Origin of the sequence: Vibrio sp. SNU_ST1, from assembly GCF_030563405.1 — a bacterium.
Lineage (GTDB): Bacteria > Pseudomonadota > Gammaproteobacteria > Enterobacterales > Vibrionaceae > Vibrio.
The window spans coordinates 1,614,802-1,672,472 of sequence record NZ_CP130748.1 but is presented as its reverse complement, the minus strand read 5'-3'; the positions used below and the strand labels follow the sequence as shown (position 1 = coordinate 1,672,472).

At 42.7% G+C, this 57,671-nt stretch carries 49 protein-coding genes and 3 pseudogenes (2 of these 52 only partly in view); 19 read left to right on the top strand and 33 right to left on the bottom strand.

Annotated elements, in window-relative coordinates; genetic code table 11:
* Positions 1-961, top strand: a protein-coding gene (locus tag Q5H80_RS07190; protein WP_304563913.1) for an IS3 family transposase whose coding sequence is annotated in 2 segments (ribosomal slippage) — positions 1-66 and positions 66-961 — 1,182 coding nt in all; it begins 220 nt to the left of the window's first position. Because the reading frame shifts where the segments join, the coding sequence is not laid out codon by codon here.
* Positions 962-1,214: 253 nt separating this feature from the next.
* Here the strand turns inward: Q5H80_RS07190 and Q5H80_RS07185 are convergent.
* Positions 1,215-2,242: pseudogene (locus Q5H80_RS07185) on the bottom strand (IS110 family transposase).
* A gap of 146 nt (positions 2,243-2,388) precedes the next feature.
* Between Q5H80_RS07185 and Q5H80_RS07180 the strand changes: the two are divergent.
* The gene (locus Q5H80_RS07180) at positions 2,389-2,973 is read left to right on the top strand and encodes a hypothetical protein (protein WP_304563912.1); all 585 of its coding nucleotides are present in this window, start codon (positions 2,389-2,391) and stop codon (positions 2,971-2,973) included.
* A gap of 63 nt (positions 2,974-3,036) precedes the next feature.
* Here the strand turns inward: Q5H80_RS07180 and Q5H80_RS07175 are convergent.
* Positions 3,037-3,991, bottom strand: a pseudogene (locus Q5H80_RS07175) (IS110 family transposase).
* 503 nt (positions 3,992-4,494) lie between these two features.
* Positions 4,495-4,716, bottom strand: a pseudogene (locus Q5H80_RS07170) (IS110 family transposase); the annotation flags it as partial.
* A 69-nt stretch (positions 4,717-4,785) separates the two neighbouring features.
* Here Q5H80_RS07170 and Q5H80_RS07165 point away from each other — a divergent pair.
* The 9 genes from Q5H80_RS07165 (at position 4,786) to Q5H80_RS07125 (ending at position 10,616) form a co-directional block, all read left to right on the top strand.
* Positions 4,786-5,595: a class I SAM-dependent methyltransferase gene (locus tag Q5H80_RS07165; RefSeq protein ID WP_304563911.1), complete on the top strand. Its 810-nt coding sequence runs from the start codon at positions 4,786-4,788 to the stop codon at positions 5,593-5,595.
* A 103-nt stretch (positions 5,596-5,698) separates the two neighbouring features.
* Entirely contained in the window at positions 5,699-6,034 is a 336-nt protein-coding gene (locus tag Q5H80_RS07160) for a hypothetical protein (protein ID WP_304563910.1), read from the top strand.
* Positions 6,035-6,184: 150 nt separating this feature from the next.
* Positions 6,185-6,694, top strand: coding sequence for a DUF2867 domain-containing protein (locus Q5H80_RS07155; RefSeq protein WP_304563909.1), 510 nt, complete (start codon positions 6,185-6,187; stop codon positions 6,692-6,694).
* Between the two features lie 228 nt (positions 6,695-6,922).
* On the top strand, positions 6,923-7,471 hold the full coding sequence (locus Q5H80_RS07150) for a GNAT family N-acetyltransferase (RefSeq protein WP_304563907.1): 549 nt from the start codon (positions 6,923-6,925) through the stop codon (positions 7,469-7,471).
* 183 nt (positions 7,472-7,654) lie between these two features.
* Positions 7,655-8,107, top strand: coding sequence for a hypothetical protein (locus tag Q5H80_RS07145; RefSeq protein WP_304563905.1), 453 nt, complete (start codon positions 7,655-7,657; stop codon positions 8,105-8,107).
* A gap of 103 nt (positions 8,108-8,210) precedes the next feature.
* The gene (locus Q5H80_RS07140; protein WP_304563903.1) at positions 8,211-8,615 is read left to right on the top strand and encodes a DUF1801 domain-containing protein; all 405 of its coding nucleotides are present in this window, start codon (positions 8,211-8,213) and stop codon (positions 8,613-8,615) included.
* A gap of 206 nt (positions 8,616-8,821) precedes the next feature.
* Entirely contained in the window at positions 8,822-9,103 is a 282-nt protein-coding gene (locus Q5H80_RS07135) for a hypothetical protein (RefSeq protein ID WP_304563901.1), read from the top strand.
* Between the two features lie 64 nt (positions 9,104-9,167).
* On the top strand, positions 9,168-9,617 hold the full coding sequence (locus Q5H80_RS07130; RefSeq protein WP_304563899.1) for a DUF3291 domain-containing protein: 450 nt from the start codon (positions 9,168-9,170) through the stop codon (positions 9,615-9,617).
* 474 nt (positions 9,618-10,091) lie between these two features.
* The gene (locus Q5H80_RS07125; protein WP_304563898.1) at positions 10,092-10,616 is read left to right on the top strand and encodes an OsmC family protein; all 525 of its coding nucleotides are present in this window, start codon (positions 10,092-10,094) and stop codon (positions 10,614-10,616) included.
* 88 nt (positions 10,617-10,704) lie between these two features.
* Here Q5H80_RS07125 and Q5H80_RS07120 read toward each other — a convergent pair whose 3' ends face one another.
* From Q5H80_RS07120 to Q5H80_RS07100, 5 genes are all read right to left on the bottom strand, one after another.
* Positions 10,705-11,223 (bottom strand): hypothetical protein, encoded by a 519-nt coding sequence (locus Q5H80_RS07120; protein ID WP_369809717.1) that lies wholly within the window; start codon positions 11,221-11,223, stop codon positions 10,705-10,707.
* A 394-nt stretch (positions 11,224-11,617) separates the two neighbouring features.
* On the bottom strand, positions 11,618-13,111 hold the full coding sequence (locus Q5H80_RS07115) for an efflux transporter outer membrane subunit (RefSeq protein WP_304563894.1): 1,494 nt from the start codon (positions 13,109-13,111) through the stop codon (positions 11,618-11,620).
* 2 nt (positions 13,112-13,113) lie between these two features.
* Positions 13,114-16,233 (bottom strand): efflux RND transporter permease subunit, encoded by a 3,120-nt coding sequence (locus Q5H80_RS07110; protein ID WP_304569391.1) that lies wholly within the window; start codon positions 16,231-16,233, stop codon positions 13,114-13,116.
* A gap of 10 nt (positions 16,234-16,243) precedes the next feature.
* Entirely contained in the window at positions 16,244-17,413 is a 1,170-nt protein-coding gene (locus tag Q5H80_RS07105; RefSeq protein ID WP_304563893.1) for an efflux RND transporter periplasmic adaptor subunit, read from the bottom strand.
* A gap of 99 nt (positions 17,414-17,512) precedes the next feature.
* Positions 17,513-18,391: a LysR family transcriptional regulator gene (locus Q5H80_RS07100; RefSeq protein WP_304563892.1), complete on the bottom strand. Its 879-nt coding sequence runs from the start codon at positions 18,389-18,391 to the stop codon at positions 17,513-17,515.
* A 233-nt stretch (positions 18,392-18,624) separates the two neighbouring features.
* On the opposite strand from Q5H80_RS07100, the gene Q5H80_RS07095 reads away from it, so the two are divergent.
* Positions 18,625-20,307: a methyl-accepting chemotaxis protein gene (locus tag Q5H80_RS07095; RefSeq protein ID WP_304563891.1), complete on the top strand. Its 1,683-nt coding sequence runs from the start codon at positions 18,625-18,627 to the stop codon at positions 20,305-20,307.
* A gap of 138 nt (positions 20,308-20,445) precedes the next feature.
* Here Q5H80_RS07095 and Q5H80_RS07090 read toward each other — a convergent pair whose 3' ends face one another.
* The 19 genes from Q5H80_RS07090 to Q5H80_RS07000 form a co-directional block, all read right to left on the bottom strand.
* Entirely contained in the window at positions 20,446-21,105 is a 660-nt protein-coding gene (locus Q5H80_RS07090; protein WP_304563890.1) for a sugar transferase, read from the bottom strand.
* 9 nt (positions 21,106-21,114) lie between these two features.
* Positions 21,115-22,302 carry a glycosyltransferase family 2 protein gene (locus Q5H80_RS07085; RefSeq protein ID WP_304563889.1) on the bottom strand — a complete coding sequence of 396 codons (1,188 nt, stop codon included), beginning with the start codon at positions 22,300-22,302 and terminating at the stop codon, positions 21,115-21,117.
* Entirely contained in the window at positions 22,299-23,399 is a 1,101-nt protein-coding gene (locus Q5H80_RS07080) for a glycosyltransferase (protein ID WP_304563888.1), read from the bottom strand. The genes Q5H80_RS07085 and Q5H80_RS07080 overlap by 4 nt, the downstream gene beginning before the upstream one ends.
* Before the next feature lie 330 nt (positions 23,400-23,729).
* Positions 23,730-25,154 (bottom strand): Wzz/FepE/Etk N-terminal domain-containing protein, encoded by a 1,425-nt coding sequence (locus Q5H80_RS07075; protein ID WP_304563887.1) that lies wholly within the window; start codon positions 25,152-25,154, stop codon positions 23,730-23,732.
* Positions 25,151-26,287: a glycosyltransferase gene (locus tag Q5H80_RS07070; protein ID WP_304563886.1), complete on the bottom strand. Its 1,137-nt coding sequence runs from the start codon at positions 26,285-26,287 to the stop codon at positions 25,151-25,153. The genes Q5H80_RS07075 and Q5H80_RS07070 overlap by 4 nt, the downstream gene beginning before the upstream one ends.
* The gene (locus Q5H80_RS07065; RefSeq protein WP_304563885.1) at positions 26,280-27,065 is read right to left on the bottom strand and encodes a DapH/DapD/GlmU-related protein; all 786 of its coding nucleotides are present in this window, start codon (positions 27,063-27,065) and stop codon (positions 26,280-26,282) included. The genes Q5H80_RS07070 and Q5H80_RS07065 overlap by 8 nt, the downstream gene beginning before the upstream one ends.
* A gap of 92 nt (positions 27,066-27,157) precedes the next feature.
* Positions 27,158-28,534 carry an O-antigen ligase gene (locus Q5H80_RS07060; protein ID WP_304563884.1) on the bottom strand — a complete coding sequence of 459 codons (1,377 nt, stop codon included), beginning with the start codon at positions 28,532-28,534 and terminating at the stop codon, positions 27,158-27,160.
* Between the two features lie 251 nt (positions 28,535-28,785).
* Complete coding sequence (locus Q5H80_RS07055; RefSeq protein ID WP_304563883.1) at positions 28,786-29,892, bottom strand: glycosyltransferase family 4 protein; 1,107 nt, start codon at positions 29,890-29,892, stop codon at positions 28,786-28,788.
* Positions 29,873-31,423 (bottom strand): sigma-54 dependent transcriptional regulator, encoded by a 1,551-nt coding sequence (locus Q5H80_RS07050; protein WP_304563882.1) that lies wholly within the window; start codon positions 31,421-31,423, stop codon positions 29,873-29,875. Before Q5H80_RS07050 ends, Q5H80_RS07055 begins: the two co-directional genes overlap by 20 nt.
* 189 nt (positions 31,424-31,612) lie before the next feature.
* Entirely contained in the window at positions 31,613-32,017 is a 405-nt protein-coding gene (locus Q5H80_RS07045; RefSeq protein ID WP_304563881.1) for an Hpt domain-containing protein, read from the bottom strand.
* Between the two features lie 348 nt (positions 32,018-32,365).
* Positions 32,366-33,598, bottom strand: a complete 1,233-nt coding sequence (locus Q5H80_RS07040; RefSeq protein WP_304563880.1) for a glycine betaine/L-proline ABC transporter ATP-binding protein — start codon at positions 33,596-33,598, stop codon at positions 32,366-32,368.
* Complete coding sequence (locus Q5H80_RS07035; protein ID WP_304563878.1) at positions 33,591-34,490, bottom strand: proline/glycine betaine ABC transporter permease; 900 nt, start codon at positions 34,488-34,490, stop codon at positions 33,591-33,593. Before Q5H80_RS07035 ends, Q5H80_RS07040 begins: the two co-directional genes overlap by 8 nt.
* 144 nt (positions 34,491-34,634) lie before the next feature.
* A complete protein-coding gene (locus Q5H80_RS07030) occupies positions 34,635-35,627 on the bottom strand; it encodes an ABC transporter substrate-binding protein (protein ID WP_304563877.1) in 993 nt (330 codons plus the stop codon).
* Between the two features lie 489 nt (positions 35,628-36,116).
* The gene (locus tag Q5H80_RS07025) at positions 36,117-38,489 is read right to left on the bottom strand and encodes a response regulator (RefSeq protein WP_304563876.1); all 2,373 of its coding nucleotides are present in this window, start codon (positions 38,487-38,489) and stop codon (positions 36,117-36,119) included.
* A gap of 42 nt (positions 38,490-38,531) precedes the next feature.
* Positions 38,532-39,359 (bottom strand): phosphate/phosphite/phosphonate ABC transporter substrate-binding protein, encoded by an 828-nt coding sequence (locus Q5H80_RS07020; RefSeq protein WP_304563875.1) that lies wholly within the window; start codon positions 39,357-39,359, stop codon positions 38,532-38,534.
* Positions 39,360-39,405: 46 nt separating this feature from the next.
* Positions 39,406-40,095, bottom strand: coding sequence for a chromosome partitioning protein ParA (locus Q5H80_RS07015; protein WP_304563874.1), 690 nt, complete (start codon positions 40,093-40,095; stop codon positions 39,406-39,408).
* A complete protein-coding gene (locus Q5H80_RS07010; protein WP_304563873.1) occupies positions 40,095-42,194 on the bottom strand; it encodes an SLBB domain-containing protein in 2,100 nt (699 codons plus the stop codon). The genes Q5H80_RS07015 and Q5H80_RS07010 overlap by 1 nt, the downstream gene beginning before the upstream one ends.
* Positions 42,191-43,027 carry an OmpA family protein gene (locus tag Q5H80_RS07005; RefSeq protein WP_304563872.1) on the bottom strand — a complete coding sequence of 279 codons (837 nt, stop codon included), beginning with the start codon at positions 43,025-43,027 and terminating at the stop codon, positions 42,191-42,193. The genes Q5H80_RS07010 and Q5H80_RS07005 overlap by 4 nt, the downstream gene beginning before the upstream one ends.
* A 64-nt stretch (positions 43,028-43,091) precedes the next feature.
* Complete coding sequence (locus tag Q5H80_RS07000; protein WP_304563871.1) at positions 43,092-43,421, bottom strand: STAS domain-containing protein; 330 nt, start codon at positions 43,419-43,421, stop codon at positions 43,092-43,094.
* A 310-nt stretch (positions 43,422-43,731) separates the two neighbouring features.
* Between Q5H80_RS07000 and Q5H80_RS06995 the strand changes: the two genes are divergently transcribed.
* Entirely contained in the window at positions 43,732-44,574 is an 843-nt protein-coding gene (locus Q5H80_RS06995) for a DNA ligase (protein WP_304569390.1), read from the top strand.
* A 169-nt stretch (positions 44,575-44,743) separates the two neighbouring features.
* On the opposite strand, the gene Q5H80_RS06990 is transcribed toward Q5H80_RS06995, so the two are convergent.
* On the bottom strand, positions 44,744-46,114 hold the full coding sequence (locus Q5H80_RS06990) for an MATE family efflux transporter (RefSeq protein WP_304563869.1): 1,371 nt from the start codon (positions 46,112-46,114) through the stop codon (positions 44,744-44,746).
* A gap of 428 nt (positions 46,115-46,542) precedes the next feature.
* Here Q5H80_RS06990 and Q5H80_RS06985 point away from each other — a divergent pair, with 428 nt between their 5' ends.
* Entirely contained in the window at positions 46,543-47,154 is a 612-nt protein-coding gene (locus tag Q5H80_RS06985) for a riboflavin synthase subunit alpha (RefSeq protein ID WP_304563868.1), read from the top strand.
* Between the two features lie 167 nt (positions 47,155-47,321).
* On the opposite strand, the gene Q5H80_RS06980 is transcribed toward Q5H80_RS06985, so the two are convergent.
* Positions 47,322-47,525 carry a CPXCG motif-containing cysteine-rich protein gene (locus Q5H80_RS06980; protein ID WP_012603956.1) on the bottom strand — a complete coding sequence of 68 codons (204 nt, stop codon included), beginning with the start codon at positions 47,523-47,525 and terminating at the stop codon, positions 47,322-47,324.
* A 116-nt stretch (positions 47,526-47,641) separates the two neighbouring features.
* Positions 47,642-48,508: a fructosamine kinase family protein gene (locus Q5H80_RS06975; RefSeq protein ID WP_304563866.1), complete on the bottom strand. Its 867-nt coding sequence runs from the start codon at positions 48,506-48,508 to the stop codon at positions 47,642-47,644.
* Positions 48,509-48,962: 454 nt separating this feature from the next.
* Between Q5H80_RS06975 and Q5H80_RS06970 the strand changes: the two genes are divergently transcribed.
* A complete protein-coding gene (locus Q5H80_RS06970) occupies positions 48,963-49,307 on the top strand; it encodes a DUF3802 family protein (protein WP_009846752.1) in 345 nt (114 codons plus the stop codon).
* Between the two features lie 91 nt (positions 49,308-49,398).
* On the opposite strand, the gene Q5H80_RS06965 is transcribed toward Q5H80_RS06970, so the two are convergent.
* Complete coding sequence (locus Q5H80_RS06965; RefSeq protein ID WP_304563865.1) at positions 49,399-49,884, bottom strand: C40 family peptidase; 486 nt, start codon at positions 49,882-49,884, stop codon at positions 49,399-49,401.
* A gap of 104 nt (positions 49,885-49,988) precedes the next feature.
* Here Q5H80_RS06965 and Q5H80_RS06960 point away from each other — a divergent pair, with 104 nt between their 5' ends.
* The gene (locus tag Q5H80_RS06960) at positions 49,989-52,034 is read left to right on the top strand and encodes a methyl-accepting chemotaxis protein (protein WP_304563864.1); all 2,046 of its coding nucleotides are present in this window, start codon (positions 49,989-49,991) and stop codon (positions 52,032-52,034) included.
* Between the two features lie 203 nt (positions 52,035-52,237).
* Here the strand turns inward: Q5H80_RS06960 and Q5H80_RS06955 are convergent, their stop codons facing one another.
* Positions 52,238-53,041 (bottom strand): sterol desaturase family protein, encoded by an 804-nt coding sequence (locus Q5H80_RS06955; RefSeq protein WP_304563863.1) that lies wholly within the window; start codon positions 53,039-53,041, stop codon positions 52,238-52,240.
* A gap of 68 nt (positions 53,042-53,109) precedes the next feature.
* Between Q5H80_RS06955 and Q5H80_RS06950 the strand changes: the two genes are divergently transcribed.
* Both Q5H80_RS06950 and nagK read left to right on the top strand, forming a co-directional pair.
* On the top strand, positions 53,110-53,856 hold the full coding sequence (locus Q5H80_RS06950; RefSeq protein WP_304563862.1) for a tRNA-uridine aminocarboxypropyltransferase: 747 nt from the start codon (positions 53,110-53,112) through the stop codon (positions 53,854-53,856).
* Between the two features lie 163 nt (positions 53,857-54,019).
* On the top strand, positions 54,020-54,928 hold the full coding sequence (gene nagK, locus Q5H80_RS06945; RefSeq protein WP_135385034.1) for an N-acetylglucosamine kinase: 909 nt from the start codon (positions 54,020-54,022) through the stop codon (positions 54,926-54,928).
* 173 nt (positions 54,929-55,101) lie between these two features.
* Here the strand turns inward: nagK and Q5H80_RS06940 are convergent, their stop codons facing one another.
* Positions 55,102-55,368: a DUF2960 family protein gene (locus Q5H80_RS06940; RefSeq protein WP_004733780.1), complete on the bottom strand. Its 267-nt coding sequence runs from the start codon at positions 55,366-55,368 to the stop codon at positions 55,102-55,104.
* A 171-nt stretch (positions 55,369-55,539) separates the two neighbouring features.
* Here Q5H80_RS06940 and Q5H80_RS06935 point away from each other — a divergent pair, with 171 nt between their 5' ends.
* Positions 55,540-57,671: the 5' portion of a GGDEF domain-containing protein gene (locus tag Q5H80_RS06935; RefSeq protein WP_304569355.1), read on the top strand. It continues 19 nt past the right edge of the window; only the first 2,132 of its 2,151 coding nucleotides appear in the window; it begins with the start codon at positions 55,540-55,542; its stop codon lies off the right edge, out of view.

Below are 57,671 nucleotides of genomic sequence, written 5' to 3'. Positions count from 1 at the left end.
CTGAGTTGAGTCGAATTGCAGAGCTTGAACGTCAGAATGAGCAACTTAAGCTCGAGAATGATTTGCTAAAAAAGTGGCAACGATTCGTTGCCCAAGAAAATCGACAAAATTCCGATTCATAGCCCATTACAAAACACGTTATTCCATAGTATTGATGTGCCGTTTTCTATCTGTTTCTAAGTCGGGTTACTACGCATGGCTTAGCAGAGAGCCAAGTCGCTATGCTCAAGAAGAGCAGGCTTTGAAAAAGCGAATAATTAAAGTGTTTTCTCAGAGTCGAGAGACCTACGGCAGCCCAAGGGTTCATGCAGAGCTTAGGCGTCAAGGAGTTTTGGTTAGCCGCAAGCGTGTGGCTCGGATCATGAGAGAGCAAGGCCTACGAGCGCGAAGTTATCGGATTTACCTAAAGATGGCCAAGCTACATCGGTTTTATCAATCGATTAAGAATATTAAAAAAGACACACCAAAACCAACGGCAGTTAATCAACAATGGTCTGGAGATCTAACGTATATAAAGCAAGGTAAACGTTGGATGTATCTAGCGGTCGTTATCGATCTTTACTCGCGTAAAATCGTGGGTTGGTCGCTTGGTAGTAAGAAGAGTACACAGCTAACGATGAGTTCGTTGAGAATGGCCATTAGAAATCGAAAGCCACAAGAGCGATTATTATTTCATACCGACAGAGGCTCTGAATATCGAGCTCATGAAGTTCAAGCTTTATTATCAAAAAATGGAATTGTCCCAAACATGAATCGTCCAGGTCATTGTACTGATAATGCGGAAGTGGAATCGTTCTTTCATACGCTCAAAGGCGACATAATTAGGAAAAATAGTTTTAAAAGTGAGAAGCAGCTTAGAGATAAACTTGCCGGTTATATCCAGCATTTTTATAACCGTTATAGACTGCACTCAAGTCTTGGATATCGAACCCCGCATGAATATGAAGTAGCGACGGGTTAAAGAGAGTAGGGTGTCCATTTTATCGGGTGAAGATCACTCCCTCTTTTGTCAACAATAGCTCCCGCTGACAACAGTGGATCGGACAGCAGCTCTACATTCGGTGTTTAATCGGAATCGTTCCGTCACCTTGATGATATTGGCTTGATGCCAGCCTCATTCGTTAAACAGTATTATTACTTCCCAATTAAACAGGTTTAGGCATCTCGGTCTGGTCATATTGTCATCATTTGCTATTGCTTTGACTCGGTGAGTGTTAACCGTTTACATAGTTAATCTTGTACTCTTTTCCTGTTGTTAATATGCCCATATTATACGAGCATTTTTTGCTGCTAGGGCGACAGCTGCTCGTTTATAACCTCGTCGTTCAACGAGTTGATTTAACCAAATACTGTTGCGATCGGTTTTCTCTTTACATCGTGCAATAACGGCTCTTGCGCCATGAATAAGTAGAGTGCGAATGTGTTTTTCGCCTCTTTTGCTGATGCGACCAAGATGAACATGACCACCTGTTGAGTATTGTCTTGGAACCAACCCTATCCAAGCGGAAAATTGGCGGCTAGATCCAAATTGTTTGGCGTCATTGACGGTCGCGACAATGGCACTTGCACTGTGTTCACCGACACCTGGAATATCCATGAGGGCTTTGACTGAAGCCATCTCACGAACTAAAGCAGAGACTCTGCGATCATAGTGCAATACTTCTAGGTTAAGGTTTTGAATCTTGTTCGATAGATCTTGAAGTAGCTCTCGAGCGAGTATAGGCAAACCATTTTCTGCATCTTCAAGGACGCTACCAATGGTGTTTTGAGCCGAGTAGCGACCCTGAGGCATCACAATGCCAAATTCGGAAAGCAAACCTCTGAGTTGGTTAATGGTCGCAGTTCTTGTTTTAATTAGCCCTTGTCGAATACGATGCAGGCAAAGCACAGCTTGTTGCTCTTCACTTTTGATAGAGACAAATCGCGTTTTGGGTCTAGATACCGCTTCACAGATAGCCTCCGCGTCATTGGCATCGTTCTTCTCATTTTGTCGATATGGAATAACGAATTTGGACGCCATAATTTTCGGGTTATGGCCGAGCTTCAGTAGCTCTCTCGCCCAGTGGTGGGCACCAGAGCACGCCTCCATACCGATGAGGCAGGGCGGTAACTTAGCGAATGTGTCTAAGAGTTTGTTTCTTTTGACAGTTTTGCGTAGGACGCACTTGCCATATGCATCAACGCCGTGAATACTGAACACATTCTTGGCGAGGTCAACGCCAATAGTTTGAATGGTGAACATAGTAACCTCCAGTTCTTCAGCGTGTACTTAGTAAGTATGGCACGCAGAGTGTCAGGTAGAGGGAGTCCATATCATTCGTTAGCATTTTAGGAGGAAGTATTCAGTTTATATCATTTATAGCCCCATTGGTCTTTGTATCGGTTCTCGTGTTTAAGGCAAGATTTTCGGTATATCACAATACTCTCGACAATGGTGCTTTCACTTATGTTTCAGCTTTCCTAGCCGTTACTTTAACTGCATTTTTATATATCTATAAAATGAAAAGAGATAAACGTGCCGAAAACATAATTGTGGAACATAGAAAATATGGAAAACCCCAAGTCAGCAACTTGTTTATGACCATTTGGGTCATTCCACTTTTTATCTTTATAAGAATCGGTATGTCAATTTCTAATGAAAATTATCTGAGTGACGAAGTAGTAAAAATCAATTACACGGTTACTTGTAAAGGTGAGCGCTCAGTTAAAGGTGGAACAATAAAATACCTATGTTTAAACGACGGCGAAAGAGATCTTACATATGATTTACACACCAGAGGATCTCATTATTTTTCAGTAGGAGAAGAAATTTTTGCCACAGCACGAAGAGGTTATTGGGGGTATTTAGTTATTCAAGAGCTTTATAAAAAGAAAGCCAGGAAGCCTAAGAAAACTCAGAAAGAATTAGATATACAAACAGCCATTTGTGAAGGGCTGTCTTCATTAGAATGTACCTTGTACTTTTCGCCCTAGAAGAAAGGAGTTAAATTATAGTTTTGGATATCAAATGCTAACAAACGACTATGGCGTCAATAACTAATTTTTGGCGTTGTTTTCATCCCACATGGTGCCATCTCGCAGCATGGAATTTAAGATCACTACCATCTTTCTGACGCATGCAATGATCGCGACTTTCTTAGGCTTACCTGCGGCCAATAGCCGTTGGTAAGTTGCCTTGAAAACGGGATTACATTGCATGGCAGACATCATTGCCATATAGAGAACAGTACGAACCTTGGTTCTACCACCTTGAGTAATGCGCCTGCCTTTGTAGCGGCCGCTTTCCCGTGTGATTGGAGCGACACCAATTAAAGACGCGGCTTGCTTGTTTGAGATGTAGCCAAGCTCAGGAACGTTACTAATGATGGAAGCTGCGGCGATATTTCCTATGCCTGGAACACTTTGAAGTATTGTGTTCTTACTTTGGTATTCTGGGCAACTATTGATTAACGTAATTATTTTTTGTTCAATTTTTGTGATCTGATTCTTTAGTGCAGTTAGTATTGGTTTTATCGACGAATGGAGTTCTTTAGGCAAAACCTGGATACGATTTTTCTCCATAGTCTGTATGGACATTATTCGATTAATGAGTAACTAAGTCACTCATTAATCGAATGTTTTCTGCTTTTAGCTCAGTCGATTTTGGTTTTATTGTGGCAGCAAATAGAGCGATGAGATGTGCATCAAGCCTGTCATTTTTGGCTCTCCGACCTATGGCACCAGCGAACCGTTTTATGTGTATTGCATTTGCGATTGTAAAAGGTAGATTTGCATCAGAACATGCAAGAATAAATGGTAATTCAAGTCTACCTGTTGCTTCAACTACAACACGCTTTGGGGAGTGTGCGTGTATAGCTTTAATCGCACTTTCTATTCCTTTCTCATTATTTTCTACAGTGAAGTAGATATCGAGTGGGTAAATGTGAATATCTAATTGCTTTTTACCAATATCGACACCGACATTGATTTCTTCTTTTACTTTAGTTTGCATAATAAGCGAGCTCTTTATTGCGTAATACGGGTTCGTAACCCTGTCGACTATTCGAGATTAATGCTTGGGGTTCTAAATGACACTCATGTTTGTTATCGGTCTCTCGTTGGAGGAGCCATAAGGATGTCGAGTTATCAAATAGAAGGCTTAAGTTGCAGCTTAAGCTTGGATCCCACTTTACCCAATTTTGAGTCGTTATTATCCATACAAATAAGGATTAAGGTGTTACGTAGCCAACACTAAATCCCAAGTGTTGAACAAGCCTGAAGCCACTTTATTAAGTAAATTATACGATTGTATTTGAAAGGCACATCGCTTTGAGGTTTTTCTCAAGGCGAGTGAGGCCAAGACAAGGTTACGATAGCAATTTTATCAACCAGTTAGCCATTTTTCGTTTCTTTCTTCGTCACATCTCTTCTGTTTTCGCTAATGCCATTATCCTTATTATCAATGCCTTTCGGCTACATGGGGCAGCTCACTCCACAACACGCAAAGCCAGCATCCATTGTTCGTGCGTCGTAACCGAGTTTCTTTGGTGTTCTTGCACAATAATGTGCTCCACCACACACTTCAGCGCCTATACGCACGAGTGGCATATTTGCTATTGTAGCCATTAGTTTAGAGCTAGTTACTGACTTCTGAAGTATAACTTTACCATCTGGGTCTACGGCATGAAGACTAAAGGGGTTTTTAGTTAGGGCGATACTTTTAAGTATCGTTCTAATAACAAATTTAAGTCGACTGTGTAGTGCTAGCGTTGCAGCTACTTAATTGGGTGAAAGGGGATGTGACCAATGGAAGAATTGATAGCCCAATATACGGGTGCAAACGAAGATGAAAGGCTAACTCGGCAATATATTGCTCAGTTAGAGTTTGATACTACGATACATAAACTCACACCTTATTTATTTAAAGGGAAATCAGTATGTGAGCTAGGAGCAGCAACGGGGCGCTATTCCTTACATTTTGCGAAATTAGGTTGTGATGTTACAGCAGTAGAACTTGCGCCTGACCAAGTGAAGATTTTAAATACTAAAGCAAAATCTGAAGGTATTGAGTTGAAAGTGTTTGAGGGTAATGCTTGTGATGTGTCATTTATCGAAAGTAGTTCTCAAGACGTTTGTGTAATTCTTGGGCCTTTGTACCACCTAAAAACTCTGCATGAAAGAGAGCTTGCGGTTAATGAAACACTAAGGGTTTTAAAGCCAAATGGTATACTAGCCATAGCCTATATTTCACGTTTCTTTGTCGCTGGTATGTTTGCCCAACAATTTCCAGAGCTAGTCACTCCGGAGGTACTTTTAGAGTTAAATAAACATGGCACGGTATCAAACGCTAAAGCCGATAGTTTTTTCAAGGTCGGGTATTTCGCAACGCCTAGTGAAATTGAAAATCTTGTAAACAAAAATGGGTTTAATGTAATTGGACACGCAGCAACAGATGGATTTGGACGTTACATATCTAACGGTGTTAATAACTTTACGCCATCCCAATATCAGACATGGTTAGATTATCATTTGGCAAATTGCGACGAAGCAAGCCTTTTGGGATCAAGTAATCATGGTTTAGTGATCGCTAGAAAAGCCAGTTCACAAAGCAGTTAAGTCGGATTCATAAACGTGTGCCGATTCCATTTCGCTTCATTATGGCACACGTTCACTCACCGTTTATTGGGACGTTAGCTGTTCTATTGGTATCAGAGGGAATATGTTTAAATTCGTAAGGTTGATAGTGCTATCAAATTTATTAGCACTGCTAATTGTGGTTACTTTCGAGTATTTCACAGGCTATTTGAAACTAGCATTTTCTAGTGATTATGCGTTCTATTCAATGCTAATTCTTCTTGCTCTTGGTTCACTTTTGTCTTTTTCCGGTCATAAGGTCGGATATAGTGACCCTGGTAACATGGCTGGCGTTTCTGCTAGTTCGTTAATTGAAAACGAGTCTGCTAAATCAATCATTGTGACAAAATTAGAGAGTACGTCTGTTGGGCACAGCTTATTGATCGCTAGTTTGTTCCCACTACTTTATTGCCTGCTATAGTAGCCATCACCTAATAGATTGTTTAACTGGATTCCAAAACGCTCGGCACTTTTGTAATGGTCGGCTTTTGTGGGTAAGGTTTTTTTTGTAGAGGGAGGTGGCAGGTTTGTTAGCCACTTAGTAAAGCGTATGCCTTTTGAAGGAGAGTTTATGTCTATACCCAAGAAATCAATATTGAGCGAGTATTCCAAAAATTCATATTTCTGTGATAGCTTTTCAAAAAAAATAAAATACAACAACCAAACTGCTATTGAAGTATTTCTTGAAATAGCAGCTCAAACACCGACTTGGATTGCATTTCTGATGTCTACGAGAAACTGGGTTGTATCGAAACTCGGTTTGAAAAATTTGGGTGGTCTACAAGATGTATCCCGAGACAAATTAGGTTCAGAATATGTGGTAGGCGAACGAGTCGGTATTTTTACGCTGGTCAGTTCAACTGAGAATGAAGTTGTATTAGAAGACTGTGATAAACACCTTGATGTCCGAGTTTCTTTTCTTGTTGAGCCTGAAGGAGAAACCGCAATCGTTCACGCAAATACCGTGGTTCATGTAAACAATTTGTTTGGTAAGATCTATATGTTCTTCGTTACGCCATTTCATAAAATAATAGTACCAAGTGCCCTGAAAGGGTTAGAACAGGCATACAATAAGGATTAAGGTGTAGAGCTTATACGCTGCTCTATCCTTTCGGTACCGCGATTTGAGCAAAAGATTTAGGTGTATCCAAACTTATGAAAATAATGTCACCTTCATTCATGTACGGCTCCCATTGAGTCGCCTGACACACAAATTATTCTATGGTGTTGAGCTAACCCACGATATTGAGTGCCAGCATTTTTCGTAGCGGGCATTAGGCCTATACTTCAGGATGAAAAGGAACTTTCGATGTTTAAAATTGAGACAAATCGGCTGATTATTAGGGATATGAATCCTAGCGATGAAAATGCTTTCGTGGCGATGTCTCAAGACGCTAAATATCAGCGTTTCTATGATGAAAGTGACTGTGACCCTGTTAAATATAAAGAGTTAACCAACTTGTTTATAGCTCAGGCGTCTGAAGAACCAAGGAAATCATATCAACTCGCTGTTGAATACAAGAGCACTGGCCAGTTCATTGGCACTGTTTGTTTGCGTCTGGAAGACAATCAGCAAGCTTCAATGGGGTGTGCGTTTTCAAGATCATACCAAGGTCATCAGTTAAGCAATGAAGCGGCTCTCGCTTTGGCTGATTTTGGTTTTTCAACATTGGGTGTACACCGCATTTATGCGGAGACAATCAGTAAGAATTTACCTGCCATTAAGCTCTGTAAGTCTTTAGGCATGCGCCAAGAAGCGCACTTTAGAGAGCATCGTTTTTTCAAAGGGCGGTGGTGGGATACCGTAGTTCTGGCTGTCCTGCGATCCGAATGGGTCAAGGCATTGCCAAGTGACTAATGTAGATTCGATGTGCTTTATAACAAGGCTTAGATCCGGAACAAGGTTATTCTGGTTTGATACTTTGGTTAGGTCGTATCGAGGTAATGCTACTTGGTTTTGGGGAATCTGCTTTCATTACTTGCCACGATGATTTAGAAAGGCCGCAGTAAGATAGCTGTTGGCTAGTTAATTGGTTGTTCGTTGTCTATAGGAGTTATAACTGTGTTTTATAGTAAGGAATACAACAAGGGGTTGTTGCTCATCCTTGTTTCGATAAGTGCTTTCATTGTCGTTACGTCTGATAATAACTCCGGAACATTCGTCGCTCACGCCATCAACGGGTTAATTGCTTTGCTCTTTTTCTCCATGACAATTGAGGTCAAAGACAGTGTACTAAGCTGGTATTTCGGCTTTGGTTTTTGGCGTAAGAATGTAGAAGTGTCAGACATTACCGAGACATCGTTCTATCAAAGCAAGTGGTATCAAGGTATTGGCATCCGTATGTTGAGCGATGGTTGGTTGTATAATGCATCGATAGGTTCAGCGCTGAAGTTAAGCTTAAGTAATGGAAAGCATGTTTACATTGGTTGTAAGGATACAGACGGTTTAAAGGCGGCCTTGAAAGCTGCTAACGAACAGTTAACTCAAAAATGATTTACGAGGCTTGGCACTTTTCGTTTAAAGTTGGACTAATGTTTAAGGCCTATGGTTTAAGTTAGCGGCAGTTTAATATCGCAACAAGTCAATCGGAGGTTCGATGGACAAAGAAATCAAAACACATTTCGACGAGTACCCCGGTGATGTTCGAGTTCGGCTTGAAGAGTTACGGTCGTTAATCTTTGAGCTTTCCTCTGATTTAGGTTTAGGTGAAGTCGAAGAGTCTCTAAAATGGGGCGAGCCAAGTTACAGCGTTAAAACGGGCAGCCCAATTCGAATCGACTGGAAATTGAAATCGCCAAGCAACTATTACTTGTTCTTTAACTGTCAAACGAAGCTAATCGACACAATCAGAGAATTGCACGACGGCACGCTGGCGTTTCAAGGTAATAGGGCTATCGTATTGAACCTTACTGAACCACTTCCCAAGGTACCAATCAAGCATTGCTTAGAGCTGGCCTTAACTTATCAACAGCGAAAGCATCTACCGCTTCTTGGTGCGTAATTGTTACGTGCTGTCACTATTTCTTAAACCAGTTTTCTGTGCTCTAGATATCACTCTTTGGGTAGTTCAGACTGTACCATCCTGATTAGTATCAAGACGCTAGAGGAAATTCCACAACAAACGCTGATTGTATTGCTTACCGTGTAAAAAGGTGTTTTAGTCACTTTGTATATCAGGTCTTGTATTTCAGTCTTAAAGGAAGTTGTATGAATTTAGATAAAGCTAAAAAACGCATCGCTAAGCAGGTCAAAAAAGGGGACAACGGATATCCAAAAATCACGTTAGCGTATTACGGAACGACAAAAGATCTCGCAACGGAAGTTGCGGTTCAATTTATGCTGGGTGAGAGCGATGGTGTTCAAGAGGAGCGTTTCTCTTGCGAAACAGAAATTAGAGATAGTGAGCTAATCCAGACAACGTTACTCAAGATCATCGAGCGAGCGAATGTTAACTCAGTGATTGAAGTTGAAGGCGTGACTGTTCGTTAGTTTTCTTAGTATCAGTCGGTGTGTTTGTAATTTTCTACTCATAATTTATCAAGGAAGAAACATTATGAAATTAGCTCAGTTAAATATAGCTCTGGCAAAATATGCGTTAGATGCGCCAGAAATCAAAGAATTTGTCGATAATTTAGAGTTGGTTAATGGAATCGCAGAAAGCAGTGAAGGGTTTGTTTGGCGTCTGAAAGATGAATCTGGTGACGCCACCAATATCAAAGCTTTCGACGATCCTAATATGATTGTGAACATGTCGGTGTGGGACTCTGTGGATTCGTTAAAGAACTTCATGTTCCGCACACATCACCGTGATTTCATGCGCCGAAAGGGGGACTGGTTTCATCGATTACCTGAAGATACTTATGTTCTTTGGTGGATTGAAAAAGGCCTTACTCCCACACTCGAAGAAGCGATAGAGCGACTTGAACACCTCAGAGAAATCGGTGATACGCCGTATGCCTTCACTTTTAAAACCAATTTTACAGCATCAGAAGCACCAAAATAGCGTTTCTTCAAACAACGTTATGTTCCATTGAAACTAAAATAGGGGCATTTGTGATGAGTGAGAGCTGTTGATATTGGGTGCTTCATCGAGAGCTTGATGGTATTCAACCCAAACCTTGTTGCTCCTAGGGAACTCTCGTTTCAAAACCTTCTTAACGTGTTTTCGAGGTGATTTCTAACACTTGGCTAGAAAGGGACACCGAGTATAGACGAATCTAGAAGCTGGTTATTGCGTGAAAATTAGAGTAAATGGTTTGGTTGTTATCGCAGGTTTTGTCTAAGCTTTACCCTGAAGGGTGGATGTTATTTCATCCAAGTCGACTGCGGTAATGTATAGCAAACAATTCAAGTTGACAGTCAACTCATGACATTTGTAGCTAAATAGTTCTGTGGTGGTTGGTTTAGGTTCAGATTTGCGTTGTTAAATTGCTTAACTGTGCGTTAGCCACTTTAACTGATCACCGAGGATCCCATTATGAAGTCAATTGTATTTGAGGCGCAAAAACCTCTTAAAGAAAGCTACGTTAAAAACCCAAGCTTGGCTATGGTCACGGACCACGCTAAAACTTCAGGTGAATATGCGTCTGAACCATTCCATTCAATGGTGGAGCCTATGGACGGGTGTGGTGTATCGGTGCCCGTAGGTGTTCATGCTGCAGTTGGAGGTAAGCATGACGCTCCCACACCCGGAGATTTATTATGTGCTGCATTAGCAGCTTGCCAAGACTCCTCTATTCGTATGGTTGCCAACTTGATGGGGATTGAACTGGTCGAATTAGAGGTCAACGTGACAGCTACTGCAGATGTTCGAGGGGCTTTGATGATGGATAGATTAGTCCCGGTAGGCTTTCAAAATATGACCTGTGAAGTAAAAATGAAGGTAAAAGAAGGGACGGATTCAAAACAGTTAGAACGCCTCCAAACCGCGGCTAAGGCATGTTGCGTTGTTCAGCAAACACTCAAATCGCCCCCTCCAGTTAAAACGACATTTATTCTCTAAAGCCGGAGAGTTTTGTGAATAAAGAAGCACGATAACCACTGTGATATGTAATAAGGCACCACTGCGTAAAACGATGCCTTACAACGGACTATTTTCTGGCTCCTACGGGTATCATGATGTGTACGTATGGAGTCCCTTTCCACATAACATATGGGCCTCCAAGGCTTGGATCCGTAGGTAATGAATCCAATAGTGTAACATCAGGGGTAATGATCATTAGATGTGGGCCTTCTACGACCCAGTCATTATCATCGGTTGGCCCCTCAGCGTACGGGTCTATATTACTAGCCCCCTCATCACCAGCGAGCATGTAAGATATCCCGATGGCTTTCGCTTGGAATGGTTCTTTGTTCATCCAGGCTTTCGCCCAATCCATCCACGGGCCATCCATGCACATAGGTGCTTTTCCCGTGAGTTGGGGTGGGGTTGGGAAGCATGTGTAGTTACTCGTTCCTTCTTGCAGGACATTTTGATCCCAGTCTAAAACAGTAACAGTGTCACGTAATGTAGGAGGCGCGGCACTAAGTGCATCTTCTAATAGAGATTGCGATTTTTCGGCAGTATATCCGCTAAAACTATAAGTGATAGTGATTGCAAAAACTGTCATAAGGCGAGTGTTCAGTTTCATAGAAATGATCCTCTAGCTATGAGCAAATGTTTAAAACATCTCATCAAGTATAGTTTAATTACGTAACAAGCCCCCGGAGCACATAACCATACCCAAATCGTGGTTAACATATTATTGAGTCTAATTGAGGTTCAATTACTTGTATCTCTTATCAATTGTGAGGAACCTCCGACCTCCATATCGATGCAAATTAGAAAAGATGAAACCAAGCAAAACATACCAAAAAATCACGTTTCACCATGTCGGAATCCCAACAAGTAACTCCCCTCCAGGGGATACTCATGTTGTCGCATTGAAGATGCATGCTACTGGATATTTTGAAACACCTTACGCAATGGAGTGGATGAACTTTGATGAGTAGTGTATAGCTTTCCTAGTTCACAGAAGCTAACTCGACGCTTTGTGATTCACTAGCGACTTTCCAATCACCACCTAGGGCTTTATAAACAGCAATCGTGGTATTAGCAGTTTGAAGCTTGGCGGCTACTTGGCGGTCTTGCATCATCTTTTGTTGTCTTTGTGCATCGAGCACCGACAAGTAATCCACTAAACCAGCTTTATACAACGATTTGGCTTTGCTCACTGCGTTATCGACCGCGTCTGTTGCTTCATCAATCCGTTTTTGGTTTTCTTGGCTACGACCATAAGCAAACAAGCTTGAATCTACTTCTGCGAATGCGCTGTCTACCAAATGTTGGTAGTTGAGTGCTGCCGAGCGAAACCTTGCTTCGTTCATCTCGACCATGGCTTCACCTCTTCCACCATCAAATACATTCCAACTGATACCCGCAGACGCTGCCCAACCAAATGAGTCGCTGCTGAAAAGGTCATCAAAGCTTCCGGCCGTAACGCCTGGTGTGCCCGTTAGGAAAAACTTTGGATAACGATTGGCAATACTTGCGCCAAGCTCTTCATTAATCGCAGCCATTTCACGTTCTGCAATTCGAATGTCTGGGCGTTGTTCCAACAATTCAGAAGGCAATCCTGTTGGGATAACATCATTCATTCGTGGCAAAGTAAATTCGCCCGCCAGACGTTGGTTTATGTTGGCTAGTGACTCACCCAACAACACAGCCATACGCTGCTTGTGAACTTGTTCGGCTATTTCTAGCTGCGGAACAATCGACTCTGTGGCTGCAAGCATTGCTTTGGCTTGTGCAAGGTCTAACTCAGAGCCATAACCACTGCGAACCACTTTGGTCACCAGTTCAAGTGTGCGTTGTTGGTCTTCAATGTTATCTATCGCAATCGCTTTGCGTTCTTGAGCGCCTCGATATTGCAGGTAATTGTGAATCACGTCTCCAGTGATCAGTGTATTCAAACCTGATTTGAATATCTCGGCTTGTTCTACTCGAATCGTTGCCGCATTAGATTGTCTGTCGATACGCCCAAACAGATCCATTTCCCAAGCAATACTTGCGCCTAAGAACCCACCATCGTGTTGGGCTTCCAGTAACGACATGCCCGTTGCTGACTCAACCGCATCAGAGGCACCAAATACCGGGCCGAGTAGGGAGTCGTTCTCACTCAGTTGGTAGTTGTAATAACCACCACCGACGTTAATGGTCGGAACTTTGAACGACTCCACAACGCTTTTGTATGAGTTCGCCATGTTGATTCGCTCGGCAGCCAGTTTAAGTGGGATGTTCTGGCTTTGAACATCGGCTACTAACTGATTGAGCGTTGGATCATTGAACTGTGTCCACCAATGGTTGTGCTGTTCGTCTTGGCTCACATCACCTTTGCTATACAAGAAGGCCTCTGCCATGGTCGTTTGCGGTTCTTCGTAATCCGGGCCAACGGCACAGCCGGTCAGTAACAACGCGAGAGCAATATGAGCCACTTTAAACTTTGTTAATGTATACATGTCTATTGCTCTTTGTTGAATGAGGTTTGAGTACCGTTATTTGTAGATTGAGGCGTTGCATCGAGCACAACTACAGCTTCTTTAATGGCTTCTGAAACTGACTTCTTCTCTTCAGTTCGATAGAAAAGCTTATACAGTGCTGGCATTACAAACAGAGACAACACGGTTGCCGCAGCCAATCCACCGATAATGGTTGCTGCCATCTGGTCAAACAGAAGATCACTGAGCAGCGGGATCATGCCAAGTGCAGTGGTGAGTGCGCCCATTGAAATCGCCATAGTACGGTTTACGGTCGCTTCTTTGATTGCATCAGACAGTGAGTGACCGTTTTTCCGTTCTAGCTCAATTTGGTCCATCAACACGATGCCGTTCTTGATGATCATACCTGTCAGCGTTACTGCGCCAATCAATGCCATGAAGCCGAATGGTTTATCCAACAGTAACAAGCTGAATGTCGCGCCCGTCGCGGCAAGCGGTAGGGTGGTGAAGATGATCACTGGCTGTTTGAAGCCGTTAAACATCGCGACTAGGATAATCACCATTAACAGCATCGCTTTAGGTAGTTGTTTAAGAATATCGCTGACGGCTTTATGCTCGTCGTAATATTCGCCGCCCCATTCTAAGTGATAACCATCTGGAAGGTGGATGGACTCAATTTGCTCTTTAACGGAGTTTCTTACTGCTGCTGGTGTAGTGTAGCGACCAACGCCAGCTTGCGCAGTGATGGTTTTTACTCGGTCACGACGCCAAATCATGGTTTCTTCACTGGTAAGCTCAAACCCATCGATCACTTGGCCTAGTGGAACGCTGTGAATACCTAATAAAGAACGAACAGGCAGCGTTTCTAGCGATTGAATCGAGCTCTCTGTACCACGTAGTTGAATAGTGACCAACTCATCGTTTAAGTTCATACGACCAAGTGGCATGCCTTCTGACGCACGTTTCATCGCGAATGCGATATCCGCACGGTTAATACCAGCAAGGCGCATCTTGTCTTGATTAATAACAGGTTCTAGTACTTTGCTCTTTTGACGCCAATCGTCACGCACGTATTTGGTGTCTGGGTGTAGAGCAAAGATAGCTTTCGCTTGCTCTGATAAGCCGTGAAGCACCTCGATGTCAGGACCCGAGAAACGCGCTTCAACACTGAACTTATCCGCAGTCGCCAGTTTTAAGCTTCTAAAGCGAGGATCGGCATTCGGAAACTCTTCCATTAACCATTTGTCACCACGCGCAATCAACGGGCTGAGTGATGGAAAATCGGTAGCGTTAATCAAGATCTGACCGTAAGCAGGGTCAAACGGTTCTGGCTCAATAGTCACTGAGAAGCGTGGAGCACCAGCGCCAACGTATGTTGAAATGCTTTTGACTTCAGGCTGCTCTAACAACCATTGTTCGATACGCTTCATGTCTTCTGAGGTTTGTTCAACCTTGGCGCCATTTGGTAGCCAATAATCTAGGAATAGGATGGGTCTGTCGGCTTGTGGAATAAAGTTAACCGCAATGCTCGGGATAGCCAATGCTGTTACCAAGATCAGCGGAATAAGCCCCGTCATTGCTTTGAGTGGGTTATCTACCGTCCAGTTTACGCTCTTACGGTATAAGCTTACTTTTGTGTTGTCAGCTTGTTTGCTTGGCTTGATGAAGAACCAACACATCAAGGCCGTGAAGGTCATTGCGACTAGCCAAGACAGTAACAGTGACGACGCGATGATAAGGAATACTGAGCTTGCGAACTCAGCCGCATCCGTTTTTGAGAAGATAACAGGGCTTGCACCCATGATAGCGATAACTGTCGCGCCAAAGAGTGGTGTTGCTGTCTCTTTGACAGAATCAATTGCGGCTTTGGTTCGGTCGATGCCTTTGTTTATTTTCACAATCATCATATCGGTGATGACAATGGCGTTATCAACCAACATGCCAAGCGCAAGAATGAAGGTACCTAGCGAAACTCGATGTAGGTCAATTGAAGCGATGTTCATGTAGATAAGCGTTAGCAAGATAGTCAGTAGTAAGCTTGATCCAACAATAGTTGCACTTTTTAGGCCCATGAATATCGACAGGACGATGAATACAATCGCGACACTTTCTAGTAAGTTACTTACGAAGTTGTCGATCGATTTCTGAACTTCTTCGGGTTGATTAGCAACCGTCGCGATATCAACGCCTAATGGCAACGTCGCTTGGAAATCGCTGACGATCTGATTGATTTCATCACCAAGCGATACCACGTTGACGCCGGTGACTGGGCTCATTGCTAATGTGACTGCAGGTACACCGTTGTAGCGGTTTTCTGTCATCATTGGCTCTTGATAGCCCATTGTGACGTCAGCGATGTCGCCTAAACGGATTAAGCTGGTTCCTAATTCACTTACGCCACCTTTGATCATCAGATTTTTGATGTCGTCTAACGAACCAAATTCACTCGACTGTTGAACGCGAATACGTTCAGAGCCTGCTGAAAATTTGCCCGCATCAAAGGTCATGTTCTGACTATTAAGCTGTGACCAAACTTGTGTGATAGATAGGCCGTATTGTGCCAATCTTTCATCTGGGATGTCGATGTGAACAACACGTGGCTGAACACCGTGTAATTCAATCTTCTTAATGCCATCGACAGTTTTGATCCGACGTTGTAACTCTTCTGCGTAACGTCTTAGTTTAGCAGGCGAAGCATCCTTACTGTGGATAGAGAAAAGCATCCCGTAGACTTCAGAAAACTCGTCTTGTACGACACTGATCTGCGCCGTCGAAGGCAGTAACAGCTTCATGTCAGACACTTTACGACGCAATAAGTCCCACTCTTGTGGCAGTGCTTTTGAATTGAGAGACTCTTTAAGGTCAACAAATACCATTGAGATGCCCGGACGAGACAACGAACGCAGTCGGTTCAGTGAACCCATCTCTTGCAGTTTAGTCTCAACGGTATCCGTAACTTGTTGCTCCACTTCTTCGGCAGAAGCACCGGGGTAGAGTGTTACGACAACCGCCGTTTTGATGGTGAAACTTGGATCTTCAAGTTTGCCAAGATCAAAGTAAGAAAACAGGCCTGCGATGACACTCAATGCAGTGAAAAACAGGATGAAGGTGCGTTGTTTTATCGCGAAATCAGCTAGATTCATCATGATTTACCTACAGGCTCTTAACTTTAATGTCGGAGAAGTGTTGGCCTTCCGTGACGTACTGCGCACCGCTCACTACGACGAAATCGCCATCGTTGAGCGCAGATTCAACACACACGGTATTTTGAGACATCGAAACCACATCCACAGTCACGCCATGAGCTTGCTCATTTTGAATGGTGAATACTTGTTCAATGCCCGATTGATTCACGATCGTTGAATACGGTAAGCAGAAATTGTTGGTTGGTTCGCCAAGCTGAGTCGTGAGTGTGACTGCCTTGCCCGGCAATATAGATTTATCGGCTGACTCTACATGGTAAGTAACCGCATAAGTCTGTTTAATAGGGTGAGGTGATGTTGCAATCTCAGCGGAATAACCGATCAGCTTTTCTTCAGAGCCGTACCAGTTAATAACAGCGGTTTGGTTCGGTTTGAATTCATGAATCAAGTTTTCCGGGACTTGGATTTTAACTTCAAGTTGTTCGGGGTTGTGGATGGTGAAAACCGAAATGCCCGGCAGGACTTGTTCGAATTGATCGAAATTCGATGACGCTACTACGCCGTCGAATGGCGCAAGCAGTTGTGTATAGCGAATCGAATCTTTTGCGCGACGTATGTTCTGTTCAACCACTTTAACCGCCGCTTCACTTCTTTCATAACCGCTGATTGCACGATCCAGATTAACATCGGCAATCGCGTTGTCAGCAATGGCTTGTTTCACGCGAGCGAGCTCGGCATTAGCCAATTTATGTGCAGACTTTGCTTCAAGAGAGCGGGCTTGTAACTCTTCCAGCGCTACTTGGTAATCGTGTGGGTCGAGTTGTGCTAATGGTTGACCCTTCTTAACAGAATCACCCACTGAGACCATCATGTTTTGAATGGTGCCAGGCACACGAAACGCAACGCCAGCCGTTTCTGATGATTGCAATTTGCCCGTAAAGGATTTTTCAATCTGATGATAAAGAGGCTCAAGTTGGATAACTTGAATCGGTCGCGTTTGTTTTTGAGGTATTGTCGCCTCAGAGTCATTACAGCCAAAGAGAGAGGATAGGCTTAGTGCGAGTACTGTATATTTAAGGAGAGGTGTGTCTTTAATACTCGGTGTATGTTTAAGAATAGGTAAATGCTTAAACATGGGTGTCTGTTGAAAGATAGACGAATGTTGAGAAATAGGCTTCATGGATTACTCCTGTCAGTTTATGGAGCAATTCTATCTTTCAGTTTTGTTTAGATAATCTAGTCTATTCGCGAAACACTGTCATGATATTCATTACAATAATTAAAGATTTGGAAGTTCTTGTAATAAAAAATCAATCAAAAGTTGAGCGGAATGGCTCAGTGCTTTGCGTTCCGGGTAGAGTAGCCACGCTTCTTCGTTTTGAAGATTCACGTCAGGGAACAGGTTGATCAAGGTTCCGTCTTTGAGTTGTTGTCGTACCAAGAGTTCAGGCAGCAATGCGATACCCCTGTGACGTGTCGCGCCACCGATTACGAAGCCGATACTGTCACTGACCACCGAAGGTTCGACCTTGATGATGTGGTCTTTGATGTCCCATTGCTTGTCGATGTCACCACTTGGCCATCGAAAGCAAACAAACGGGTAGTTGGTAATTTCTCTTAAGCTTGAAGGAGTGCCTTCTTTCTCAAGAAACTCAGGACTAGCGACAAAAACACGCTGTAAAACCATGACTTTGCGTGCCACTACGTTAGCGTTACTCAAGGTACCTCCGTGCATCGCGAGATCTAACCCTTGTCGGTACATATCAACAAAACCGTTGCTGATAGTACGAATATCAAGCTCGATCTTTGGGTACATATCTTGGAATTTAAACAGGGTCGATTGGATGATGTCGCTGGTTTCTGGCAACAGGCCAATCTTAACTTGTCCGTGTGCAACCTCTGATAGGTTGGAGGCGATATGGTTCGCTTTGTCGAGTGCACTTAACGCATTGAGCAGCTCTTTATAATAAAGCTCACCAGATTTAGTTAAGGAAAGGCTGCGAGTGGTTCTAAAGAACAATTGAATGCCGAGAGCCTTCTCAAGGTCGTTAATTCTTCGGCTAACGTTAGCTCGTGGAAGGTCAAGTGCATTGGCTGCGGCAGTAAAACTACCCAGTTCGACAACGGTGGTGAACAACTTAAGATCTTCGATTTTCATAGGGTTGGCTTCGAATTTGGGTATTGGGTGACAAAAGTTATCGTATATTAAATAGTACATAAAATCGAAAAAACAATGAGTGATTAATAACCTATTGGTGTGTATGAGACATGTGTACTCGGGTGACTTAATGAAAAACGAAATCACCTCATCGATACAATCAATAAGTACGGCGTTTATTTAAAAGTATGCATGATGTAATATCTTCGCAAATATAATGTTTGAGACTACTTATGTATAATTTATCTATGAAAATGAAGATGCTTTTGTCTGCAATCGTACCAGCGATGTTGGTTGCGATTGTGACTCTAGTAATTGTTATCAACTCCCAACTATCGGCTCTTGAATATGAAATTCAAGACTACCAAACGGTCTTAACCGATGAACGTAAGAACAATATTGAAGATGCAGCTACTATCGCTCAATCTGTAGTTGAAGATGTTGTTCGACGTTTTGGTACAGGTCAAGAAGCGCAAGAAGCGGTTAGGTTCGCGTTAAAAGAAGCGCGTTTTTCTAATGGCAGCGGATACTTCTTTGTGTTCGACGAAAATGATCACTACATTGTTCACAGTCTAAAGCCTCAACTTGAAGGTAAAGATGGCGGCGGTTTAAAAGACCCGAATGGCATCAAAATTACGGTTCGCTTACATGAACAGGCGACAAGAGGTGGTGGTTTCATTGAATACATTTACGACAAACCAGGCTCGTCTGTCCCTCAACCAAAAATTGCGTACGCTGCTCCTATTTCTGGAACGGGTTGGTTCTTAGGTACGGGGCTGTATATTGATGACATTGCTAAGGCTACAGAGGCTTACCGTCAAGAAGCCAGTGAGCGTATGGAAACGCAAATTTCAACAATTGTCATTACTGCGCTTACTTTAGTAGCCCTAACTTGTCTGATCATGTCTTATGTTGCTTCACGCATGATTGCCCCAATCAAAGATATGCTAAATACCTTTATCGACATTGCGAATGGTGAAGGTGATCTTACCCATCGAATTAATGTATCGGCTACAGATGAAATTGGACAATTGGGTAAAGCGTTTAACCAGTTTGTCGGCAAGCTCCACAATATTATTACTGATGTTTCGAAAGCTACAAGTAATGTTACAACGGCCACTGACCAAATAAGTAGCCAAACGGTTCACCTAAGTAATCAACTCCAAGAGCACAACCACGAGACAGAGCAGGTGGTGACAGCTGTTACTGAGATGAGTAGTACAGCAAACGAAGTGGCACAAAGTGCTCATCAAGTGGCTAGTGCTACGAATGAAGCTAACAATGACGCTCATAATGCACAAAATCTTGTGCAAAAATCGACGCAATCTATTGGCTCTTTAGAACAGAATGTCGTGACCACGAGTCAACACATGAATTCACTTCACGACCAGTCTAAAAAGATAGATGGTGTGTTACAGGTTATTGGCGAGATTGCAGAACAAACTAACTTACTAGCACTAAACGCAGCAATCGAAGCCGCACGAGCAGGCGAACAAGGTCGAGGCTTTGCTGTAGTAGCAGATGAAGTCCGTAACCTTGCAAGTAGAACTCAAGGTAGTACGTTAGAGATTAAGACCATGCTTGATGAACTTCATAAGTTGGTTGAGCAAGCGGTCTCTTCGATGGGGGAAAGTAGCAATACTTGTCAGGATGTTGTGACTTCATCAAATGATATTTCTGCGGGTTTAAATGATGTTAGCACCGCTGTAGCCTCAATCAATGCAATGACCGACCATATAGCAACTGCGGCAACAGAGCAAAGCTCAGTAACGGAAGAGATAAACCGTAACTTGGTGACTATACGTGACATTGTAAGTTCACTGCTTATATCGAGTGAAACATCAAGTACCGCTGTGGATGAACTTAAACAGGCTGGTGGGCAATTAAGCCAACTTGTTGGTCAATTTAAGCTTTAGATACTAAATCAACATTCCAGTATGAATTAAGAGTGGCGACCGATTGTTAAGTAATTTGGTCGCCACTTTCTATCCAAGAATCAAATATCTTAAAGTAGACTATAAAAAATAACATCCTTCACCGCGAACACGTCCCACCTATCGCCCACGTCCATCCACCATCACGATGATGGTTTTAGAAATGATGGCGAGGTCTGCAGTAATCCAAGATTTCACAGAACATAGACTCAGTGCGTAACTGTGGTCAAAACCAACTTTACGGCGTACATCATCAATACAGGTATCGTACCCTTGATTCACTTGTGCAAGTCCCGTAATACCAGGCATTACGCCGTATGTACGGTCAGCAAAGTAAGGGATTTCGTTCTCTAGTTTAGTGTAAAAAGTAGGGCGTTCAGGACGTGGACCAATAAGAGACATTTCACCTTTCAATACATTGATCAGTTGTGGCAGTTCATCAAGTCGGGTCTTTCTCAAGAAGCGGCCAATCGGTGTGATTCGTGGATCATTCGCGGTTGCCCAAACTGCACCAGAGCGAGTTTCTGCATCTTCGTACATGCTACGGAACTTCATGATTTCAAACAGTTCCATTTTCTCTGGTGTTGACTTACCAACACGAAGTTGACGATAGAAAATAGGACCACGAGATGTAAGTGCAATCGCCATCGCAATTAATGGAAATACAGGAGCCAAGAGAATCAGAGCAAGCAGAGCACTTACGAAATCGAACGTACGTTTAGCTCTTGAAATTTTGTATTGGTATAGTTTTTGGCTAGATAGCTGTTCAATATTCATCATAATATGTCCTTAATGATTCGCTCGTGCCCAAGGTGAGTTTTCTAGTCCGATTAGGTAACGAATGCCACCAATGAAGTTGGCGTAATGTCCAACTATCAAATATGAGATTAATGAAATCGGTTTGTTCACAAGACGTTTTGGTAATATGCAGCCAAGTACGGCAATGATGTAAATGGAAATTTGTGCCACAAGTAAGCCCTTAAATACCAGGTAGTGGCTAAGCAGGATTGAGCACACTAAGCACACAATCATTAAATATGGAGTGAGTAGGCGCAGCCCTTTCCCAGAGAAGAATGCAAATGCTATACCTCTGAACCTAGGGCTGAATAAGCCAAACAATCGAATTGCTTGTTGCATGTTGCCTGCTGAAATACGAAGCCTTCTTTTGAAGTCGGTTTGTAGGTTCGATTCTTCGAGTTCTAATGCCACCATTTTGGTTTCGTATTCGGCGATGTAGCCCTGTTTAACGATTTGCATAGGCAAGATGAAGTCATCGTTGATGGTGTTAAAGGGAAGCGGTTCAAACAGGTGTGTTCTAAACAAGTAGAACGCGCCATGAGAGCCTAAGCTTGACCCCAATGAAGCCTCTGATTCTTTAATTGCGGTTTGATACTGCCAATATGTATTTTCACCTTCATTACCTGTCGGGCAAAGTTGATACGTTGCGTTGACTACGCCAACCTTGTCACTTTCAAAATGAGCCGCAGCAATGAGTAATGCATCCAATGAAATAAGAGCCGAGACATCACTCAGTGCTGTAATCTCATTAGTAATATGTGTCACTTCGTCATTGATAACCGCAACTTTACCTCGGTTTACTTTATGGTCATGTATCTCAAAGTGGATATCACTGCACATCGCTTCTTGAATTGCCATTTGGGCGATTTCTACTGTGTTATCAGTACAACCGTCGCATGCAATAATTACCTGCAGTTTCTTTTTTGGAAAATCTAATGACGCAAGGTTACGAATTTTATCTGCGATCCATTGTTCTTCGTTAAATGCGGGCACAAGAATAGAAATGGTTGGCAGTATGCAATCCTGTTGTTCATCCTTGTAGCAACGATGACTCTCTTCTATTTCACGCGCAGGGTGGCTTTTAGAGTACCAACGCAGTAGCAGAGGATAAACAGCGTGATGGTAGACAATCAGAGCTCCGGAAAATAAGCAAAGTCCCGCTAGCAGCCAGTCGATCATGCGTAAGCTCCTTCTGAGATATCATTATAAGACGCAACCATTTTTACAATGTCGAAGTTTTCTAGTACGTAATTTCGAGGGGATGAAAAGCATTGGTGTTGTATTTTTAGCAGAGCGTTGGCTAGCTCGATAATATTGCCTTTTTTGACGAGCGTGCCACTGATTGGACATAAGGTTTCATCAACCGCCCCGACGTTCATCGCGACCGTTGGAATATTACACGCTTGGGCTTCTAGTGTTGAAAGTGGTAGTCCTTCGTGGCGAGAAGGTAGGCAGAAAGTATCTAGCGAACCATAAAACGTTGTCATGTCTTCAACGAGACCTAGGAAGATTACACGGTTATTAAGGTTCAAGCGGTTAGCCAGTTGCTCTAGTTGCTTGCGTTGCGAACCATCACCCGCCAGTGCAACAATGGTGTTAGTAGGAAGTAGGGTAAGTGCCTTAATCAGTTGGTCTTGACCTTTTACGTGCTCCAAGCGACCAGCACACCCGATGATGTGTTTGTCGGTTGGTAAGTTGAGTTTCGCTTTAGCCTTCTCTTTTGACATTGGCTTGAACTTTTCACAATCCACACCGTTTTTAATCGTGATGATGTTTTTATATGAAAAAGCACCGCGTAATTGGTTGTAAACACGCGTTGCATCCGCAACTAACGTTGGCTGAGCGGCCTTTAGCGCAAGGGCTTGTAGGCGACGACGCTTTTTGTTGTTTAAGTGCCATGCATCATGCTCGGTATGAATTCGAGTTGGAACACCGGTTATGCGAGCGGCATAGCCAGCGTAAAGTAGCGGTCCAATGTGGTGGGTATGAACAACATCAGGTCGAATCCCATTAAATGCTTTAATTAGCTTTATGATGATATCGAATTGTACGCCTGGAGCTTTATCTAAAAAGACGATTTGATTGTGGTACTGCTCCAATTTGGGCCAATTTCTGATCGATTCTTGTTTTGTGCCTTCTAAACTGACAATCAACACTTGATCTGTTGGTTTAGCAAGGCGTAGCAAATCTAACGTCAGGGTTTCTAAGCCCCCCGGAGCAAGGTGCTGAACAACGTGTATGATCTTTTTGCGATGCTTCGTTAACTGGTTATTCATAATTTGGTCCCTGCCTTAGTTATTATGGTTTTCCTTTCTGACGTTTCGCTTTAAGTGATTTGGTCAAAGCGCTTATCTATATAGTGAGTTTGCAGGAGTTGTGCCAAAATTATAGTTGTTATTTATCAGTGGGTTATATGACACTGTCTTAGTGGGGATTTCATTTGTCAAAATGGGAATCAAAACAAAATACGAATGAAAAGGGTCTTTTAGAAAAGAGGAACACCAGTCGGGTGTTCGCGTTTTTAATAGATGTTGTTTTGGTACATATTACTTGGAGCATATTGTCATGGCTAATAAATGCTCCGTGAACGGGAGTTCAAAAATTGATTAGCTCATTTTAGGGATCACTGTAATTACCGGAACACCCAAAATATCTTCGACTTCATCTTTGCGTTTGATTGAAGAGTCGAACAGCTCAAATAGTACGGCTAAGCCAATCCCCAATCCTATACCTGCGGCGAATCCAGCGAGAATGAAGATAAATGTCGGCATGTTAGATTTCATACTAGGAGTGAAAGGTAAATCGATTATCTTTACCCGCTTGTTTTGCTCGAACACACCTAATGAACCGGTTAGCTGAGCCATTTCATAACGTTCACTCAGTTCATCGTATAGCTGACGCTTGATTTCAACATGTCGCTTAAGGCGATACATTTCTTTAGCGTTTTCACCAAAATTGTTGGCCTTGTGCTCTAGTTCAAAAACCATAGTGCGTAGGCTTTTTGTTTCTTCAGTTAAAGATTCAAAGCGAGATCGAACTAACTGTAAGCTGTGTAGTTGTGTGACTAAAAGTGGTTGGGTATCGGAAAGCTTACTGAGTGTTGTACTACTTGCGATATCCCAAAGTTGGTCACTGTTCATAGTTGGCTGTGTCACTTCAAGTAAAGTTGCTCTTTCCTTTTCGAGCCTTTCTAGCTCACGAACTTTAGCCTGTACGGCACTGTGTTTATTTGTGTACTTTGCTTGAAGCAGAGTCAGTTCACTACGGAAGTCTATGATCTGGTCTTCTATTCGACCGATTACAGGGTTGGTTTTAGAAAGCTGTTGGTCAATTGACCCCAAACTTTTTTCAACGCCCGATAACTCTGCTTCTTTCTCGGCTAGGCTTTGTTTAAGTGATGCTAAACGATTCAAACTCTGGCTTTGTACTTCCGGTGTCGACTGCATGTTTTCGTTCATGTACAAGGCTAATGCTTCTTCCGCTTTTTCAAGCTCAATACGACGCTTGTCTATATGAATTTTCAGAAAGCTACTTGAATCCTCAATTGAAGATCGTTCTGGTGCAAGTAATTGTTCAATGAAATGCTCACTTACCGAACGTAAGGTTTGCTCCATTCCGACCGGAGTATTAGAGGTTAAACTGATCTTCAAAAAGTCTTTTCCTAGCTGAGTAACCAATAAACGTTGTGATAAGTCGGTGATGATTTCTTCTTTCTCTAATTCTGACATCTTCGGGGGGATGAGTTGCAGTTCTTCAGCCACAGAGTAAAGAACATGACGGCTGTGAAGCAGTGTTCTCAGTGCATTAAGTCGATCTTTTAGCATGGTCGATACGGCGATATCTTCCAAGAATGGGTTCATCTTAGCGGTTTCTTGAATCAACATACTGGTATGTGCGTCATATTTGGTCGGGGCCAATTTACTCACCCCAAAGCCGACAAAAGGCAAAATTAGAATAGGTAGTACAATCACGTAGCGTTGGCGCCACATTGCGTTCAAGATGAGCAATAACCGTAATTTCAGATTATTCATAATAGCTCCAACATCCAATGTACGAAGTTACCGCGGTTTTGCCAGCTATCTTTTTCGACGACAGAGATGGGGGGATTGGTCAGATGACGCGTATGGTCAAGTGCCCAAATCATTTGGTTTGCACTGCCTACGGTGGTTACGTGTTCTTTATATGCAAGCAAAGCAGGGAACGGCGTTGTGATAATAGGCTTACCTGCTGCAAGGTATTCCATTAGCTTCAATGGGCTGCAAGCGCGTATCTGCTCATTATCAACAAACGGCAGTAGGCTTACATCCCAGTGTTGAGAATAGCTTGGCAACATGTGATGTGGACGAGGGCCAAGGTAATGTACGTTATCCAACTTAGGTAGCATGAGCGTATCAAGCTCATTCGGGCCAATGAAAACAAAATCCCATTCTGGCATCGCATTCGCAACATGATCAATCATTTCATAATCGAGCCACTTCGAAAGACTGCCATAAAAACCAGCGATAGGGCGGTGGTTACTTGGTAAATCTTTTGCTCTTGGTACTGGTGTTGAAAATAAATTTGTGTCTACACCATGTGGTAGTAAGTGAACTTTGTGCTTTGGAAATTTATCCATCAATTTTTTGCTTGCTGCGAATATGAGAGTCGCCTTATCTATCAACTTAGATTCGTGTTGTGCAACGGTGTCATGGTCAACACCTGCGAGTGCGCTAAAGTCGTCACCGCAGTAATAAACCACAGATGATTCACCTAAGTGTCCGCATAAATCAACAGCGGTCGGAAGGGAAGTCCACAGAATAGGAGAATTCAAGTTCAGTTCAGCTATAACGGGCTTTAACTGACGTAACATCATGTGCTGAGCCAGTTTTCTAGACAACTTGGAAGAAGGCGCCGGAATGGTTTTTAAGTTCACGACTCTTATGTTGGCATGGTCGTTTGAATCAACGACGTTTTGAGAACCTAGCATGTTTTGAGTGACAGCGTTGCTTCGTCCTGTCAGTTTGTTGAAAGCACGAGTGATATCTTTAGCTGACAACCTTGGCTGTCTAAGGCCAATAGAATTGACCCATAATACTTTGTGCTGTTTAGCTAGTTGGCGAACTAAGTGTTGAGTTGATGAAGGCAGTCCACCGAAGTCTTCACCAAATACGATTAAGTCACGCATGGTCGCCCCCACGAGTTTCAAACGAATCGAACACATCAGATTCAGCCACTTCTACGGATTTAATCTGTCCCACAACTCGAGCTGGATTTCCCCCTGCGATTGTAAAGGGAGGGATACTCTTTGTTACCACGCTGCCTGCGGCTATAACGGCACCTTCGCCGATGGTTACGCCACCTTTAACCGTCACATTAGTGCCTAGCCACACATCGGGTTCAAGAATGATGTCACCGATTTGCTGAGGGTCATCACCTTCACCTAGTGCTCGACGTTTTGCATCAAGCGGGTGACCAGAGTATCCAAATAGGAAAGCGCCGCCAGCAATTCTCACGTTGTCGGAGATAACCACTTTACCTCCGACAGCAATAGTCGATTGCCAGCCGATGTCGACATTGTTGCCAATCGACAGTAGTGGGTGTTCCAAGCCTTCAAGTGGTTGTGTACAACCTGAAAAGGTAGTGTGGCCAGAAATTCGGCAGTTATCGCCAATCGAAATTTGTACAGGGCCGCTAACGAAAGGAAGGCCTCCGTACAAATAGAGACGTTTGCCACACTGAGTCAGTCGACCTTTAAAAGCTGGTGTCCAGTAGAAAAATCGAGTAAGTCCTGAAACCAAATTTACGACAAGCTTGTGTCCTTGATATAGGCAGCGATTAAGCACTTGTGGGGTAGGTAGCTCTGCGCTTCTGATATTTTTCAAAATGAAAAACACATTTCTAATTCGAGAATTAGGGTGAAACTTAAGCCAATGTTTGAATTGATGTATGGATACTGACGTCATAATGAAACTCCTCCAATTTCTTATATAGAAGTACTTTCATATACTGTGCCATTTAATAAATGTATAACTTTCAGTTGGTTAGAGTTGAGACTTTAAGCTTTCTCATTTTGACAGGCAGTTTGAGAGATGTTTGCGATAGCGACAACCAGTGCCGCGAGGATATAAATAGGCCAATTGAAGCCTTGCGTCAGGAAAGTACCCGAGACGATGGTACCGATCAACCCTGCATATACAGCGTACGCCGCGGCATTAAGGTTTGGGTCTATGGTGTTGGTCGTTTCTGAAAGTTGTTTGAGTGTCGAGCGTATCGTTTTGATCAGTGAGGTAATCAGTATCACAAATATGATGAGCCCTAGAAAGCCAGTCTCAGCGAGTACGCCAAACCAAGTACTGTGAACAGCATGGTTTAAGCCATCCCAGTGGGAACTGTAGAAGAAATAGTTAGAAAAGAAGTTATCTAAACCGACTCCGGTAAGCGGGTTATCTAACGCCATTTTAAAGGCGGCTTCCCAAGCGTAAATCCGGCCCATAGCTGACTCATCAACCCCTTGTTCAGCCGCTCCGCCTGATGCTCGGTCTGAAATTCCTGCGACCAAATAAAGGCCAATAGCTCCTATAGCGCCCAAAGTGATCAACAGTGATTTAGACCGTATTACTTTAAATGCAAAAATCCCGACAACAGCAAGTGAACCGAGTAGGCCCCCACGGCTTTGTGTTGCAATGACAGCTGCTAGCAAGAGTACAGTTACACCGACACTTAATATGCGTTTTACAAGCGGGATTCCAGTTGTGCTCGCTTGGCTGATAGCAAAGGCTAGCGGGAACATTAGAACCAAAGAGAGGTCATTTGGATCGCCCAACATCGAGCCAAAATCACGGCCAATGGTTACTCGGCTCCCTTCTACTAGGCCAATACCGTTGATTGAGTTGTTAATCGCAATGCCGGCCACTAACGCTCCTGCACAGATAATAGCGGTTGAGGTCTTGACTAAATACTCGGCGCTGTTTACTAACCAAACGATGGCGAGTGTCATCACCATTATTTTCCAATACACGCCTTTGAATTCCGCTAGCGCTATCGGCCTGTTAGACGCGAAGATAATCCCAATGAAAACCAATACCCAAAATATTGCGAGCCAATTTAAGCAAGGATGCCAGAAGATTTTAAGCTCTTTACTGATTAATGCATGCCAAAGAAGAGCAGACAGAGCGCCTAATGAGAGCATCAGCGGTATTTTTAACGAATAGAGTTGTGGAATGGCTTCGTGAATTCGGAAAAATGAAAAGACAACGAACAATAGAACTAGCCAAAATGTCTTGTTTAATATGAATAGCGCGGCTAATGGCACAAGAGCTAGCGCCACAATTACAGCAGGGTGAGGCACAAAATACCAAACAACACCAAGCCCAACGCACAACGCGCTGATAGTGATGATGACTGGCAATCTATTGGCTTCAGGGTTAATCATTGTGACCTCTATTCGCAAATAAACATTTCATGGCGCGGCTCACGATCTTTTAAAGGCGAAGTTACGCCTGATGTTAAATATTGCAAAGCGGGTGCCAGTTATGCATTTTTTTAACCAACTGATTTAATAATGGATTATTGAGTAAGACTTTAATCTTAAGTTGAGATTTGTCATTTTGAGAATCAGTATAAAACTGACTAGAACGGCTAAATTATCAAGCTAAAATAACCAGTTATCTACTAACTCTAGGATCAACGATCGAGTTGGTAGATTTCCAACAACTGCGGGACAACAGCTTGTGGCGAATATTGGTTTTTGACGGTTTCTATCGCGTTACTTCTGAGAGAGTCACGTTGTTCAATTGACAATGATATCCACAAAGATAAAAACTGTTCTAGTTCGGTTTCTGAATTGGCGAGGTAGCCGTTAACTTGGTGCTCGATGAGTTTAGGCAAGTTACCGACAGAGGTAGCGAGAACGGGAATGCCGCGAATCATGGCTTCCAATGCCGCCATAGGTAAGCCTTCAAAGCGGGAAGGGATGATTAATAGGTCGATTGGGTTCCAAACACCTTCCATATTAGTTTGATGCCCATGAAAGGTGACATTATCAGTATGTGATTTAACTAACGTGTCCATTTCTGGTCCGTCACCAAAAAGGTCAAACTGAATATCCGGAAACTGTTTAGCTAATGCGACAAATCTATCAGGCGCTTTTTCATGGCTAAGCCTTCCGACAAAGCCGACATGCAACGGACTTGATGAAGGTATATCTATTAAGCCGCTTGGAACCTTGACAAAGTTATTCAGTAGATACGTTTTACAAGGCACTTTCGCTTTAATCTTCTCACTAACCACAAGCGATTGATCAGAAAGGAAGCTACTGTAACGGTCGAGCCAGTCATAAAGCCATACTTTGCCTGTTGGGGTTTCACCTGCGTGATAGGTGGTGATCTGTTTGGTGTTGTTTAAACGAGGTGGCAGCTTTATTAGCTTGCTGACCAAACTGGCTTTGTAACCATGAGCATGGATAAGCCTTGGCTGATAATGTTGAACTGCACGTTTTATCTGTGTCGCGCTATTGCTGCTTGAACCTGCAGCACATGAAGCTAAATCGGAGAGGTAGCTATAAGGAATGTTCAGCCCTTTCAACTTTTCAACGATAATCGCTTCAGGATTAAACTTAGTCAAAAGAACGATTCTAATAGCATCTGAATACTGAGCGCTTTCAGACATCAGGCCTTGTGCTAATTCTAGAACATGCGTTTCGATACCTCCAAAAGTTTGGCTGTCGATTAACAGCCAAATCTCGTGAAGGTTCACGTTAAGTACATTTTGGCTAGGCTTGATTGTACTCATCTTCCGATTCCCAAGCCTGCTTTTTACGATAAACAGTAGAAGGGCTAAGTTCTAACAACACAGCAGCGTTTAACACATTCCCATCGCAATGATTGATGGCATGTTGAATGGCTTCACGTTCTATTTGCCACATTGGACGAATACCGCCACTGCTAGTAGTGAAGGGCGGTGTCATCGATGCTTGTCCATCTGACACAGAACCTTGGTCATTTGACGCAGTAGACTTCTGATTTGATGTTGCAGCTTGATCGAGCTCTTCTGGCGTTATGGGTGACAACTTGGCTTCTGGTGCTTCAACAACAGCGGCTTGGTACGCAGGTACTCGAATTGGCGTTACTGATTTCGACGTTGTAGTTGCCTCTACTTTATTAATTGGAGGCGGTAACATGTCTTTGGTCACGCTTGTTTCATTGTTTAACACCACGATGTTACGGATGATGTTTTGCAATTGACGCACGTTGCCTGGCCACGCGTAACGTTTAAGTAGGTTCTGCGTCTCTTTATCTATTGATTTGAATTTCTTCTTGTCTTGCTTCGCGTACAGCTTCAAAAAGTGGTTAGCCAAAGTCACAATGTCACTTCCTCGTTCCCGTAGCGGCGGCATTTCGATAGGCACAACGTGTACACGGTAGTAGAGGTCTTCTCTAAATCGACCTTCTTCCACTTCAACCAGTGGGTCGCGATTTGTTGCACAGATAATTCTGACATCCACTTTAATCTCGCGATTACCACCGAGTGGAGTAAACGTACCAGTCTGCAAAAATCGTAGGAGCTTCTTCTGCATCTCCAACTCCATTTCACAAAGCTCGTCGAGGAACAAGGTACCACCATGAGCTTGCATTGCTGCACCTTTGCGATCAGTGGTCGCTCCCGTAAATGCTCCTTTTACGTGACCAAAGATCTCGCTCTCCATTAGGTCTCGAGGGATAGCACCACAGTTAATAGCGACAAAAGGTTTGCCATTGCGTTGGCTCTCTTGGTGAATCGCTTCTGCACATACTTCCTTACCCGTACCACTTTCACCGTTAATAAACACGCTAGCAGTGGTTGGCGCTACCGAATCAATGATCTTGTAAACCGCCTGCATTGGCAGGCAAGAACCGATAAAATTATGAAAGCGGTCACGATCGAACTTGCTTTGAATGTTGTCTACGAGATTTTCGAGCTTTGCTCTGCGCAGGTGTAATCGAACTGAGGTTTTAAGGCGATCGGCTTGAATGGGTTTTTCTAAGAAGTCTTCCGCCCCTCGTTGTATAAGGTCTACCGCGATGTTGACTGAACCGTGTGCAGTCGCGATAACGACTGCTGTGGGGATTTCATTATCGCTAATCCAGTCCAACACTTCTTCCCCGGGCATATCCGGTAATTTTAAATCGAGAATGACGAGTTGTGGCGTATGCCTTTCAATGAAGGTTTTTGCTTCAGCGCCAGTCTCGACATGGAAGATGTCGTAGGGCTCATCTTTGACGTACTGCTTGTAGAGCACAGCAAGTGAGGTGGAGTCTTCAACCAACAATACTTTAGGGCGCATTGTGAAATTCCTTTTGAAACTTTATCCTAATCAATAACATAGTGGTATATCAGCATCAATACTCATTCAATGTATTTGTTAGCTACCGCATGCAATATTTATAGGCGTGTTAACTATTGTTATTTTGCATCTCAGTTGTTAAATAGAGTGTGCTTACTGGCTATGTTTTTACGTTTGAATCTTATAGCGTTAGGTAAACCCTTGGTCTTTCCTGTAGAGCAGAGCTTGAATCGAGCGTTCTGCAAGGGTCAATAAGGCATCGACTTGGCTAAAGGCCACATCATACCGCTGCTCCAAGCACTGCCTTTCTAGATTACGTGATAATTTTGACAACGGTCGGTTACCTAACGCAAGTGCTGTACTTCCTAATATGTGCAATTCGAACTCAAGTGATTCAGAGTCTTGACTTATCGCCGCTTGTTTAATTGCGGCAATACGATTCTGTGATTCTTCAACGTAATGATCGATCAAGATAGGAATCACTTCCGCGCTTGTGTCTCGAATCATTTGTTGAAGAATACTATCGTCGACAAGTTCGATATCAAGCTGTGTGTTCAAATCTGTGGGTGTGTCTGACGTTAAAGCGGAATTCATCAAACGGAGTCCTTTTGTTGAGCCTAATATCCGTGGGTACTAATAAGTTTTAGTCATTTTCTAGAATAATTTCAACTGGTTGCTGTACAAACAAAGCAATTAATTGCCTTCTCGCCCGAATTGCCACTATGTTTGTGACAAACCTAACGGACTGATTTAATTTTGTTTTCTCTTATGAAAGATAAACTTAGGTGCCTATAAACGTAAGGGGTGGGTAGAGCTCAGGAAAAAACGAGGTCGATACAAATAAAAAAGACCACTGCAGTGAATTAACAACAGTGGTCTTGAGTCGGGTTAAGTAGTTTAGGCTAACCTAAATAGCTGTAACCCAAATAACGAAAAGTAGAACTACGATGCTTTATCAATCTTTGGCTTTGGGTCGGCTTCTACTTCTTCCTCGCTATTTTCAGAGAAGATATCAGCAACAGCGCTTCTCTCTAGTTCACCTTTTAGATTACCGTCTTCATCAACAACCGGAAGAGAATAGTCACAAGACATAGTGTCTGGTAGCACTTCTTCAATCACGGCATCAGGCAAGATAGCAGGGACTTCTTCGTAGATCTCGTCACTAAAGTCATGCACCGATGCATCTTCAACGGCATCTTGTAGGCTCTCTTGAGTGACTAAGCCTTGATAGCCATCATCCGTAACGTGATAAGCGTAATCGTTCTTCAGCATCTTCATTTGTGCCAAAGCACCTTCAATCGTTTCAGAAGTGATTCGATAGAGAGGAGGCTGCATAACGGTTTCAACCGTCAACGCACGAGCACGGTTTACATCTTTAACGAATGCCTCTACATAGTCATCGGCTGGATTCAGTAGAATTTCATGTGGTGTGCCTTGTTGTACCAATTCGCCGTCTTTTAATATTGCGATTCGATCGCCTAGACGGAGTGCTTCGTCTAAATCGTGGGTAATGAAAACAATCGTCTTATGAAGCTTCTCTTGAAGTTCGATAAGCTGATCTTGCATTTCACTTCGAATCAAAGGATCGAGCGCAGAAAACGCTTCATCCATTAATAAGATTTCAGCATTAGTACACAGAGCTCGAGAAAGCCCAACACGTTGTTGTTGACCGCCAGAAAGCTGGGCAGGGTACTGCGTACCGTAACCTTTCAACCCCACCGTTTCTAACCACTCATTGGCTTTCGCTAAACGGTCTTCTTTTTTGATGCCTTGTACTTCCAACCCGTACGCAACGTTTTCTACCACGGTGCGATGAGGCATTAAGCCAAAGCGTTGAAATACCATCGACATTTTATGACGACGGAACTCTTCTAATTGCTTGGTATTCAGGCTCATAACATCGATGCCTTCAACCATGATCTTACCTTGAGTCGGGTCAATTAAACGGTTGAAATGGCGAATTAAAGTAGACTTCCCTGAACCAGAAAGCCCCATGATAACGAAGATTTCGCCACGGTTAATCTCAAGGTTTATCTCCTTCAAACCAACGGTATGACCCGTGTCAGCAAGAATCTGGTCTTTGTGTTCGCCGTTCTGAACTCGGTTCATAACAGACATCGGTTTCGGTCCAAACACTTTGTATAGGCCACTAATCTCAATCAATGGTTTAGTCATGCTTGAGTCCTCCTAGGTGCGCATTGGTTCTTCGCGCGTAAGCCTGTGAAGCGCGGTCAAAAAGAATTGCGAGGGCAACAATGGCAAAACCGTTCATCAAGCCTAATGTGAAATATTGGTTGGTGATGGATTTAAGAACTGGTTGTCCTAGGCCTTTCACGCCAATCATGGATGCGATAACAACCATAGACAGTGCCATCATGATGGTTTGGTTGATACCCGCCATGATCGTTGGCATAGCTAGAGGAAGCTGAACCCCCCATAAGCGTTGTTTCTTGCTCGCACCAAAAGCGGTTGCGGCTTCAAGGACTTCTTTGTCGACTAAGCGTATACCTAGGTTGGTTAAACGAATCACAGGAGGGATAGCGTAGATAACCACGGCGATTAGACCTGGAATTTTACCGATGCCGAGTAACATCACCACAGGGATCAAGTAAACGAATGCCGGCATGGTTTGCATGATATCAAGCATCGGTGTAACGATAGATTGCGCTTTATTTGAGCGAGCCATCGCAATGCCAATTGGAATGCCTAACAATATTGATACCAAGGTACATACAGTGATGATACTGAGCGTCCGCATGGTGTCTTCCCACATTCCGAAGTAACCAATAAGAAGCAGAGAAACGACACAACCTAATGCCAGTTTCCAAGAACGACTCGCGGCATAGACAAGGCTTGTACACACGGCGAGGACAATAATCCAAGGTGTTGAGATAAGAAGCTTTTCAAACCAAACAAGGAATGAAAGAAGTGGGTCAAAGAGAGATTCAATCATTTCACCGTATTCACGGGAAAATTCGCGGTATGCACCGTCTAGCGTTTTCTTTATGGTTCGTAAATCAGCGCGTTCCATCTCTGGAAAGCTTGAGAACCAATTGCTGTCAGCCATTTTATATCCTTATAGTTCGGAGCCTCTTGTTCATGCGATAAGAAAATCGCCAATGAAAAGGACTCCGAATCATGAATAACATCAATTATAGCGACGTTATTTCTGTTTTATTGTTGAAACGTAATTACTTAATAAGTCTCGCCGTTACAGTTCTGCTTCAACTTTTTGAGCCACTTCTTTAGAAACCCATGGGTGCCATACTTCTGGGAATTCGCTTAAGAAATGCAGGCTAGCTTCTTCACCATCTGCTTGGTTGTCTTCCATCCAAGCAAGGAGAGAGTTCATCTTATCGTTTGTGAAACCACGTTTAGTGAAGTAGTCGTACGCTTCAGGTGCACGTGAAGCAAAACTTTCAGTGGTGATAGTGTGGACTGGTGAAGGTGGGTACATGGTCGCTTTTGGTGATTCACAGTCTTCTTTGGTGGTACAGTTAAGGAACTCTTGTTCATTAACACCACTGCCAAAATCAACTTTAACCATGTCGTATTTACCTAGAACGGCAGTGGGGGCCCAGTAGTAACCAAACCAAGCTTCTTCGCGCTCATAAGCTTTTGCGATAGAGCCTGATAAGCCCGCACTCGACCCCGGGTCAACAATCGAGAAACCGCTGCCTTCTAGTTCAAGAGCTTCAAACAAGTTACCTGCACTGATTTGGCAGTTCCAACCTGCAGGGCAGCTGTAAAATGCGGATGTATCAGGGTCTTCAGGGTGCTTAAATAAGCTAGCGTGTTTACGTACGCCTTCGATAGTTGCCATCTCTGGGTATTGTTTAACTAAGTAAGCGGGAACCCAAAAACCTTCTTCACCGCCATTCACGAGTGACTTACCTGCGTAGCGAAGACGTTTTTCTTGAACACCTTTATCTAATGCGTCTTTTAAGCTGTTACTCCAGAGCTCAGGAGCAACATCAGGTTGACCTTTTTCTATCATGGACGTGCCTGTTGGCATTGTATCGCCAGGAATAAGTTCGGCATCACAACCGTAACCATGTTCTAAGATGAATTGGTCGATATTGGCGATTAGAGTCGCAGAGTTCCAGTTCATGTCTGCGATTGTTACGCTGCCACATTCTCCAGCGTTAGCATTACCGCTGGCAGCTGCTACTAACAAAAATACGGAGCTTAACTTGTATTTCATATTGAGTTTCCTTTCTCTTTAATAATACAACTAAGGTAACCAAGAAAAATTGGTTATCTAAATTGCTCGATGGTGATCCTTTCCGTGTATTTGAACCATTTGAGCAGAAGGAGGGATGGGGGAAGCCTGAATAGATGAACGAGCAAACTCAGTGAAGTGTGATTTGCCAAGTCGTCCACTGTGCTTCAATAGCCATCGAATAACTTTGTCAAACTATTACAAATTCGTCAAAAACCACCTCTATTTATAATCTTAGGGAATAATCGTACGAATTCCACCTTTGGTTTGATTTACAAGGTGCTTTATTCGACTGAGTCACATAATGTGATTGTTTATGCGCTAATTGTTTCTAAAAGCCACTAAACCCTACAATTTTCATGTGAAATGTATCGAATGGTCATTGGATGTCCTAGAAAGATATGCAGTGAGATTGTAGAGGAGGGCGAAAGTAGAGATAGATGAAGCCAACAATAAGCTACAACGTCGAGCTTAATGAAACCCACGTTCTTTACGTATCTCGATAGCATCCATAGACTCTTCAGCAAGAACCACTAACTCTTCGACTTTAGAAAAAGCTGACTCAGACTGTTTCTCTGAACACAGTTTTTCGACTTTTCTCGCTAAGACAGATAAACGGCGGTTTCCTAATGCAAGTGAGGAGCTACCCAAGGTATGAGTTTCAAATTCAAGGTTTGATAGGTCTTGTTCCTGAACTGCTTTTTTAATCAGTTTGATACGACCTGCAGACTCTACAATATAGTGCTCGATCAACATTGGCATGACTTCGGCACACGTATCTTCGACCATTTGCTCAAGAATTTGCTCATCGACAAGATCAGATACTTGAATTTCTCCTATTTGTTGATCGGCTATTTTATTTTGCTGCTCGACTATAGTGGCAGAACTCTCTTTTTCGTATGGGTTTTCTGGGGTGTCGGTTGTCTGGATGTTTAAATTTGTAGGTTCAATATTTTGAGATATCGTCACAGTAGGTGATTCGTGCTCAATCGTATTTTTTTGTTTGGTCACTAGGTGAAGGTACAACATATCAGCGATCTGTGACATTCTCATTGGTTTTGCAAGGTAGTCGTCCATACCTTGATTTAAAAATTGTTCTCTATCTCCGGCAAGTGCATGCGCTGTTAGTGCGACGATTGGCACTGATGCTTTTTGAGTGTTGGGCAAACTTCTAATTTCTGAACATGCTTGTAGGCCATCCTTTTCCGGCATAGATATGTCCATAAATATGAAGTCATAATCATTATTTTTTACCATTTCGACAGCTTGGTTCCCATCGTTCGCTATATCAATGGTCATCCCAACATTTTTAAACATGTTAACAATAACGAGTTGATTCGCTTTGTTATCTTCGGCTACTAAGATGCGGCTTGATAAAATTTTAGGGTTTAATGCCAGCGATGAAGAACCAGAACGGTTCTCTTCAACTGAGTTTGATGATTTTTCCAAAATTACCGAAAAGGTAAAGGTACTACCAACACCTTCCTCACTACTTGCAGATATGTTGCCATCCATCAGTTTCGCTAGGTGTTTACAAATAGCGAGACCTAACCCAGAACCATCACGGCGTCTTGAGTAACCTTGATCCACCATGGTGAATTCTTCAAACAAGTAACTCATTGCGTTGGATTCAATACCGATTCCTGAGTCGGCGACTTGGCATGTAATCTCTACCTTATTATCTGCGGTTTCATTAGTCTCAACGTTGACGATAACACTACCTTCGGAAGTAAACTTGATCGCATTACCTATCAAATTCAATAAGATCTGTTGAAAGCGGTGAACATCGCCGACCACCATCACGGGTAGGTCAGGTTGATAAGGAGTAACAAGCTGGATATTTTTCGCGTTAGCGCTCGGCTCGAAACTGTCAATGGTACTATGGATACACTCTTGGAGTGAAAAGGACTTCTGTTCGAGAATGAGTGTGTTGGCTTCCATGCGAGAGAAATCCAATATGTCATTAATGATTGATAAAAGCAGTTCGCCAGATGTTGAAGCTGTATTGACTAAGTGACTTTGATCCTTGGTTAAATCGGTCTCTTTAAGTAACGATAAAATGCCGAGAATACCGTTCATCGGAGTTCGAATTTCATGAGACATCGAGGCCAAAAATCGGCTTTTAGATTCAGAGGCTTGCTCAGCTTGTTCTCTGGCTTGTTTGATGTCGGTATAGTTTTTAGACAAGGAAGTAGACATGTCATTAAATGCGTTAACTACGTCACCAAGTTCGTCGTCACTTTTTATTTTCAGTTGAAAGCCAGGCCCGTGCGTTCTTACTTTTTTTACCGCAAACGAGAGCTGATATAAATGTTTCGTTAGGTAAGTACCTAAAATAAAAGAACATATGGCAACGAGAATAACTTCTATCAAGGCGATTGAACTGATGGTTTTTTTTGCGTCTGTAAGCATCGAATTAATCGAAGATGTAGTAAACCCGATTGAAATCGATCCGTACTCCAGCCCATCACTTTCTATTGGGTAGTACGTGTCGAATATTCCGTCATCGACGTTGGATAAGTTCGTATCGACCTGAATTTCTTTACTGAAATAATCGGGAGAGCCAGCGCTACTCAGCAAGATTTGATTCCGTTCCACTTTGACATAGACGATATCTTCAATCGTCATGATCTCCTTTACGATGTCATCTAATGTCGCAATGTCAGTGGATAACACTGCGTCTTTGGTTGCACGAGCAAACAGTTGGGAAGTTGCTTGTGCACGTTTGATAAGCTGTTGCTCATTAGAATCTGACAGAAATGACATTGCACTTATGACAAGAGCCATAAGCATCACTATTTCTATAGAGGCAATCCCAATGATCGTTTTTGTTCTAAAAGTCATCAGCGTATCCTTACCGTGGCGCTTTATCCAAACCTACCGTAATTATTGATCCTTGTTTACGGTCATGGGCATGGTGTCTTTCTGTTTAATATTCAGTGCTCGAACATCATCCCAGTCGACGTTAACTGCTGTTTCAAAGGCTTTAATTCTTAGTGGTGAAAGTAACGTTTTTCCTTCTTCGTTCTGAGCTAATTGAACAAAAGAGGCTTGAACTTTTTGTACTACTTCCGAGTCGACTCTCGGGTGGTTGGCGATGGCATGAGGAGTAAAACCTTTGGAGGTGTAGATAGGGGTTAGCTGGTCTCTAACTTCTGGGTCTAATGCGTTGAAGGTTCGGATAATACCGCCACCAGACGGATAAAACCCCTTGGCTACAGAAAGGTATACCGAGTCATGTGAAGAGACATAGTTAGGTTCAAAATGAATGTTTCTTTGTTTCAGGCCAGCTTGAGTTAGTAACGTTGCCGCAAATGCTGCAGGAGCGGGGAAGGCAAGGGTGGTGTTGTTTAACTGTTCCAAGCTTGTAATACCGCTATCTTTACGCACTACCATGATACCTTTTAGGCGTTTGTCTTTGGCTTTGGCCATTGCACTATAGCCAACGCTATTGTTGAAAGTAACGAAGTGGAATGGGTTCATATACGCAAAGTCGTAGTCCCCATTTGCCAGGCGTTGCTCAAACATAGGGATATCTTTGGCGGTTTCAAAGATGATGGTGTGGCCTGTTTCTTGACTTATTTTCGTGAGTATTGGGGTCCACTGCTGCGCGAGTCTGCTCGCTGATTGCTGAGGAACAATCCCAAATGTGAAGATTTCTGCATGCGCCAATGCCGGCAGCAAAGCCAATGTTAACAAGGTTAAATTTTTCATAAATTCTCTTCCTTATATTAGAGACATCGTAACTTTGTAATGAAGCTTATAGAGGTAAATTGAGAAACTCATTTCTAGATATCGAATTGTTAATCTTCTCTTGTATTGAACGAGGAAGGAGCTTCAATTTATTTACTTGTCGTATTAATTCGTTAGCGAAACTTGGAGTGTGTTTCATGTTCATCACACAACCCATTAGGTTGATACTTGGCGCATCAAGTAGCTCTTTCGCTTGCTCTAGATGGTGGCTAGAAGTTTCACCATACGCGATAACCATAAGTGTGCAGTCACAAGCACTTGCAACAGACTGTGCAGGAATGTTCCCTTTATTTATATTGAGTAACGGTGAAGTATCGATGATTACTCGATCGTAATTCTCTAACCATTTTTTGACCACTTTTTGTAACGTTGTCGGGTCTTTATAAGCAAGTTGTGTTGAGGCAAGTTGTGGAGCAGGGACACCAATGAACATACGGTGAGATTCAACATGCTCTATCAATCGACCCGGTTGGTTGTCTTCTAGCATATTCAGATCTTTGAAAGCAGGGTTGAATAAGTTGAGATCTACATAAAGCGTTGAATGTCCGGCAAGAAGGAAACGTTCAGCTAATGCAGCTGCGATAGATGTTACGCCGTCACCTGCATGGCAGGCGGTGACACATATTGATTCATAGCCGTTAAGCGAGGAAGCTAAATACAGCTGTTCTACTTCTGCTTGTATTGCTGTAATAGTCATTACAAAGCTCCTATTAAGACAATCGTTGTGGTTAGACGAAGTATGTCTTCAAGTCCGACACGTGCTTTTTCCAAAAAGCTTTCTCGACGATCTGGGATGTAAATCGTGTCACCAGCACGTAATACTGGTAGGTTGTAAATGTTGGCCGTTTTACTGAACTTGACCAAATCAAATGTGCGCGCTTGCCCTTGACAACAAGACATGTTCACAATAGTAATTTTCTCCACATACGCATTATCAGTAGGTCCAGAAGCTTCAGCTAGAATGTCTAAAATGGTCATGTTGTCGTTAAATACGTATCGGCCGGGATTTTTGATGGCACCAAGCACCCGAACTGTTCTTTCTTTTGGTGTATCTAGCCAATTTTTATTCTTCTCTGGGATATAAATAGTATCGCCTGCTGTTACGTTGGGTAAGATGGATTCATCACCAGTTTCAAAATAAAGAGACAAGTTTAATTTGCTTACCTGGGAGTAACTTTTATTTCTGTGCGTTACTCGAATGTTGTGGATGTCCGCGTCTTTTGTTGGGCCATCTGATGCGGACAATATATCGAGAAAGTGCATGTCTTTTGTAAACCTGTAACGACCGGGAGAACGAACTTGACCAAATACGTAGATAGAGGCGTCTGAGCTTTGGCGAACCCATTGTGATTTGTTATCGGAAGGGTCTTGCGGTAAATCATGAACTCGAACAATTGACCCCGCTCGGATGAACGGCAGTTGATCACGAGGCGCTCCACTTTTAATAAATTCGTCTAAGTCGAAAACCTCGAGCTTTCTGCCTGTGACCACTTCAATTTTTGTGGTGTCGGCACGCAGGGTTGGCCCCCCAACATGAGCAAGCAAACCCATAAAGTCCATTTCATCTGACCATTCAATACGTCCAGGTCGAACAACTTCACCAATAACGTTGACGGCTCTATCTGGAGAGATCTTTAGCCACGATTTCTCATTCATATCTGTTTTCTCTGGAACGAAAATCGCATCTCCAGCTTTAATGCTAGGAGGGGTCGAATTAGGTAGGCCTTCTGTGTATGCAGCTAAATCAAACTTAACTACTCTACCATCGGCTTTAAGTATGCGTATTTGTCTAGACTCTGCGAATCGAGTTGGGCCGCCTGCATTTGCAAGGATGTCCATAAATGTCGCACCTTTTTTACCCTCAAAGGCGCCTGGAGAAGCAACTTCACCCATGACGTAAACCATATTCGCACCAGACTTTATCTCTTCTTCTTGCTTTGGTACGAAAATAGTCGCTCCCGGGCGTAAGATAGGAAGTAGGCTTTTGTCCCCCGAATCTAAGTAACGTTTAAGGTTAAATAGCGTTGGGGTATTGTTGGAAATGACACGGATTTGCTCAACACTGGCATAACGAGTCACCCCTCCCGAACGCATCAGTACGTCGACAAGGTCTGTGTTCTCTTTATAAGTGAATGAGCCCGGTGCGTTTACTTCACCAAACACTTTAATTGAATTGCGAGAGTCGCCACTGTCACCAGAGTTAGCGAGCTTAGCTGCGTCGAATTCTTGCTCGATGTTACCGACAAGTGGAGATGCTGGAACAAATAGCGAATCCAGCGATTGCAAAGCGGGCAGTGTGGATTCATCACCTGAATCTAAGAACTTCTTATAGTTAAACTCTTGCTTCTCAGCACCCCGCTTAAGAATCAGCTTATCCAATTGCGCACCTGCACGTAAGCCACCCGCAGCGTAAAGCGCCATCTGAATACTAGAACCCAATGCGAGAGTGTATTCTCCAGGTTGCTCTACATAGCCTTGAACATAGATGATGATTTGCTGTTCTTTGACGTAGACTGAAGCATTAGACAGATCTTTATAAGCGGTAGCCAGTGACTCTAAAACGACTTTGTTAAGCTGTTTGCTATCATAACCCGCCACAAACACGGCCCCCACTTCAGGAAGGGTAATACGACCTCGTTTATCAACTTGAAACCCCGTGTTTAAGGTATTTTCTCCTGGTACGTTAACTTGGATAAGATCACCGACTTGAACCGCGTCAGAAAAATCTTCACTTGCATTCACTGCACTGGAAAAATATAGCGATAGGGCGATGATAAAAGCGAACAGTGGCTTCATAGTCCACCTCCCATTTTCTCGGCATTTTTAGGTGAGATAACTTCAATGCTGACTCGGCGGTTAGTTAAACGCGTACCGTCTGATTCGCCTTCAAAAAGAGGGACGGTTTCACCAACAGAAACGGCTTTGATTCGCTGAGCACCCAACCCAAAAATCGTAAGGTAGCGCTCGACTTGCTTAGCACGTCCGAGTGCCAACTTATCGTTATATTCTTCGGTACCGGTTGCATCGGCATGACCTGTAACAACGAGCTCCAAAGATTTGTGTTCTTTCAATAGCGCTGTCGCTTCTGCAAGCCTTCCCATGTACTTGGGATTTACCTCGATAGAATCTTCTGCGAATTGGTTGTCAACGTTGAGTAACTCGTACAATTGTTCGATAACCATCAATTGCATTCTAAATTGGTTTTCATTTTTTGGAGGCTCACAACGGGCTTGAGAAGTTACATAATCCAGCTGAACTTCAAGTTCGTTTAGGCGTTTTCTTTGAATCACTAGGTCGTTGGCCGCATCCAGAAGCAGGCCTCCTTGGAGTTCTCGAGCGATACGGTTTTGCTTTTCAATCGCTTGGACAACCGCTGCAGGGAAGCACCAGCGAGCACCTTCTTGAATTAGTGCATCAAGATGTAATTTCGCTAGCTGCCAATCAAAACGTAATCCATGCTCTGGACCAAGAGGTTCGTCTGGCATGACAGGGGAAAAGTCGGAGTTTTGGTAATTAATCGAATCATAACTTTCAGCCATCCCCCCTGTGCCTTGTTCTGGGTAGCTAGTACAGCCACCTAGAACTAGAGCAGACAGAGAAAGGGCTATGTAGTTTTTCAGTATTTTCATGCCAACGTCCTATGTTTTTTTATTTATTATTATTATTTTTTGTTACTTCTAGCTTAGTGGATCTTCATGAATTGGTAGGATTTTTTGAATTTACCGGGATAGCATGTCCAATACGTAGCAGGTTCATAATTTCAAGCGGTTGCCCCGTCACATTTTCAAGTCGCATGTTGCGTTCGCGCTCAGTTAGACGTTTGAACATATAAACAATCGCACCAACACCAGATGAATCTAAAAACTCGACTTGGCTAAAATCAATTTCGATTTCGGGGTGGCCATCGTTAGAAATGACATCGTCAATGTCAGTTTGTGCATCGCGACTGCCTGCTGCATCCAAGTCACCTAAGATAGAAAGGGTCAGTGTAGTGGTATTCAAATCAATCTTACGTAGTTCCATAGCGATATCTCCTTTGAGTATGTATGAATGGGTGCACTGAATGTGCCAACTTTTATGTTGTTATATTTCAATAGCTTAATTGACCCTCTGTTCTTTATCTCATATTGAGAAAGGGGGATTCTCAATATGAGAACTAAAAACGGCTGAACATTTGAGACCGATAAGTCACTAATTGCGTGAATGAAATAGAAAGGTAAATAAGGTTGACGTGTGGATCGCACCTTCTATCCAAGGTTGTCTACCTATGTGTCAGAACGCTTAGGATTAAAGGCATTTGTTGACCACTACAGATATTAATACGGGGTAGATGATGAGATTAACCAAACTAGCGATAGCAACTCTATGGGCGTGCTCGTTTTCTTCTCATTCGTCCTATTTACCTCCTGATCATTTGGTGCTGGCCAACACATACCAGCAAGGCATTAATGTTTCTGAATACTGGAAGAGTGAGAAGCTCGATGGGATTCGGGCTCTGTGGGACGGACAACATCTTTATACGCGCAATGGGAATCGCATTTACTCACCGAAGTGGTTTACGGAAAACTTGCCGAAGGTTCACCTTGAAGGGGAGCTTTGGGCAGGAAGAGGCAAGTTCCACTTAGTCCAATCTACCGTCCTCGATCATACGCCTAGTGACGTAGCGTGGCGCCAAATAGATTTCATGCTGTTTGATATGCCAGGGGCTGCTGGTGATTATCAAAAGCGCTATTACAACATCTTGCATTGGGTAAGCATGATTGGAGAGCCTCATGTCAGCTACATCGAACATGTACCGATTCACAATGAAGAAGCTCTGTTCCATCAACTCGATAACGTTGATGAGAATAATGGTGAAGGTTTGATGCTTCGTAAGATCACCAGTCGCTATCAAGCAGGTCGAAGCAATGACGTGTTAAAGCTCAAAAAGCATCACGATGCCGAAGCCACAGTTATTGGCTACAAAGGCGGGACAGGTAAATATAAAGGAATGATGGGTTCGATTTTGGTTCACACGGAAGAAGGAGTTGAGTTTTATATTGGAAGCGGGTTCAGTGATCAAATGAGACTTGCGCCGCCTGAGATCGGCAGCCGTATTACCTTTCGCTACAATGGCTTTACTCAAAATGGAAAACCCAAATTTGCGCGGTTCGTTAGAGAGAAAAGTGAATATTAAGGCACATACTGCCGACTGATGCGAAATATCGCCCCGTAGACAAGACAGTCTCCGCACAGAAAAACGTCTACACATAAAACAGTATTAATAGATTAAACGAAAAAGAGCCCTGAATATCAGAGCTCTTTTGGTGTTCAATATCAGGGATACCGGTTGAGTGAGTTAAAACTCAGCGAGAGCTAAATTCTAACTGAACATCGTCGTCTTGTTTGTGCATCCAGTACAGACGCATACCTAGCATAATAGCTGCTGACGTTAGACCGACAATGAACCCAACCCAGAAGCCATGCGCGCCCATAGGTTCAACAATCCAATCTTTCATTCCTAAAATGTAGCCGATAGGAAGCCCTAGCAACCAATAAGCAACAAACGTAATGTTGAAAATCGAACGCATGTCTTTGTATCCACGCAAAGCCCCTGCAGCGATAACTTGGATTGCGTCAGTGCATTGATAAACCGCAGCGAACACCAGTAGTTGCATTGCAACGGTAATTACCGCCGTGTTTTCGGTGTAAAGTAGCGAAACTTGCTCTCTGAATAGTACCGTCAATGTAGCTGTCATTAAGGCGGTGATCAAACCAACAATAATACCGACGTGTGTCGCGATTTTCGCTCCTTCAGTATTGTTTTCACCCAGCTTATGGCCAACACGAATACTCACCGCGGCACCGATACTCATTGGTATCATAAATATCAGTGACGAGAAGTTAATTGCAACCTGGTGTGCGGCAACAACCAAAGACCCAAGAGGGGCAACCAACAGAGAAACAACAGCGAATAGCGTCACCTCGAAGAAGATAGCAGCAGCAACCGGAAAGCCTAGTTTAAACAAACGAATTTGTGCTTTGATCTGAGGCTTGTGGAATGTACCGAAGATATTGATTTTAGCCAAACGCTTTGATGTTAAAACGTAAGCAAACAGCAATCCGAACATCACCCAATATACAATAGCCGTTGCAACGCCACAGCCGACACCACCAAGAGCAGGAGCACCAAGTTTTCCGTAAACGAACATCCAGTTTAGTGGGATGTTTAATAGCAAGCCGATAAAACCAATCACCATAGCAGGCTTAGTTAAAGACATACCATCTGTAAAGCTTCTCAATGTTTGGAACAACAAAAATGCAGGAACAGCAAACATTACCGCATTCATATAGCCGATGGTCTTTTCTGCCATGAGTTTTTCAATGTCCATCCATTCTAATATCAGTTGTGTCTGAAAAAGTACGCCAATGATTGGAAGGGAGATGACGAGCGCTAAAAACGCACCTTGTTGAATCTCAAATGGAATTTTTACTTGTCTACCAGAACCATGAAGTTGTGCAACGACAGGAACCAACGCCATCAACAGACCCACACCAAATAAGATTGATGGTAGCCAGATACTTGCTGCAATCGAAACCGCCGCCATATCGATAGCACTTACACCACCGGCCATTACGGTATCAACAAAACCCATTCCAGTTTGTGCAACAGATGCGATCAATACTGGGGTCGCAAGTTTGATTAGATTCGAGGATTCTTCTTTGTAACGATGCACAAACAACTCCAAATAAGAGGGAAAATTAGAATAATAGTGTAGGAAAGGACATTCTGAAGGAATCAGAGGCAATGATCTTAAGCTTCCACTGGACGAATCATAAAGAAATGTCACAATAACTGCTATGAAAAACTGTTATTAGGGCGTGTTGATCTTTCTAGCTGATTTTTGCAGCGAGTTGTTGGGTATTTATACAAGACAGAGGCTTTGATGTGTAGCTTGCCTACATGAGAAGCCGATAACGTAGTAAAAATGACCAGCAAACGCTGCCCGAAGGGTTTGGCTAAAAGCGTTTTACTCTAGTTGTTGAGGGAGATTTGCTTAGGATGCTAGGCTACTTCCCCCTCGCCGCGATTAAAACGCTTTTATCTCGAACAAAATTTAACCGCGAAAGGTCAACACGCCCTAGAATGCTAAATAGGAATCTTATGTTTACAGGTATCGTTCAAGGCATGGCAACACTAGTTGCTATAAACAAAAAAGAGTTGTTTCAGACTCATACCATTGAGCTAAGCTACGAAATGGTTGAGGGATTAGCGATTGGTGCCTCAGTAGCTCATAACGGTTGTTGCTTAACGGTAACGGAAATTTCAGGAAACCACATTGCTTTTGATTTGATGCAAGCCACATTGCGATTGACGAACTTAGGCCAACTGAATGTTGGAGATAAAGTGAATGTTGAGCGAGCAGCAAAATTTGGTGATGAAATTGGCGGGCATAGTATGTCTGGCCACATTACGTTGATGGCGAACTTAGTAGATGTGATCAAGACTCAAAACAACCGCACGCTTTGGTTTGAGTTGCCACAAGAATCAATGAAATATGTGTTGAGCAAAGGTTATATTGGCGTTGATGGTTGTTCATTGACGATTGGTGAAGTGGAAGAGAACCGTTTCTCTGTTCACTTGATTCCTGAAACGCTAAATCGCACTTTGTTTGGCACCCGCGAAGTAGGCGACCAAGTAAATATTGAGTTTGATCCTCAAACACAAGCGATAGTTGATACTGTTGAACGTGTACTAGCGAACCAGAAGTCGTAGTAGTGGTTCATCAATAACACTTAACCAAAAAGCGTTGACTAAGTAAAAGTCGAAGATATTAAAAAAGAGCACATTAAGTGCTCTTTTTCTATTTCTGTGTATTTGTGTTTTTCTAGGCTAGCCTCAAAATCGACGTGTAGCTCAAACTCGACAAGAGAGTAAGTGTGTTAGAAGACTTGTTCATCATCTGCATCAATTGAGAGATGGATTCTGTCTCTCAATTCATCAACCTGCATGTCCAGATGAATTGCATTGCAACATGCAGGGCAATCGTCATAAAAATCTTGGCTTCCATTAGAAGCATCCAGCGTTATGCTAATTGCATGACCACAATGGGGGCAAGAAACATGTTTCTCTGTGTATTTATGCATGGCGAAATCTCCTCACTGTAACTTGCACCAATCGTAGTAGCTTGTATGGATCGTAATAAATAGTGATATCGAACGTTGCAACTTATATCGAGCGCAGTAACTAGCTGTGATTGGTATTAAACGGCCTGTATCTTCTGAATACACGCCTCAGTTTGTGCTAAATACTCGCCGCCAAATTGATTGCAGTGGTTGAGAAGATGGTACAAATTATAAATGTCTTTCCGATCAGTATAGCCAACGTCGAGTGGATTGACGCTCTGGTAACCTTCATAAAACTCTTTTGAAAACCCTTCAAACAATTCAGTTAGCGCTACATCACATTCATGATCCCCCCAATAACAAGCGGGGTCGTAACAGATTGGCCCAAAGGCTGAGTTAGCAACATTACCGTTCCAAAGGTCGCCATGAAGCAAAGAAGGGCGAGGGTTGTGGCCTGCAAGACGCATATTCACTACATCAACAATGTCATCGATATCGCCGAATTCGATGCCTTTTTCTTTTAACAACTGCAGTTGGAAGCCAATGCGTTGCTCTGAGAAAAAACGCCCCCATTTTTTATGCCAAGGGTTGGGCTGAAGGGTGCTACCAATATAATTGTCTTGGTCATAACCAAACTCTTTCTGTTCACCCCATTGATGCAATTGGGCAAGTTGAACGCCAAAGTCATAGCTATTATTGCTTGTTTCAAGCGGCTTGGTCGGTAAGTAATTAAGGATAATGAACGAGCATTCTTTGGTTTTACCAATCAGTACCAACTCAGGAACATAAACGGTAGAAGTTTCTCTTAACAAGCGTAAGTTCTCTGCTTCAATTTCAAACTTAGGTAAAAATTCTCGCTGGTTCACTTTTACAAAGTAACGTTCGTTACCATCGCTAATCATATAGCAATCATTAATGTCGCCACCAGAAACCTTGGTACGTTCAGTTATCTGGAAGTTAAATAGAAGAGTATCTGAAAGTTGTTGAGAAATGGCCTGCCACATAGGAAATCCTCAAAGACTGAAGGTTAGAAATACTGTTTGTTTGATAGCAATAGTTTAGGATAAATCTGAGCAATTTATAGACGCACTCGTCAATGTTCTTGGCTCTTCTTCAACTAATGTAGAATCAATTGGCTGATTTGTGAACTCGAACTGATTCAAGCCCTTTGAAATCAAAACAGAAATTGAGAACGATGTAAGGAAATAGTTTGGAACTAATCTCACGGCATGATGATTTTCATACAATAGAATCGTAGAAATAGGTTGAGATTATTTTTCACTATATTTTAGGTGTGTTTGGTGAAGTTAGGGTGTTTTGATTGAAATTTAAGCTTAAATGCTAACTCGGATCACTTTAATACAGTTTTTAGTAATAAAGAGATGACAAACAGACTCATATACATAGTATTAGGTAGGTACATATTAATCTGCTCTTGAGCTTAAACGGAGATTTATTGTGGTTGTAGAAACCGATGGCTATTTGGCTTTGATCGAACACTTATCATTTAACCTAGATGTCTTTACTAATAGTAATGGCGATACAGGCAATGAAAGTGTCGAAGACATCATCACTGACATGATATCAACAAACATCATGGCTATTTTCGAGCAAAACCCTGAGTTACATTCAAGCGTTCGTTTTCAACTATTGAAAGAAGCGGATTCAGTGGTGGCTGATTTAGGTGAAGTGTTAGCTGGTGTATGGTCAAAAAAAGCGACTAACGAACAAATTGTATTCTTAGATGAATACATCGCATTAGTGAAGAATCTGTTTGATACTGCGGTTGCTCAATACGACTAATTAACTTCTAGTACATTTACTAGGCTAAACAGCGATAGGCGTTTAAATAGTACCTTCAAAGTAACTGTGTTATCAGTTAATCTTTTAATCACTATAAACGCCTAAAATGCCAAAACTTAGAGGCCCAATAAGGGTTGTCCAATCTCGATATAATGACACCTTTCGATGTCGAAGCATGTAGGAATTGATTGTTTCCTAAATATACACCGACGTGTCGTATCGTCATCGATGTTTTGAAAAACACCAAGTCGCCACTTATTGCCTGTCCATACGCTATTTCCTTTCCCTTTTTAACTTGATCTTTTGTGGTTCTCGGTAGTGCTTGCTGGGTCGCCGTTTGCACCGCGATTTGAACGAAAGCAGAGCAATCTACGCCTCTAAATGATGTCCCACCGAAATGATATGGCACACCTTTCCACTGTTCATACACATTCATATACGCATTGGTCGTTGATTGCTCTAACTTTGACAGAGGCTTGTGTGCGGTTTGACTAAGCTGAGAAGGGGATGGCGTCGAGCTACAAGCAGCCAATGTTGCTAAAGTTATTGTAACTACAGCCATTTTTCTGAATTTCATATGTAACTCTTCTGACAAAAAACTGAAATATAAACGTCATCAAGGACTTCTAGTATACGAACTAACTTAAGGATATCTTTTTTCGTAGTCAAACTGGATTTCACATGCCCGACACAAATTTATCAATAAAACCTTCACGTTATACATTCTCGCTCATTCAAACCGTCACCGCTGTATTTATTTCCATTCTTTTACTCGTCATCTTTTTATCTTTGGTCAGTCTCCGAGGCGTCGATCGGGTCGGGGGCCATTTTGAAGCACTTTCAGAACAAGCATTACCTCTCGCATTAAACAACGCCGAATTGACACAAAGCGTGTTGGAGCAGGTAAAACTTCTTACTTATAGCACCCAATCAACCGACCTCAATACGCTTAACACAACAGGCAACTCGATCGACGTGTTAGTTGCCGAAAGTAACCAAGCGCTAGAAGAACTCCTCTTCATATCCCAATCTTTTCCTGACGCGATTTCCGTTGAACAAAAACAAAACTTAACCGAGAACATGGCGACCTTACAATTGATGACCAGCCAAGTGTTGTCGTCTCAAATCGAAATTCAGAATAAGCAAAACCTCATCGATAGCCTAGTCACTGAGTTTCGCTATGGCGTGAGTTCCATCGGACCTGAAATGAACCGTATCAGTTCTTTCCTTGTTCAGAACCACCCAGAGGCTTCCGATGCGGCTAACCGATTCACAGCGAGTGCTTCTGCAATGGCGAACACCTTCCTAATGTTGATGATGCAATCAGACTTAGAAAAAGCGCAAGACGAATACAGAGAGCTTCGAAATCGAATTGCAGGCATTAACCTCGCGTATGATGACTTTTCTGAATGGCACCCAGACATCTTAGAGTTCGCAAGCTTAACAGCGCCTTATGAGATGGTTAAATCTGGCTTTGCAGACAACGGCGTATTAAGACAAATTCTGCAAAAGCTAGAACTTGTTAAGCAACAAGAAGCCGACTTAGCTAAAGTCATCCATCTAGCCAACACCGTGATAGGTATCTTAAATCAACTGTCGAACACCGCTTCCATTTTAATTGATGAAAGCGAGCTTGTGGTTAATCAGACAATTGCGACGATAGACAAAGTACTATTTATTAGTGGATTAGTGATAACGGCCATCATTTCTATTTCATGGTTCGTATTGCGTCGCTGGGTGAACAAAGGACTCAGAAACATTACTCAACAAATGAGCTTGCTCGCGGAATACGATTTTTCGAAACAGAGTCAATTAGTTGGCCCATTGGAATTGCAAGTTATCGCATCAAAACTTAATTCTGTTGTCGACTCAACCGCTGATTCGATGGGCTTGGTAACACGAAACTGTGAAACGCTTTATCAAACAGCGGAAGTCAGTCACGATGCCGCAGAGCAAACTAACTCAAGCTTACACGAGCAAAATGAATCACTGCAGAACATGATTACCACCATTACAGAGCTTGAAGCATCTATTGGTGAAATTGCACGTATTTCTAACGCCTCGAATGATGACGCACAGCTTGCTGAAAATGAGTCAGTGACTGGGAGTCAAGTTGTTGGACTGAACCAGCAGCGACTGTATGCACTAGAGCACTCTCTAAGCATGAATGAAGAATCGATGGCCGACTTAGACGGACGTGTTAAACAGATTCGCAAAATGGTCGATATGATCAGTGGCATTGCTGACAACACTAACTTACTCGCATTGAATGCAGCAATAGAAGCAGCTCGAGCAGGAGAGCAAGGCCGAGGCTTTGCAGTAGTCGCCGATGAAGTCAGAAAGCTAGCCAGCGATACTTCTCAGCAAACGACTAATATTCGAAATATGATGAATGAATTAGTGGCAGCAGCGGATCGCTCGCGGGCGTCTGTAACAGAGTCGAGAAACGAAATGGCGAATGCACTGGACACCAGTGGAGATGTGAAACAAGCGTTTGAAAAAATCGAGGTAGCGGTTAGCCAGATTAAAGGACGTGTTGAACAAATCATGGTGGCGACTGAGCAACAGGCACGTGCAACGGTGGATGTAACACATTCAATCACACGTGTTTCTGAACAAGGTGAAAGTACGAAGTTACAACTTGAATCCATGATTGAGAGTTCAGAACAGGTGGCCGAGATAGCAGGACACCAACAAGCTATGCTTCATAAGTACGTGTTGAAATAAACGAGCGTGAGAATTAAGCTAGAGAGAGCAAGAGTTGAAGCACTAGCTACGCTTAAATTCCTATTAATACAGAAACGCCCTTAAATTTTCACAGAATCTAAGGGCGTTTTGCTTGGGTATTAAGCTAGTTTGTTATTAAGCTTATCTTGTTATTAAGATAAGTTTGAACTCAATACAAGCTTGAGACTCAGGTGCATTAGAACCTAGTCTTTCGTTGCAGGGAATCGTGCAAATGGCTGACGTAACATCAAATCTAACCGTTGTTCTTTACCATCTTGAATCTCTGGAACACCAATCTGAACGTTATCGTGACCAAGCTTTGGCTGAGCGCGGTAAGTCTTAAACCAGATGTCCCACACAGATAAAAAGAAACCAAAGTTTGAATGGGTTTCTTTCACAATGACCGAGTGATGAACGCGGTGCATGTCCGGTGTCACAATCACTTTTCTCAACCGCTTATCAATCCACAGCGGTAGACGCGCATTGCTGTGGTTAAACATCGCACTCGCATTAAGAACAACTTCAAAGATGACAACAGCGATGACAGGGACACCAAGTGCGATTACCAAACTCACTTTGATGATCATTGAAAGAATCATCTCAATAGGGTGAAAGCGCGTTCCGGTTGTGACATCGATATCTAGGTCCGCATGGTGAACTCGATGTAACTTCCATAGCCATGAAACACGGTGAAACACCAAGTGCTGAAGGTAAATAGCGCAATCTAACAGTAAAACACAGATGAGAATGGCGAGTTCTCTAGGAAGTGACAGGGTATTGAATAGACCCCATTGGTTTTCTTGTGCGATAACCGCCGCTTGAAATGCTGCGATTGGAATTAGAGTGGCTAATATAAAACTGTTCAAAGCAACCAACGCAAAGTTATTACCCCAACGAAACCATTTGCTTTGAGTCAGTGTTTTACGGGGAAAGCGATACTCCCAAAGCGCACACAATCCAAAAACGACAATAAAACAAACAAGGCGGAGCAGGGATGGGTCTTGCATGGGTATTCCTTCTATCATTCTAAGGACACTGTAAGTACAATCGAGCCACTTTTCTAGATTTATCGTTATTGTCCATGAGAATCCACGCTTTTCACCGTTTATATCAACATCGTTTATCCATTGCTACTAAGCCGTTTAATGCGCGCGGTTGTAAAGTAGTGCGATGTGAGTTCTGTAAAATAAAACAAGACAGCTGTATCTGTGAACATCAACCGGACGTATGTACGAACGTCGCTACCATGTTGATCTTGTCAGATAACGAAATATTGAAACCAAGTAATACAGGTCGATTGATTCTCGATACAGTAAAAGACAGTTACGCTTACCTATGGCATCGCACAGAGCCTAATCAGGAAATGTTGGATGTCTTAAAAGATGACAAATACCAACCTGTGATCGTATTCCCTGAAGACTATACCGACGACAAAACGCGCATGGTTCAAGATCTGCCACAAATGCGTGACCCAAACAAAACACTATTGCTGATCTTTATTGATGGTAGCTGGCGCGAGGCTCGTCGAATTTTTCGTCGTTCAGAGTATTTGCAAGATTTACCTGTGTTGTCGATTGAACCTGAATCAGTTTCTCAGTACATGATGCGAAAGTCAGACAACGAACAACACCTTTCTACAGCAGAAGTGGCGAGCTTAGTTCTTAAGCAAGCAGGTGAAGAGCTGGGTGCCAAGACTTTACAGCTATGGTTTGAGACATTTCGGGAAAGTTACATGTTAAGTAAGACACGTTATAAGTCAGATCCAACTAAACCGAGCCTGAATGCTTTCATAGAGCATACTAAAAGTGAGAAGTCACTCTAACCTTTAACCGCTTTGTGCTGACTTGTTGTTCAAACAAACTCAAACACGGGATAAGTTTGTCATCTATCACGGTTTGTAGGGGGAGTGTTATGGATAATGCTCTTTAGTTGTTTATTTACAAAAAATTATTTGCCCTAATTTAGGGAAAAATTGGAGAGATTTCATGTATTACGGCTTCGATGTTGGCGGCACAAAGATTGAGTTTGGTGCGTTCAATGAAAAACTTGAGCGAGTGGCGACAGAACGCGTACCAACGCCCACTGAAGACTATCAACTGCTACTTGATACAATTGCCGGTTTGGTAAAGAAGTATGACAACGAATTTTCTTGCGAAGGCAAAATTGGTCTTGGCCTTCCTGGAATGGAAGATGCTGACGACGGCACAATGCTGGTTGTTAACGTACCAGCTTCAACGGGGAAACCACTACGTAAAGATCTAGAAGCGCTTATTGGTCGTAGTGTAAAAATTGAAAACGACGCAAACTGTTTTGCGCTTTCAGAAGCGTGGGATGATGAACTTAAAGACGAACCATCAGTAGCAGGCCTAATTCTAGGTACTGGCTTCGGTGGTGGTTTGGTTTACGAAGGTAAAGTGTTCTCTGGTCGTAACCACGTTGCTGGTGAATTAGGTCACATGCGTCTCCCTCTAGATGCATGGTTCCACCTTGGCGATAACGCACCGCTACTGGGTTGTGGTTGTGGCAAGAAAGGTTGTTTAGACAGTTACTTATCGGGTCGCGGCTTCGAACTGATTTACGAGCACTACTTCGGTGAGAAGAAGAAAGCGATCGAGATCATTCAAGCATACAACGAAGGTGAAGCAAAAGCCGCTGAGCACGTAGATCGCTTCATGGAACTATTGGCTATCTGTTTTGCAAACCTGTTTACGGGTCTTGACCCACATGTTGTTGCACTGGGTGGCGGTCTTTCAAACTTCGAACTTATCTACGAAGAAATGCCTAAACGCATACCGAAGTACCTGCTGTCTGTAGCGAAGTGTCCTAAGATCATCAAAGCGAAACACGGTGATTCAGGCGGTGTTCGTGGCGCTGCATTCCTTAACATTAAGTAATCGAAACTTAACGTTAAGCTAGCTAAGGTTAGATAGTTAAAAAGAACAAATAAAAATGCCGCAATCTCGAAAGAGGTTGCGGCATTTTTTATTGTTCAGTGTGTTCGTTTTTTAACTCTTAACTACTAACCTCAAAACGAAAAGCTACATATCAAGAAAAAGAGCCTGAGGGCTTACTTCTTCTTTTTACCAACACCAAGGTTGTCTTTTTGCTTCAACGTAAGCTTAGTAAAACCAAGCTTACGGAAATAGTTGTCTTGGTAGTTACGAACCGCTTTAGTATCAGAAATGAACTCAAGCTGCTGCTCAGTCTTTAGATACTCAGTGATGTCGATACCTTCAGCGGCCGCTACAGCTTCTTGAATCGTGCGGTGTTCTTGTTTCGAAAACAGTAACTCTTTGTCTTCATCTTTATAAGTGTACAGAATGGTACGAGCCATGGTGCTCTCCAATATAATTATTACTTTGCGCGCACTCTACATAAAAACAGTACGCCGCTCAAGATAATGATAGGAAATTACCACTTATTAGCTTCATGAATGGAACGCGTAATAAGCATTTTGTGGTATACTATTCGTTATTTTTGAAAATGGCTGACCTAAACGGAACTTATGAGCAATACGCTTTACCCACAGATTATGGGAATTATCACGCGAATCCAGAACTTCCCTGGAATCAAAGGATTGAAAGAAGTAGAAGATAGAATTACGAGTTTATGCGAAGCTCACGATACACAGCTCCCAGAGTCTATTGCACTTTTCCTTAAAGGTTTAACAAGCTATCGCCACGATAATATACCTGACGCCGCTGAACATTATAAAGCCTGCCTAAATGTCATTGCGCCTGAAGAAATTCAACTTTATGTTTTTGTAAACGGTTTGCTTGCCTCAGCCCATAACGTTCAAGGCGATTACCAATTCGCGTATGCATGTTATTCAAAGACACTGGAAAACTTACACCTCGTAGACGACAATTTTAGGTCACTTATATTCTGTAATCTAAGCGACCTGCACTTAAGCTTAGAAAAATACGAACAAGCAAAGCAATATGCTCGTAAAGCCATTATTTCATCTCAAAATGCTAATCGCCTCTTAGATTGTGCTGTTAGCCATTTAAACCTAGCCTATAGCTGTGCACATACAAATGAGTTTGAGCAAGCGGTTAGTGCCATTATGGAAGCTAAAAGAATAGGGGCCTCGCTTTCTAGTCACAGGACGATAGCACTTTGTCATAGTTACCTAGGGCAAACGATGCTCTTGTGGGGAGGCTTTGATGATAGTGACGTATTAGATGCATTTTATCAGGCAGAAGAGCACTTCAAAAAATCGAGAGATGAGCATAATCGAAAAGAAAATTTGGTTTACTGGTTTCAATTCTTAGAACAGATTGGAGAGCGAGAACAAGCCCAAATAGGGTGCGCTTTTCTTGAACAGAATTTTGATCTCAAGAGTTGTTACCGTTCTTATGCTATCTATGCCCAAACTAAGGCGAAGCTCTTTCGAGATGAAGAAGATTGGTCTGGTTTAGCGGCACTTCAAACTCAGCATGTGGAGCTTTTAGAAAAACAGATGAGAAATTACGAGCGCGCACAAAGCGATCGTATTCTTGAAGGCGTAGATACTCTCCAGAGTAAGAAACAAAACGACGTTCTGACTCAAATGCAAAAATATATGGGTGCGCTCACCGATATTGGTCAATTCATAGCAACCGCTGCAGATTTAGATAGCGTACTGCCTGAGATACTCCGTAAGATAAATATGATTCTACCAACATCTGAGTTTGGGATTGCTATGTATGACGATAAATCAGACATACTCGACTACCGTTATTTTGTTGATACTCAAGGATTAATATCGAACCTAAAAGTAGTTTGCCAAGAGAACCAAACCATTGGTACTTATGTTATTCGCAAGCGAGCTACCGTTCATTTTAATAGCGCGACAGATGCCGCTCTAGAACCCTATATAGGTAAAAACACACTACAAGACGATAATTTCGTTACGTTTCGTGGCGAGCTTGATACTAACTCAATGATTTTAACGCCAATCATTCTTAATGAAAAATTAATCGGTTTTCTGTCAGTACAGCATCATTTACCAAACCAATATCAGGAACACCATTGTCAGCTTATAGAACATTTAGCTAGCTTTATTGCCGTGTCGCTAGAAAATCAAAAGCAACGACAGCGTTTAGAAAGTGCGAATCAAACACTCGAAATATTGAGCACTACTGACCCACTAACAGGTCTAGCTAACAGATATCAATTAGATAACATCACGCCAGTCTTAATACATAACGCTTACTATCAAAAACAATCTCTAGCGGTCCTTATGATCGATGTTGACGAGTATAAAGCTTATAACGATTTTCATGGGCATTTAGAGGGCGACGAAGCGCTTCGTACTATCAGTTGCTTACTTAAAAAAACATTCACAACCAAGAATGACTATCTATTCAGATATGGGGGGGATGAGTTCATGGCGATTTGTTTCGGACAGAGCAGTGGCGATATCGAAAGTAAAATTGTTACTCTGAGAAAGATGCTATCTGAAGTCAAATTAGCAAACCCTAAAGCTATCTATTCGGAACAATTAACACTCTCTATTGGTGGGGTTAATGTCGACTTAGGTAGTGACAATGTGGATAGAAATTTTAAAATGATTTGTGATATCGCAGACAAACAGCTTTATCAAATTAAAGAAGATGGTCGTAATAACTATAATCTTAGCGATTGCAGATTGCT

Coding starts and splice junctions, on each gene's coding strand:
- Q5H80_RS07165 (WP_304563911.1), top strand. CDS start 4,786: ATGGAAGAATTGATAGCCCAATATACGGGTGCAAACGAAGATGAAAGG.
- Q5H80_RS07160 (WP_304563910.1), top strand. CDS start 5,699: ATGTTTAAATTCGTAAGGTTGATAGTGCTATCAAATTTATTAGCACTG.
- Q5H80_RS07155 (WP_304563909.1), top strand. CDS start 6,185: ATGTCTATACCCAAGAAATCAATATTGAGCGAGTATTCCAAAAATTCA.
- Q5H80_RS07150 (WP_304563907.1), top strand. CDS start 6,923: ATGTTTAAAATTGAGACAAATCGGCTGATTATTAGGGATATGAATCCT.
- Q5H80_RS07140 (WP_304563903.1), top strand. CDS start 8,211: ATGGACAAAGAAATCAAAACACATTTCGACGAGTACCCCGGTGATGTT.
- Q5H80_RS07135 (WP_304563901.1), top strand. CDS start 8,822: ATGAATTTAGATAAAGCTAAAAAACGCATCGCTAAGCAGGTCAAAAAA.
- Q5H80_RS07130 (WP_304563899.1), top strand. CDS start 9,168: ATGAAATTAGCTCAGTTAAATATAGCTCTGGCAAAATATGCGTTAGAT.
- Q5H80_RS07125 (WP_304563898.1), top strand. CDS start 10,092: ATGAAGTCAATTGTATTTGAGGCGCAAAAACCTCTTAAAGAAAGCTAC.
- Q5H80_RS07120 (WP_369809717.1), bottom strand. CDS start 11,223: ATGACAGTTTTTGCAATCACTATCACTTATAGTTTTAGCGGATATACT.
- Q5H80_RS07115 (WP_304563894.1), bottom strand. CDS start 13,111: ATGTATACATTAACAAAGTTTAAAGTGGCTCATATTGCTCTCGCGTTG.
- Q5H80_RS07110 (WP_304569391.1), bottom strand. CDS start 16,233: ATGAATCTAGCTGATTTCGCGATAAAACAACGCACCTTCATCCTGTTT.
- Q5H80_RS07105 (WP_304563893.1), bottom strand. CDS start 17,413: ATGAAGCCTATTTCTCAACATTCGTCTATCTTTCAACAGACACCCATG.
- Q5H80_RS07100 (WP_304563892.1), bottom strand. CDS start 18,391: ATGAAAATCGAAGATCTTAAGTTGTTCACCACCGTTGTCGAACTGGGT.
- Q5H80_RS07095 (WP_304563891.1), top strand. CDS start 18,625: ATGTATAATTTATCTATGAAAATGAAGATGCTTTTGTCTGCAATCGTA.
- Q5H80_RS07090 (WP_304563890.1), bottom strand. CDS start 21,105: ATGATGAATATTGAACAGCTATCTAGCCAAAAACTATACCAATACAAA.
- Q5H80_RS07085 (WP_304563889.1), bottom strand. CDS start 22,302: ATGATCGACTGGCTGCTAGCGGGACTTTGCTTATTTTCCGGAGCTCTG.
- Q5H80_RS07080 (WP_304563888.1), bottom strand. CDS start 23,399: ATGAATAACCAGTTAACGAAGCATCGCAAAAAGATCATACACGTTGTT.
- Q5H80_RS07075 (WP_304563887.1), bottom strand. CDS start 25,154: ATGAATAATCTGAAATTACGGTTATTGCTCATCTTGAACGCAATGTGG.
- Q5H80_RS07070 (WP_304563886.1), bottom strand. CDS start 26,287: ATGCGTGACTTAATCGTATTTGGTGAAGACTTCGGTGGACTGCCTTCA.
- Q5H80_RS07065 (WP_304563885.1), bottom strand. CDS start 27,065: ATGACGTCAGTATCCATACATCAATTCAAACATTGGCTTAAGTTTCAC.
- Q5H80_RS07060 (WP_304563884.1), bottom strand. CDS start 28,534: ATGATTAACCCTGAAGCCAATAGATTGCCAGTCATCATCACTATCAGC.
- Q5H80_RS07055 (WP_304563883.1), bottom strand. CDS start 29,892: ATGAGTACAATCAAGCCTAGCCAAAATGTACTTAACGTGAACCTTCAC.
- Q5H80_RS07050 (WP_304563882.1), bottom strand. CDS start 31,423: ATGCGCCCTAAAGTATTGTTGGTTGAAGACTCCACCTCACTTGCTGTG.
- Q5H80_RS07045 (WP_304563881.1), bottom strand. CDS start 32,017: ATGAATTCCGCTTTAACGTCAGACACACCCACAGATTTGAACACACAG.
- Q5H80_RS07040 (WP_304563880.1), bottom strand. CDS start 33,598: ATGACTAAACCATTGATTGAGATTAGTGGCCTATACAAAGTGTTTGGA.
- Q5H80_RS07035 (WP_304563878.1), bottom strand. CDS start 34,490: ATGGCTGACAGCAATTGGTTCTCAAGCTTTCCAGAGATGGAACGCGCT.
- Q5H80_RS07030 (WP_304563877.1), bottom strand. CDS start 35,627: ATGAAATACAAGTTAAGCTCCGTATTTTTGTTAGTAGCAGCTGCCAGC.
- Q5H80_RS07025 (WP_304563876.1), bottom strand. CDS start 38,489: ATGACTTTTAGAACAAAAACGATCATTGGGATTGCCTCTATAGAAATA.
- Q5H80_RS07020 (WP_304563875.1), bottom strand. CDS start 39,359: ATGAAAAATTTAACCTTGTTAACATTGGCTTTGCTGCCGGCATTGGCG.
- Q5H80_RS07015 (WP_304563874.1), bottom strand. CDS start 40,095: ATGACTATTACAGCAATACAAGCAGAAGTAGAACAGCTGTATTTAGCT.
- Q5H80_RS07010 (WP_304563873.1), bottom strand. CDS start 42,194: ATGAAGCCACTGTTCGCTTTTATCATCGCCCTATCGCTATATTTTTCC.
- Q5H80_RS07005 (WP_304563872.1), bottom strand. CDS start 43,027: ATGAAAATACTGAAAAACTACATAGCCCTTTCTCTGTCTGCTCTAGTT.
- Q5H80_RS07000 (WP_304563871.1), bottom strand. CDS start 43,421: ATGGAACTACGTAAGATTGATTTGAATACCACTACACTGACCCTTTCT.
- Q5H80_RS06995 (WP_304569390.1), top strand. CDS start 43,732: ATGAGATTAACCAAACTAGCGATAGCAACTCTATGGGCGTGCTCGTTT.
- Q5H80_RS06985 (WP_304563868.1), top strand. CDS start 46,543: ATGTTTACAGGTATCGTTCAAGGCATGGCAACACTAGTTGCTATAAAC.
- Q5H80_RS06980 (WP_012603956.1), bottom strand. CDS start 47,525: ATGCATAAATACACAGAGAAACATGTTTCTTGCCCCCATTGTGGTCAT.
- Q5H80_RS06975 (WP_304563866.1), bottom strand. CDS start 48,508: ATGTGGCAGGCCATTTCTCAACAACTTTCAGATACTCTTCTATTTAAC.
- Q5H80_RS06965 (WP_304563865.1), bottom strand. CDS start 49,884: ATGAAATTCAGAAAAATGGCTGTAGTTACAATAACTTTAGCAACATTG.
- Q5H80_RS06960 (WP_304563864.1), top strand. CDS start 49,989: ATGCCCGACACAAATTTATCAATAAAACCTTCACGTTATACATTCTCG.
- Q5H80_RS06955 (WP_304563863.1), bottom strand. CDS start 53,041: ATGCAAGACCCATCCCTGCTCCGCCTTGTTTGTTTTATTGTCGTTTTT.
- nagK (WP_135385034.1), top strand. CDS start 54,020: ATGTATTACGGCTTCGATGTTGGCGGCACAAAGATTGAGTTTGGTGCG.
- Q5H80_RS06940 (WP_004733780.1), bottom strand. CDS start 55,368: ATGGCTCGTACCATTCTGTACACTTATAAAGATGAAGACAAAGAGTTA.